At 65.9% G+C, this 56,364-nt stretch carries 52 protein-coding genes and 4 tRNA genes (1 of these 56 only partly in view); 41 read left to right on the top strand and 15 right to left on the bottom strand.

All coding sequences use genetic code 11. The features are described from left to right. Positions 1-224 precede the first annotated feature (224 nt). From QNJ67_09040 to QNJ67_09065, 6 genes are read left to right on the top strand one after another with little or no spacing between them, the layout of a single operon-like run. The gene (locus QNJ67_09040) at positions 225-662 is read left to right on the top strand and encodes an SRPBCC family protein (protein MDJ0609111.1); all 438 of its coding nucleotides are present in this window, start codon (positions 225-227) and stop codon (positions 660-662) included. Position 663: 1 nt separating this feature from the next. Continuing rightward, positions 664-2,130 carry an SRPBCC family protein gene (locus QNJ67_09045; GenBank protein ID MDJ0609112.1) on the top strand — a complete coding sequence of 489 codons (1,467 nt, stop codon included), beginning with the start codon at positions 664-666 and terminating at the stop codon, positions 2,128-2,130. A 13-nt stretch (positions 2,131-2,143) separates the two neighbouring features. Beyond that, positions 2,144-3,004 carry a fumarylacetoacetate hydrolase family protein gene (locus QNJ67_09050; GenBank protein MDJ0609113.1) on the top strand — a complete coding sequence of 287 codons (861 nt, stop codon included), beginning with the start codon at positions 2,144-2,146 and terminating at the stop codon, positions 3,002-3,004. Positions 3,005-3,007: 3 nt separating this feature from the next. Beyond that, positions 3,008-3,787: an alpha/beta hydrolase gene (locus QNJ67_09055; protein ID MDJ0609114.1), complete on the top strand. Its 780-nt coding sequence runs from the start codon at positions 3,008-3,010 to the stop codon at positions 3,785-3,787. Between the two features lie 25 nt (positions 3,788-3,812). Next, positions 3,813-5,150, top strand: a complete 1,338-nt coding sequence (locus QNJ67_09060) for an amidohydrolase family protein (protein ID MDJ0609115.1) — start codon at positions 3,813-3,815, stop codon at positions 5,148-5,150. 32 nt (positions 5,151-5,182) lie between these two features. Next, entirely contained in the window at positions 5,183-5,809 is a 627-nt protein-coding gene (locus tag QNJ67_09065; protein ID MDJ0609116.1) for a class I SAM-dependent methyltransferase, read from the top strand. 10 nt (positions 5,810-5,819) lie between these two features. Here QNJ67_09065 and QNJ67_09070 read toward each other — a convergent pair whose 3' ends face one another. Together QNJ67_09070 and gph are read right to left on the bottom strand one after the other, a co-directional pair. Beyond that, positions 5,820-6,458: a carbonic anhydrase gene (locus tag QNJ67_09070; GenBank protein ID MDJ0609117.1), complete on the bottom strand. Its 639-nt coding sequence runs from the start codon at positions 6,456-6,458 to the stop codon at positions 5,820-5,822. A 69-nt stretch (positions 6,459-6,527) separates the two neighbouring features. After that, complete coding sequence (gph, locus tag QNJ67_09075; GenBank protein MDJ0609118.1) at positions 6,528-7,217, bottom strand: phosphoglycolate phosphatase; 690 nt, start codon at positions 7,215-7,217, stop codon at positions 6,528-6,530. Between the two features lie 82 nt (positions 7,218-7,299). On the opposite strand from gph, the gene QNJ67_09080 reads away from it, so the two are divergent. The 3 genes from QNJ67_09080 to QNJ67_09090 all read left to right on the top strand — a co-directional run bounded on the left by QNJ67_09080 (position 7,300) and on the right by QNJ67_09090 (position 10,338). Beyond that, the gene (locus QNJ67_09080; GenBank protein MDJ0609119.1) at positions 7,300-7,803 is read left to right on the top strand and encodes a DUF3833 domain-containing protein; all 504 of its coding nucleotides are present in this window, start codon (positions 7,300-7,302) and stop codon (positions 7,801-7,803) included. Between the two features lie 95 nt (positions 7,804-7,898). Further along, positions 7,899-8,660 (top strand): sulfite exporter TauE/SafE family protein, encoded by a 762-nt coding sequence (locus tag QNJ67_09085; protein ID MDJ0609120.1) that lies wholly within the window; start codon positions 7,899-7,901, stop codon positions 8,658-8,660. Between the two features lie 64 nt (positions 8,661-8,724). Then, positions 8,725-10,338, top strand: a complete 1,614-nt coding sequence (locus tag QNJ67_09090; GenBank protein MDJ0609121.1) for a PAS domain-containing sensor histidine kinase — start codon at positions 8,725-8,727, stop codon at positions 10,336-10,338. A gap of 95 nt (positions 10,339-10,433) precedes the next feature. On the opposite strand, the gene QNJ67_09095 is transcribed toward QNJ67_09090, so the two are convergent. The 3 genes from QNJ67_09095 to QNJ67_09105 form a co-directional block, all read right to left on the bottom strand. Continuing rightward, on the bottom strand, positions 10,434-12,275 hold the full coding sequence (locus QNJ67_09095) for an SPOR domain-containing protein (protein MDJ0609122.1): 1,842 nt from the start codon (positions 12,273-12,275) through the stop codon (positions 10,434-10,436). A 55-nt stretch (positions 12,276-12,330) separates the two neighbouring features. Beyond that, complete coding sequence (locus QNJ67_09100; protein MDJ0609123.1) at positions 12,331-13,011, bottom strand: AAA family ATPase; 681 nt, start codon at positions 13,009-13,011, stop codon at positions 12,331-12,333. A gap of 245 nt (positions 13,012-13,256) precedes the next feature. Further along, on the bottom strand, positions 13,257-14,744 hold the full coding sequence (locus QNJ67_09105) for an AMP nucleosidase (GenBank protein MDJ0609124.1): 1,488 nt from the start codon (positions 14,742-14,744) through the stop codon (positions 13,257-13,259). Positions 14,745-14,967: 223 nt separating this feature from the next. Between QNJ67_09105 and hppD the strand changes: the two genes are divergently transcribed. The 11 genes from hppD (at position 14,968) to QNJ67_09160 (ending at position 27,869) form a co-directional block, all read left to right on the top strand. After that, complete coding sequence (gene hppD / locus QNJ67_09110; protein ID MDJ0609125.1) at positions 14,968-16,047, top strand: 4-hydroxyphenylpyruvate dioxygenase; 1,080 nt, start codon at positions 14,968-14,970, stop codon at positions 16,045-16,047. Beyond that, positions 16,047-17,759 (top strand): type II secretion system ATPase GspE, encoded by a 1,713-nt coding sequence (gspE, locus tag QNJ67_09115; GenBank protein ID MDJ0609126.1) that lies wholly within the window; start codon positions 16,047-16,049, stop codon positions 17,757-17,759. Before hppD ends, gspE begins: the two co-directional genes overlap by 1 nt. Position 17,760: 1 nt before the next feature. Continuing rightward, a complete protein-coding gene (locus QNJ67_09120; protein ID MDJ0609127.1) occupies positions 17,761-18,978 on the top strand; it encodes a type II secretion system F family protein in 1,218 nt (405 codons plus the stop codon). Between the two features lie 15 nt (positions 18,979-18,993). Further along, entirely contained in the window at positions 18,994-19,464 is a 471-nt protein-coding gene (gene gspG / locus QNJ67_09125; GenBank protein MDJ0609128.1) for a type II secretion system major pseudopilin GspG, read from the top strand. Positions 19,465-19,476: 12 nt separating this feature from the next. After that, complete coding sequence (locus QNJ67_09130; protein MDJ0609129.1) at positions 19,477-19,887, top strand: prepilin-type N-terminal cleavage/methylation domain-containing protein; 411 nt, start codon at positions 19,477-19,479, stop codon at positions 19,885-19,887. Then, entirely contained in the window at positions 19,884-20,519 is a 636-nt protein-coding gene (locus tag QNJ67_09135; GenBank protein MDJ0609130.1) for a prepilin-type N-terminal cleavage/methylation domain-containing protein, read from the top strand. The genes QNJ67_09130 and QNJ67_09135 overlap by 4 nt, the downstream gene beginning before the upstream one ends. A 37-nt stretch (positions 20,520-20,556) precedes the next feature. Further along, positions 20,557-21,654 (top strand): PilN domain-containing protein, encoded by a 1,098-nt coding sequence (locus QNJ67_09140; protein MDJ0609131.1) that lies wholly within the window; start codon positions 20,557-20,559, stop codon positions 21,652-21,654. A 248-nt stretch (positions 21,655-21,902) separates the two neighbouring features. Further along, positions 21,903-22,514: a hypothetical protein gene (locus QNJ67_09145; GenBank protein MDJ0609132.1), complete on the top strand. Its 612-nt coding sequence runs from the start codon at positions 21,903-21,905 to the stop codon at positions 22,512-22,514. A gap of 257 nt (positions 22,515-22,771) precedes the next feature. Further along, a complete protein-coding gene (gene gspD, locus QNJ67_09150) occupies positions 22,772-24,895 on the top strand; it encodes a type II secretion system secretin GspD (protein ID MDJ0609133.1) in 2,124 nt (707 codons plus the stop codon). A 278-nt stretch (positions 24,896-25,173) separates the two neighbouring features. Next, positions 25,174-26,922 (top strand): AAA family ATPase, encoded by a 1,749-nt coding sequence (locus QNJ67_09155; GenBank protein MDJ0609134.1) that lies wholly within the window; start codon positions 25,174-25,176, stop codon positions 26,920-26,922. An 11-nt stretch (positions 26,923-26,933) separates the two neighbouring features. Continuing rightward, positions 26,934-27,869 (top strand): general secretion pathway protein GspB, encoded by a 936-nt coding sequence (locus QNJ67_09160; GenBank protein ID MDJ0609135.1) that lies wholly within the window; start codon positions 26,934-26,936, stop codon positions 27,867-27,869. A 16-nt stretch (positions 27,870-27,885) separates the two neighbouring features. On the opposite strand, the gene QNJ67_09165 is transcribed toward QNJ67_09160, so the two are convergent. Further along, entirely contained in the window at positions 27,886-29,034 is a 1,149-nt protein-coding gene (locus tag QNJ67_09165) for an MFS transporter (GenBank protein ID MDJ0609136.1), read from the bottom strand. A 61-nt stretch (positions 29,035-29,095) separates the two neighbouring features. Next, positions 29,096-30,256, bottom strand: a complete 1,161-nt coding sequence (locus tag QNJ67_09170; GenBank protein ID MDJ0609137.1) for an ABC transporter substrate-binding protein — start codon at positions 30,254-30,256, stop codon at positions 29,096-29,098. A gap of 173 nt (positions 30,257-30,429) precedes the next feature. Between QNJ67_09170 and QNJ67_09175 the strand changes: the two genes are divergently transcribed. Beyond that, positions 30,430-31,515 (top strand): hypothetical protein, encoded by a 1,086-nt coding sequence (locus QNJ67_09175; GenBank protein MDJ0609138.1) that lies wholly within the window; start codon positions 30,430-30,432, stop codon positions 31,513-31,515. An 11-nt stretch (positions 31,516-31,526) separates the two neighbouring features. Here QNJ67_09175 and QNJ67_09180 read toward each other — a convergent pair whose 3' ends face one another. Next, positions 31,527-31,769 carry an Lrp/AsnC ligand binding domain-containing protein gene (locus tag QNJ67_09180; protein ID MDJ0609139.1) on the bottom strand — a complete coding sequence of 81 codons (243 nt, stop codon included), beginning with the start codon at positions 31,767-31,769 and terminating at the stop codon, positions 31,527-31,529. 83 nt (positions 31,770-31,852) lie between these two features. Continuing rightward, positions 31,853-33,214 (bottom strand): DEAD/DEAH box helicase, encoded by a 1,362-nt coding sequence (locus QNJ67_09185; GenBank protein ID MDJ0609140.1) that lies wholly within the window; start codon positions 33,212-33,214, stop codon positions 31,853-31,855. Between the two features lie 260 nt (positions 33,215-33,474). Between QNJ67_09185 and QNJ67_09190 the strand changes: the two genes are divergently transcribed. Beyond that, positions 33,475-34,173: an alpha/beta hydrolase gene (locus tag QNJ67_09190; protein ID MDJ0609141.1), complete on the top strand. Its 699-nt coding sequence runs from the start codon at positions 33,475-33,477 to the stop codon at positions 34,171-34,173. Between the two features lie 12 nt (positions 34,174-34,185). On the opposite strand, the gene QNJ67_09195 is transcribed toward QNJ67_09190, so the two are convergent. Together QNJ67_09195 and parE are read right to left on the bottom strand one after the other, a co-directional pair. After that, positions 34,186-34,761: a hypothetical protein gene (locus QNJ67_09195; GenBank protein ID MDJ0609142.1), complete on the bottom strand. Its 576-nt coding sequence runs from the start codon at positions 34,759-34,761 to the stop codon at positions 34,186-34,188. Positions 34,762-34,854: 93 nt separating this feature from the next. Continuing rightward, the gene (gene parE, locus QNJ67_09200; protein MDJ0609143.1) at positions 34,855-36,858 is read right to left on the bottom strand and encodes a DNA topoisomerase IV subunit B; all 2,004 of its coding nucleotides are present in this window, start codon (positions 36,856-36,858) and stop codon (positions 34,855-34,857) included. Between the two features lie 109 nt (positions 36,859-36,967). Here parE and QNJ67_09205 point away from each other — a divergent pair, with 109 nt between their 5' ends. After that, the gene (locus QNJ67_09205; protein MDJ0609144.1) at positions 36,968-37,363 is read left to right on the top strand and encodes an acyl-CoA thioesterase; all 396 of its coding nucleotides are present in this window, start codon (positions 36,968-36,970) and stop codon (positions 37,361-37,363) included. After that, complete coding sequence (locus QNJ67_09210) at positions 37,360-37,722, top strand: hypothetical protein (GenBank protein MDJ0609145.1); 363 nt, start codon at positions 37,360-37,362, stop codon at positions 37,720-37,722. The genes QNJ67_09205 and QNJ67_09210 overlap by 4 nt, the downstream gene beginning before the upstream one ends. A 61-nt stretch (positions 37,723-37,783) precedes the next feature. Here the strand turns inward: QNJ67_09210 and glnA are convergent, their stop codons facing one another. The 3 genes from glnA to QNJ67_09225 form a co-directional block, all read right to left on the bottom strand. After that, a complete protein-coding gene (gene glnA / locus QNJ67_09215) occupies positions 37,784-39,193 on the bottom strand; it encodes a type I glutamate--ammonia ligase (GenBank protein MDJ0609146.1) in 1,410 nt (469 codons plus the stop codon). 119 nt (positions 39,194-39,312) lie between these two features. Next, on the bottom strand, positions 39,313-39,651 hold the full coding sequence (locus tag QNJ67_09220) for a P-II family nitrogen regulator (protein ID MDJ0609147.1): 339 nt from the start codon (positions 39,649-39,651) through the stop codon (positions 39,313-39,315). Positions 39,652-39,837: 186 nt separating this feature from the next. After that, entirely contained in the window at positions 39,838-41,007 is a 1,170-nt protein-coding gene (locus tag QNJ67_09225; protein MDJ0609148.1) for a pyridoxal phosphate-dependent aminotransferase, read from the bottom strand. Between the two features lie 147 nt (positions 41,008-41,154). Here QNJ67_09225 and QNJ67_09230 point away from each other — a divergent pair. From QNJ67_09230 to QNJ67_09285, 12 genes are all read left to right on the top strand, one after another. Beyond that, positions 41,155-41,231, top strand: a tRNA-His gene (locus QNJ67_09230). 322 nt (positions 41,232-41,553) lie between these two features. Beyond that, positions 41,554-42,882: an SPOR domain-containing protein gene (locus QNJ67_09235; protein ID MDJ0609149.1), complete on the top strand. Its 1,329-nt coding sequence runs from the start codon at positions 41,554-41,556 to the stop codon at positions 42,880-42,882. 10 nt (positions 42,883-42,892) lie between these two features. Continuing rightward, entirely contained in the window at positions 42,893-43,666 is a 774-nt protein-coding gene (locus QNJ67_09240) for an aldolase/citrate lyase family protein (GenBank protein ID MDJ0609150.1), read from the top strand. Positions 43,667-43,720: 54 nt separating this feature from the next. Continuing rightward, positions 43,721-45,217, top strand: a complete 1,497-nt coding sequence (locus tag QNJ67_09245; GenBank protein MDJ0609151.1) for an NAD(P)H-hydrate dehydratase — start codon at positions 43,721-43,723, stop codon at positions 45,215-45,217. Positions 45,218-45,333: 116 nt separating this feature from the next. Next, on the top strand, positions 45,334-45,621 hold the full coding sequence (locus tag QNJ67_09250; GenBank protein MDJ0609152.1) for a hypothetical protein: 288 nt from the start codon (positions 45,334-45,336) through the stop codon (positions 45,619-45,621). Between the two features lie 156 nt (positions 45,622-45,777). Beyond that, a tRNA-Leu gene (locus QNJ67_09255) sits at positions 45,778-45,862 on the top strand. Between the two features lie 86 nt (positions 45,863-45,948). Next, positions 45,949-47,346 (top strand): trigger factor, encoded by a 1,398-nt coding sequence (tig, locus tag QNJ67_09260; GenBank protein ID MDJ0609153.1) that lies wholly within the window; start codon positions 45,949-45,951, stop codon positions 47,344-47,346. 73 nt (positions 47,347-47,419) lie between these two features. Beyond that, positions 47,420-48,088, top strand: coding sequence for an ATP-dependent Clp endopeptidase proteolytic subunit ClpP (gene clpP, locus QNJ67_09265; GenBank protein MDJ0609154.1), 669 nt, complete (start codon positions 47,420-47,422; stop codon positions 48,086-48,088). Between the two features lie 181 nt (positions 48,089-48,269). Next, a complete protein-coding gene (gene clpX / locus QNJ67_09270; GenBank protein ID MDJ0609155.1) occupies positions 48,270-49,538 on the top strand; it encodes an ATP-dependent Clp protease ATP-binding subunit ClpX in 1,269 nt (422 codons plus the stop codon). Between the two features lie 135 nt (positions 49,539-49,673). Beyond that, complete coding sequence (gene lon, locus QNJ67_09275; protein ID MDJ0609156.1) at positions 49,674-52,082, top strand: endopeptidase La; 2,409 nt, start codon at positions 49,674-49,676, stop codon at positions 52,080-52,082. Positions 52,083-52,105: 23 nt separating this feature from the next. Further along, positions 52,106-52,378 carry an HU family DNA-binding protein gene (locus QNJ67_09280; protein MDJ0609157.1) on the top strand — a complete coding sequence of 91 codons (273 nt, stop codon included), beginning with the start codon at positions 52,106-52,108 and terminating at the stop codon, positions 52,376-52,378. Positions 52,379-52,401: 23 nt separating this feature from the next. Further along, positions 52,402-52,477, top strand: a tRNA-Val gene (locus tag QNJ67_09285). 238 nt (positions 52,478-52,715) lie between these two features. Here the strand turns inward: QNJ67_09285 and QNJ67_09290 are convergent. After that, positions 52,716-53,216, bottom strand: coding sequence for a PAS domain-containing protein (locus QNJ67_09290; GenBank protein MDJ0609158.1), 501 nt, complete (start codon positions 53,214-53,216; stop codon positions 52,716-52,718). 202 nt (positions 53,217-53,418) lie between these two features. Here QNJ67_09290 and QNJ67_09295 point away from each other — a divergent pair. From QNJ67_09295 to QNJ67_09315, 5 genes are all read left to right on the top strand, one after another. Then, a tRNA-Asp gene (locus tag QNJ67_09295) sits at positions 53,419-53,495 on the top strand. Between the two features lie 189 nt (positions 53,496-53,684). Beyond that, positions 53,685-54,050, top strand: coding sequence for an NADH-quinone oxidoreductase subunit A (locus QNJ67_09300; GenBank protein ID MDJ0609159.1), 366 nt, complete (start codon positions 53,685-53,687; stop codon positions 54,048-54,050). Then, positions 54,041-54,592: an NADH-quinone oxidoreductase subunit B family protein gene (locus QNJ67_09305; protein ID MDJ0609160.1), complete on the top strand. Its 552-nt coding sequence runs from the start codon at positions 54,041-54,043 to the stop codon at positions 54,590-54,592. Before QNJ67_09300 ends, QNJ67_09305 begins: the two co-directional genes overlap by 10 nt. A 39-nt stretch (positions 54,593-54,631) precedes the next feature. Beyond that, on the top strand, positions 54,632-55,249 hold the full coding sequence (locus QNJ67_09310) for an NADH-quinone oxidoreductase subunit C (protein ID MDJ0609161.1): 618 nt from the start codon (positions 54,632-54,634) through the stop codon (positions 55,247-55,249). Then, a protein-coding gene (locus tag QNJ67_09315) for an NADH-quinone oxidoreductase subunit D (protein MDJ0609162.1) crosses the window boundary here: on the top strand, positions 55,249-56,364 show its 5' portion. Its footprint extends 66 nt past the window's final position; 1,116 of the gene's 1,182 nt are visible here — the first part of the coding sequence; its start codon is at positions 55,249-55,251; its stop codon lies beyond the right edge, outside the window. Before QNJ67_09310 ends, QNJ67_09315 begins: the two co-directional genes overlap by 1 nt.

Raw genomic sequence — 56,364 nt, forward strand, 5'->3', positions numbered from 1 at the left:
GGCCATCACAAGGGCCGCGCGACCCCCATTGGTCTCAACGGGGCCGAAAGCCTTGATAACGCGCCCGCGGGGTTGCCGAGGCGCCCGCCCGACGTCGTCAGCGGCGCTCACCGATGCTTCGGCATCGCTTTCACCCCGCGCGCAGCGCCGGGGCTACGCCCCCCTAGCCGGACAAGCGCCTCGGCAATCAGACGGCGCACCTAATCCTGATAGGGGGTACTAGGGTGGCGCGGGTCTATACCTCGTCGGTGGTCGGGGCGCCGGCCGAGCGGGTCTGGACGGCGATCCGCGACTTCAACGGGCTGCCCGACTGGCACCCGGCGATCGAGGAGAGCCGGATCGAGGGCGGTGCGCCGGCCGATCAGGTCGGCTGCGTGCGCGCCTTCCGGCTGAAGGACGGCGGGTTCATCCGCGAGCGGCTGCTCGCGCTCTCCGACTACGACCTGAGCTGCACCTATTCAATCCTGGAGAGCCCCATGGGGGTCGAGAACTACGTCGCGACCCTCAAGCTGACGCCGGTCACCGACGGCGGCAGGACCTTCGCCGAGTGGTCCGCCGAGTTCGACTGCGCGCCCGAGCGCGAGGCGGAGCTGGTCGAGCTGATCGGCCAGGGAGTCTTCCAGGGCGGCTTCGACTCCCTGAAGGCGCGCTTCGGCGGCTGAGATGGTCACGGTTTCCCGCAGCACGGTAATCGACGCCCCGGTCGCGGCGGTCTGGGAGATCCTGCGGGACTTCAACGGGCACGACCGCTGGCACCCGGCGGTCGAGCGCAGCGACCTGGAAGCCGGCAAACGAACCGACGAGGTGGGCGCCGTGCGCAACTTCGTGCTGACCAGCGGCGAGCAGCTGCGCGAGCAGCTCCTAGCGATCTCCGACAAGGACCGGAGCCTGCGCTACACCATCGTCGAGAGCGAGGTGCCGCTGACCGACTACGTCGCCGAACTGTCGCTCAAGCCGGTGACCGACGGCGACCGCACCTTCTGGTCCTGGTCCTCCCGCTTCCAGGCGCCGGCCGGACGGGAAGGGGAGCTGGCCAAGCTGGTCGCGGAGGGAGTCTATGAGGCCGGCTTCGAAGCGGTCCGCGCCCGCGTCGAACGCCAGCCGGGCGTCTCCGGCGCGCCGCCGCGCGCGACCGCCACGAACGGCGCCCTGGACGGCACGGCCTTGGTGATCGACCGCTACGGCGGTCCGGAAGTGCTGCGGGCGGCGCCCATTTCGGTTCCACCGCCGGGGCCGGGCGAGGTCCGGATCCGCCAGACGGCGATCGGCGTCAACTATATCGACGTCTACTGCCGGACCGGTTATTTCGACCTCGTGACGCCGCCGGGCGCGCTCGGTATGGAAGCGGCGGGCGTCGTGCACGACGTTGGCCCGGGCGTGCGCCACCTGTCGCCAGGCCAACGGGTCGCCTACGCCTGTCCCCCGGTCGGGGCTTATGCGACGCTGAGGACCATCGACGCCGCCCTGGTCGTCGCGCTGCCCGACGGCATCGACGACGAGACGGCCGCGGCCGGTCTGCTGAAGGGCATGACGGCGGAGTTCCTGCTGCACCGCGTGCACCCGCTCCGCCGTGGCGAGACCGTTCTGGTCTATGCGCCGGCCGGCGGCGTCGGGCGGCTGCTCTGCCAGTGGGCGAACTATCTGGGTGCGACCGTGATCGGCGCGACCTCGAGCGAGGAGAAGGCTCGGATCGCGCGCGCGGCGGGCGCGCACCACGTCGTGCTGCCCGGCGCGGCCAGCCTGGAGGAGCAGGTGCGGTCGCTGACCAAGGGGCGCGGCGCCGATCTGATTTTCGACGCCGTCGGCCGCGACAGCTTCGCCCATTCCGTCGCGGCGCTGGCCACCTGCGGGCACCTGGTCAGCTACGGCCAGGCCTCCGGTCCGATCGGCGACTGGGACATCGGGTCGCTTGCAAACAATTCCGCAACCGTTTCGCGGCCCAACTTCGCCCACTACACGGACACGCCCGAGAAGGTCGCGGCGATCACCGAGCGGCTGTTCGACGCCATCGCGCGGCGCATCGTCACCGTCGAGATCGGCCAGCGCTTCCCGCTCGCCGCCGCCGCCGACGCGCACCGCGCCCTGGAGGGGCGGCGGACCACGGCGTCGACCATCCTGGTTCCCGATTGACGAGGTAACTCAGATGAAATTCGCGGTCTTCGATTGGAACGGCGCGCGCCAGCTCGGCCAGATTGACGGCGAGCGGATAACCCCGCTGGCCGCGCCGGCCGAGCGCGTGGCGACCGAGGGGGTCGCCTGCCTGATCGGCGCCGACGTGTCGCCGGCCGGCGAGCCCTTGCCGCTCGACGCGGTCGCATTGGCCGCGCCGATCCCGCGGCCGCGGCGCAACGTCTTCTGCGTCGGCAAGAACTACCACGACCATGCCCAGGAGTTCGCCGCCTCCGGCTTCGACAGCTCCGCCGCCAAGGGCGCGGTGCCTCCGGCGCCGATCATCTTCTCCAAGGTCCCGGAGAGCGTCACCGGTCCAGGCGCGCCGATCCTGATGGACCCGGCGGTCTCGACCGCGGTCGACTACGAGGCGGAGCTGACCGTGATCATCGGCAAGGCAGGGCGCAACATAGCGGCCGCCGAGGCCATGGACCACGTCTGGGGCTACACCATCATCAACGACGTCACCGCCCGCGACCTCCAGGGGCTGCACAGCCAGTGGCTGATCGGCAAGTCGCAGGACAGCTTCTGCCCCATGGGGCCCTGGGCGGTGACCGCCGACGAGCTCGACCTCGCCGACACGCCGGTGCGCTGCTGGGTCAACGACGAGCTGCGCCAGGAGTCGAACACCAGTCTGCTGATCTTCGACGTGCCGGCCATCATCGCCGCGCTGTCGAATGGGATCACGCTGCAGCCCGGCGACGTCATCGCGACCGGCACGCCGGCCGGCGTCGGGATCGGCTTCGAGCCGCCGAAGTACCTCGTGCCGGGCGACCGGGTGCGGATCGAGATCGGCGGCATCGGCGTGCTGGGGAACCGGGTGGAGGCGATCTGACCCGTGGCGGATCTCAGGCTCGGCAGCATGGTCATGGAGGACGCCGGCGAGGGCCCGGCGGTGGTCATGGTGCACGGCCTGGGCGGCAGCTCCAATTCCTTCGAGACGCTGATGGACGTGCTTGGGGGCTACCGCGTGCTGCGTCCCGACCTACCGGGGGCCGGGCGCTCGCCGCTCCGGCCCGGACTGGACGGCCTCAAGGGGCTGGCCGCGTCGCTCTGGGACCTGGTCCGCTCGGCCGGGGTCGAACGCGCCCATCTCGTCGGCCATTCCATGGGCACCCTGATCTGCCAATACCTGGCGGCGGAGCATCCGCGTTTCGTGAACGGCCTGACCCTCTTCGGCCCGATCCTCGAGCCGCCGGCCGCGGCCCGCCAGGCGCTGAAGGAGCGCGCCGAGCGGGCGCAGGCCGAGGGCATGGCGGGGATCGCCGAGGCGGTCGCCACGGCCAGCGTCGCAGCGGCGTCGCGGCGCCGCAATCCGGTCGCCAAGGCCTTCGTGCGCGAAAGTGTCTCGCGTCAGGATCCCCTGGGCTATGCTGCGCACTGCCGGGCCTTGAGCGCCTGCGCCGCGGCCGACCATGCCGCTATCGGCTGCCCGACCCTGCTGGTGGCCGGCGAGGCCGATCCCGTGGCACCGGTCGCCATGGCCGGGGACCTGCAGCAGAGGATTGCCGGGGCCGCGCTCGAAATCATGCCCGCGGTGGCCCACTGGATAATGATCGAGGCGCCGGAACGATCGGCGGAGCTGTTACGCAACCATCTCGAGCAGGCCGCGCGCTAGGCGCGGCGGGAAAGGGAGGCAGATCATGGCGGACACGAGCTTTGGCGGGTGGGGCGGGAGCCCCGGGATGGGCAACGGCGAGCCGGAGCTCGTCTTCAGCAATGTGCGGATACTCGACGGCACGGGCGAGCCGCCCTACAGCGGCGACGTCGGCATCGTCGGCAACCGGATCAAGTCGATCAACCGCTCGACCGGGGGCTACGGCTGGGGCGGCAACGGCGGGCAACGGATCGACGGCCGCGGGATGACCCTCATGCCGGGCCTGATCGACGCGCACCTGCACCTCTCTTGGAACAACGCGCCGGGCATCGATCCGATCCAGATGATGCCGGTCGAGGAGCACGTTCTCTCCTGCGTCGAGATGGCCAAGCTCGTGCTCGATGCCGGCTTCACGGCGGGCCGCGGCGCGGCGGCGGCCAAGCCGCGTCTCGACGTGGTCATCCGCAACGCGATCAACGAGGGGCGCTTTCCGGGTCCTCGCTACACCGCCGCCGGGCCGGAGATCACCGTGATCGGCGGGCTCGGCGACGCCACCCTGCCGCACATCCCCGACGAGGGCCTCAATCTAGGCATCGTGGTCTCGGGGCCGGAAGAGGTGCGCCGCGAGGTGCGCCGCCTGATCAAGTGGGGCGTGGACACGATCAAACTCAACCTCTCGGGCGAGGAGATCACCGGCATGCCGGCGGAGGTAACCCAGATGTCGGAGGAGGAGGTGGCCATCGCGGTCGCCGAGGCCCGGCGGCGCGGCAAGACGCTGGCCGCCCACGCCCGCTCGGCCGGATCGATCCAGCAGTGCGTGCGCCACGGGATCGATTACATCTACCACGCCTCCTTCACCGATACCGAGACCCTCGATATGCTGGAGGCCAACAAGGAAAAGCACTTCGTCGCGCCGGGCATCGCCTGGCTGATCAACACGGCGCGCAACGCCGGCGAATGGGGCATCAAGCCCGGCTCGCCGATCACCATCGCCTACGAGCGCGAGCTGGAGCATGCCATCGAGAGCATGAAGGCCATGCACAAGCGCGGCATTCGGGTGCTGATCGGCGGCGACTACGGCTTCGCCTGGACGCCTCTGGGCACCAACGCCAAGGACCTCGAGTACTTCGTCGACATGATCGGCTTCACGCCGATGCAGGCGATCCAGGCGGGCACGCTCTACGGCGGGCAGATTATGGGCATGGGCGACGAGCTGGGGCTGATCCGCGAGGGCTACTTGGCCGATCTGCTGCTGGTCGACGGCGACCCCTTGACCGACGTGCGCATTCTCCAGGACCAGAAGCGCATCGTCGCCATCATGAAGGACGGCAAGTTCCACAAGGCGCCGGACCTTCAGGGCGCCGGGATGCGGCTGACGGCCTGACGTTTTCTGCGCGCCGATCGTCGGGGGTGTTCATGGCACGATCCGCCCGGTTCTGGGACCGGATCGCCGAGCGCTACGCGCGTAAGCCCGTGGCCGACGAAGCGGCCTACCAGAAGAAGCTCGCGGTCACGCGCGAGTACCTCCGACCCGACATGGTGCTCTTGGAGTTCGGCTGCGGTACCGGGTCCACCGCCATCATCCACGCGCCTCACGTGAAGCATATCCACGCCATCGACATCTCCGCGAAGATGATCGAGATCGCGAGACGCAAGGCGGAGTATGCGAAGGTCGAGAACCTGACCTTCGAGCAGTCGGACATCGCCGGGTTCTCGGCGCCGGACGAGAGCTTCGACGGCGTCCTGGGGCTCAGTATCCTGCACCTGCTGGAAGACCGGGAGGCCGCGATCGAGAAGGTCCACCGCATGCTGAAGCCCGGCGGAATCTTCGTCACCAGCACGGCCTGCCTGGGCGACTCGATGCGGTGGTTCGGGTATGTCGCCCCGCTTGGCAGCGCTCTCGGCATGATTCCCCTTGTGAAGGTCTTCACGGCGCAGGCCCTGCGGGACAGCATGACGCGCGCCGGCTTCGCGATCGCGCGGGATTGGCAGCAGGGCGACGGCAGGACCCTGTTCCTCGTGGCGAGGAAGCCGGCGGCCTGAGCCGGCGCCGCTACGTCACCGACTTGAAGGCCTGGTCGGCGGGGTCGAAGATCTGCAGGTCGCAGTCGCGGATGTCGACGAACCAGCCGTGCAGGCGCAGGCGGCGCGCCTTGACCCCTTCGCGGATCGCCGGGAAGGTCATGAGGTTCTCGAGCGAGACCAGCACGGCGCTTTGCTCGCAGACCCGCGCCTTCTCGGCCAGCGAGGCCTCGGGCATGGTGCCCTCCACCCGCCGATAGGCGGACTCGACCAGACTCATCCATGGCGCGATGAAGCCCTGGTGGCCCTCGCCCTCCGCCGGCCTGTCGAACAGCGCTTTAATGCCGCCGCAGTGCGAGTGGCCCATCACGATGATGTGGCCGACCTTCAGATGCTCGACGGCGAACTCGAGCGCGGCGCTGGTGCCGTGGTAGGCCCCCTCGGTCTCGAACGGGGGGATAAGGTTGGCGACGTTGCGGATGATGAAGAGCTCGCCAGGGTCGGCCTGAAGAAGGAGGGCCGGATCGACCCGCGAGTCCGAGCAGGCGATCAGGGCGACCTTGGGCCGCTGGCCGCGGTCGACCAGCTGCTCGTAGGTCGCCCGCTTGTCCTGGAAGCAACCGTTGCGAAAGGCGCGGAAGCCGGAGGTAAGGGTATCGATCGGGTCCATGGGATTCGTCGGAGTCGAATAGAGCAGTAAGTTTAACGTAAGCTTTCGGGCCGCGCCCTGGCAATTCCGCTATCGACCGAGCGTCGCGAGCGCCTCTGGGACCAGCGCGAGCCGTTCGACCAGGGCGTCGGCGCCGAGCTCCGCCACCGGGACCTGGCTGTAGCCGAAGGTGACCATGATGATTGGGACGCCCGCGGCCCGGGCCAGCTCGAAGTCGGCCGGCGAATCACCGATTACCACGGCGTCGCCCGGCCGGGCGCCGACCTGCGCGAGACAGGCTTCCAGGGGCGCCGGGTGCGGCTTTTTGAAGGGAGTCGTGTCGCCGCCGGCCAAGGCGTCGAAGCTATCGAGGATGCCGAAATGGGCCAGGATTTCCCGTGCGATGGCGGCCGGCTTGTTGGTGCAGAGCGCGTGGCGGTAGCCAGCACCGGACAAGCTGTCGAGCACCGCCGCGGCGCCATCGAACAGGCGCGTCTCGCGCGTCGCCGCCGCCGTGTAGACGGTGAGGAAACGGGCCGCGAGGACGTCCGGATCGGGCCGGGATCCGGAGCATCGGCCGCGTTGAAGCGCCCGCGCGATCAGGGTGGGGACGCCGCCGCCGATCATGGTCCGGACTTGGTCGAGCGTGAAGGTCGTGCAGCCGGTCTCGGCCAGGACCCGGTTCAGGGCGGCCGCGATGTCTGGCGCGCTGTCGATCAGGGTGCCGTCGAGGTCCCAGGCGACGACACCTGGATGGCGGGTCTGGTCTCGGCTGTCCACGGGTGATCCATCCTCCCGGACGGGCCGTAACGGAATTGATAATCATTTTCAACCCGATGGCGATGTCGAGCGCAATAAGAAAATGGCACAGCTAGCACACAATACTACCGTTACTACCAACGCCCTCCGTCTGGACTTGGAGCGCTACTTCGTTGGGCCATTAAAGGCCTGCGGCGTGTTCCAGGACCGCTTCGGACAGCTAAGGCGGCAGTTCGACGTGGATGCCCTCGGCAGCTGGGACGGAAAGACCCTGACGCTGGTCGAGGATTTCACCTACGAAGACGGGGAGACCGAGCGGCGCACCTGGACGATCGACAAGCTCGACGACGGGATCTACCGGGGCCGTGCGGAAGGCGTAATCGGTGAGGCGGTAGGGCGCGTCGTGGACAACACTTTCGCCTGGAACTACAGCTTCGCGCTCCCGGTCGGTGGTCGGGATTGGACGGTGACGTTCAAGGACTGGATGGTCCTGCAGAACGACGGCGTGCTAATCAACCGGGCCGAGGTGACCAAGTGGGGCTTTCGGATCGGGCAGGTCATCTGTGTCTTCCGCAAGCCGGTCCAGCACCTCCGCTTGGTGCAATAGCCGGTCCGGGCGGCTAGCGCCGCTTCCCCCAGACCTTGCCATTGGCAGGCAGTCGTTGTTCCCTCTCCGGGACCCTGGGAGGGGCTTTACGGCCTGTGGAACCTTTGCTGCTCGCTCTGGTCGCCGCGCTCAGCGTATTCGTCGGCCTTTTGATCGGTGGCGTCGGGATCGGCGGTGTGCTCCTGGTGCCCATGCTCACCTATGTCCTCGGGCTCGAGGTGTACCAGGCAATCTCGGCGGCCATGCTCAGCTATCTCTTCAGCGGCGCGGTCGGGGCCTGGGCTTACGCCCGCCGCAAGACGATCCAATGGAGCGCCGCCGCCTGGCTCTTCCTCGGTGCCGCAGCCGGTGCTTTCCTCGGCGCCACCGCCGCGGCCTCGGTCTCGTCCCTGGCGCTCGAGGTTTTCATCGCGGTCCTGATCGTCCTGGCCGGGATCAACGCGTTTCGGGCGCGCCCGGACGGGCAAGCTGCCGAGCGCCGGTTGCCGCCCGTAGCGCTAGCCGCGATCGGCGCGGTCACCGGCGTCGGATCGGCGCTCTCCGGGACGGGCGGACCACTGATCCTCGTACCGCTGCTGGTTTTCCTCAAGGTTCCGGCCCTCGCCGCGGTCGGCTTGAGCCAGGTTATCCAGGTGCCAATCTCGGCCTCCGCGAGCCTCGGCAACTATCTCTATGGCTCCATCGACCTGGCCGTCGCCCTTGCCATTGCCGCGGGACTTATGCTCGGCGTCTTCGCCGGTGCCCGCCTGGCGCACCTGGTCGCTCCGGCGCTGCTCCAACGTCTGGTGGCGGCCGTCTTGGTCGCGGTCGGCCTCTTCATCGCGCTGCGCCTCGGCCTAGAGCAGATCCGCGTGTGAGACTTGAGATCACGCCCCGATCCTAAGTCGGTGCGTGAATCCGCTATTCCGGGAAATGCGGGCTATGACCGCGCAGGTGGAGGTGACAGAATGCGCGAAGGGGGAACCGCCGGAGAAGGGCATGCAGAAGGGGTCGCGCGCGGCAAGCCTGCCCCAGGCCTTGTCGCCCCGGGGCGGCAGACAGGCTGCTTCGGAGACACGGAGCAGGGACTGCCTCCGCGCGTCTGTCGACTGGCAGTGGGAAACTGACCGCGATCTCAATTATGTAAACGTTTCCAATGGTATCCTGCGCGTCCTTGGCACGCCGCCCGATCTCCTCTGCGGGCAGCCGCTCGCGTCGATCTGCGCTGACGCCGAAGAAGAGCTGGTTTCTCGGCTGAACCGACGCAAGCCGTTCCGCGGCCTGGTGCTGCCGCTGGTCTCGGGCGACGGGCGGCGCATTTCGCTGAGCGGCGTGCCCGCGTTCGACGCCGCGGGTGCCTTCGCCGGCTACAGAGGCACCGGTTGTGAACTGCAGCGGGACATAGGCGATCCCGAGCGCATAGCCGAGCTGGACCGCGCGATCGGCGAGATCGCCGATCTCGGCCAACTCTGGCATTGGGAGGCTGATCAGGCCTTGCGCCTCACCGCGCTTTCCGACGGCTATACGCAGATCACCGGACGGCGCCGCGAAGACACCCTGGGGTCGGACTTTGCCGAGGCCTGGGGGCTGGACGAAGCGGCGAAGATTGCGGTTCGGGCGCGGGAGGAGTTGCGCGACGCGGCCGTCGATTGGCGCCACGAGGTCGAGGGCCGTCGGCGGTTTCTGATCAGCGGCCGGCCGCTGTTCTCGGCGGACGGCGGCTTTAACGGCTATCGCGGCATCGGCCGCGACGTCACCGACCTGCTGCGGAACGAGGAGTGGGCGCTGTCCGCCCGCGCCGAGGCGGAACAGGCGAGCCGGGCCAAATCAGCCTTTCTGGCCGACATGAGCCACGAGCTGCGCACCTCCCTGAACGCGATCTTAGGCTTCTCCGACGCCATGCGCAGCGGCGTGCTGGGCACGGAGGACACGGAGCGGTACCGAGCCTACGCCAACGACATCCACGAGAGCGGCCAGCACCTTCTCGACCTGGTCAATGCCATGCTCGATCTCTCGCGGATCGAAGCGGGCAAGGAGGACCTGTCCTGCGAGCCGGTCGACATGGCGCAGCTGATCGAAAGCTGTTGTCGCATGCTGAAGCCCGAGATCGACAAGAGAAGGCTGAGGCTGGAGTTGGACGCGGCGCGTGATGCGCCGGAGCTCCATGTCGATCCGCCCAAGATGCGTCAGATCGTGCTCAACCTGCTCGGCAACGCGGTCAAGTTCACGCCCCAAGGCGGCCGGGTCTTCGTCGGCTTTCGTATTGCCGAGAGCGGCGCCGCGGAGCTCGAGGTGCGGGACTCCGGTGTCGGCATCAAGTCGAGCGAGATACCGAAGATCCTCAGCCGTTTCGGGCAGGCGCGGTCCGGCCCGGGAACGGAGGGCACCGGTCTCGGTCTCGCCATCACCAAATCCCTCGCCGAACTCCACGGCGGCGTCCTGGTGGTCGAGAGCAACGAGGGTGCCGGCGCGCGCTTCCTCGTGCGCCTGCCTGAGGAACGGGTCCTCGGCGGCGAGCCGGGGCGCCAGGAAGAGCCCTGGCGCATTTTGTTCTGAGGCCGGATCTACATCATTGAGTTAGAGCAGATTCACCGGGTTTGATTAAGCGCCTGAAGCGGTTCAGTCAAACCCGGATCTGCTCTAGGGCCTGGTCAGCGCTTGAACACCAGGCATTCCTGCTGACGCTCGGCGAAGGCCTGGCACAGCTTTCGCGCCGAGGCCAGGTCGTCGAACAAGCCCGTCTGAACCCGGAAGCGCGTGCCGCTCTGGTCGAGCTGGACCTCCTGGATCATCAGGGTCTTGTCGCCGAGAAGATCGGGATACTTGAGCTGCAGCTCCCGCCAGACGACCTCGGCCGATTGCCGGCTCGTGTTGGACGAGAGCTGTACGCCGTAGGGCGGCAAGGTGCGGGCGATCACGGTCTCTGGCTTGGACCGTGGAACCGGCGGGCTGCCCGGTTCCGACAAGACTTCTTGCGCGCCGCCGGCCTGGTCGAGTGCCGCCAGATCGCCGGCGGCGTTCGGCGCTTCCTGGACAGTCGGCGCGGCTCCCTCGGCGGTGTCGGCGCTCAGCCGTGGATCGCGCAGGATCACTTCGCCCTGGGGCGTGTTCACCACCATGGCGATCTGGTGCTCGCCCGGCGGCAGGGGCTCATCCGGGATGAAGGCCCACTCGCCTTCGGCGTTGGAGCGGGCTGTACCGATCGGTTCGCCGTTGTCGAGGATGATTAGGTCGGTAAAGGGCTCGGCGCGGCCGGCGATGACCGCCTGGCCGTCGGGCTCGATCCGCACAAGGTCGAAGCTGGGCTCGATCCGCGCGGGTTGGCTCGCGTCGGACGGCGCGACCGCCGGGGAGGAAACCACATCGGTGACCTGCGGCGGCGGCGCTTCCATCGTTGCCGGGGCCTCGGTCGTTGCCGGATCCGATAGTGCGACCACCGGTTCGGCGGTTGCGCCGGATGTCCCGGCGGCCGCTGTTTGGGGGGCGAGAGTCTCTGCCGGGGCGGGCTCGGGCCCCGGGGCGGCCGCGGCGGTTTCCGCGGGCGTGGTGCCCTGCGGCTTGTCGACCGCCGCGACGCTCGGACTCTCGGCCTCGTCCCGGGCCGTGCCGAACTGGAACCAGAGGCCCGCGCCGACGGCGGCGAGGGCGATCATGGCCAAGGCGACACCGGCGACGCCGGGGCGGTCGCGGGACGGCTCCGCGTGCGACGGCGGTGGCGAAGGCGGGGCGGCGGGCGGCTCGATACTGACCGTGGGCTCCGGAGCGGTGGGTCCGGGAGTAACGGGCTCCGGAGTCGTGGGCTCCGGAATCGTGGGCTCCGGAGCGTTGTGCACCTCGGCGAAGAGGCCCGGTTCGGCAGGCGACGCCGGCTCGCCCATGCTCAGGGCTTCCGCGTTCGCGACCAGATCGATGCGCTTGCCGGGACGAGGTTCCGCGAACAAGGCCGGCTCGCCGGCATCATCGTCCTGGCCCTGTTTCTGCTCGCCGCCCTTTACCTCGAGCGCCGGAGCTTTCTCCGGGGCGTCCTCCTTGCCTTTGCTTTCCTTGATCGACGACCAGCTGGGCAGAGCGCGCACCGCGTCCTCGCTCTCCTTCGCCTCGTCGCCGAACTCTTCGCGCAGCCGTTTCCATGTCTTGGCCGTGCTTTCGTCCGCGGAAACCGGCGTGTCGAGGGGCAGGTTCCCCTGGCGCAGCAGCAGGCTGGAGAAATCAGACGACGCTAAATCGCCGTTCTGGGCCTCGATCCAGGCGCGGCCCGAATGGTTGCGCATATCGACGGCGAGAAGGCTGCCCGCCGGCGCGACTTCATCCTCGGCCGTTCCCTCTTCGACGCTGGAAACCGGGTCCGCCGGACTCTGACGCCCGGGCTCGCGAACGGCCTCCTGGTAGAGCGAAAGGTGCTCGAGCTCCTGTTCGGTTCCCGGCGAGGGCGTGGCCAGCCCCTTGCGCACGAAGATCTGATCGGGCTTGCGGTTCGGTTTCTGCTCTTTCATCTCGGCGCGGCCTGTGTCTCGTCAAATCCTTGGCGGCATGCGGACCCGATCGAACTCAACCGACCGCCACGGCGTCGCCCCTGGCGGCGGTGAAGGGCAGCAACGGTGCAGGTCTCAGGTTGTTCAGTCTCTGGCGTAGGTAATCCCACAGCCTTGCAATCTCCTCCGCGCCCGCGCCGGGCGTCGGAAGTTCCATTACCGTGCGACCGTCGACCATACTCGAGGCAAAATCAACCCTGTGGTGAATGATCGACGGGGCGAGCGGGCCGTGCTGCGAGAGCAGCGTGACCGTCTCGCAGGTGATTCGGGCATGACGCGTCGCCGAATTGATCACGAAGATAAGCGGCTTGCCGACGTGTTCGACCAGATCCACCGTCGCGCCGATGGAACGCAGGTCATGGGGACTCGGGCGGGTCGGTATCAGGACCAGGTCGGAAAGCTCGATGATCTGGCGGATCGAATCGTTGAGGGCCGGTGGCGTGTCGATGATCAGATAGGCGACGCCGTGGGATCTCATGGCGTCGAGATCATGCTGCAGACCTTCCAGGGAGGAACGAACGAAGAGGGGTGCTTCCGATTCCCGAACGTTCCACCACTCAGCGATGCTGCCTTGCGGATCGAGGTCGATGATCGCAACCGGGCCGTCGCCTTCGCGTTCACACTGAACCGCCAGATGCCCCGCGAGCGTTGTCTTTCCGGACCCGCCCTTGCGCGAAGCGAGCGTCAGTACCTGCATGACCTGGTCTCCCCAGCTGACGAATTCCCCAGAACCCCGTTGCCTGCTCGACTCCGCGTCGATCGGCGACTCAAATTCACCCTACAAGATATACGCTACGAGTAGACGCATCCTACAATATCGTGTGGCCAAGCAAAAGACTCTTCCCGTCGCCGATCGCTCGAACGCGCCGTGTTCGACCGTTCTGTTGCGCGGAAAAAACATGAAAATCAAGTCATTGCTGAAAACAGCTGAGCGTGGATAACTCAGCGGAACGCTGGCTCGTCGAAGCTGCGGAGCTTGCGCGAGTGCAAGGTCTCGACGCCGGCATCGCGCAGACTGCAGAGTGTGTGGATACCGATCTGTAGGTGTTGTCCGACGCGCTCGCGGTAGAAGGCATTGGCCATGCCGGGCAGTTTTATTTCTCCGTGCAAGGGTTTGTCGGAAACGCAGAGCAGCGTCCCGTAGGGCACGCGCAGCCGGAAACCGTTGGCCGCGATGGTGGCCGACTCCATGTCGACGGCAATCGCCCGGGATTGGTTGAACCGCCGCGCCAGGTCGTCGCGGCGCAGCTCCCAGTCGCGGTCATCGGTTGTGTAGATGGTCCCGGTGCGCAGTCGGACCTTGAGCTCGCGTCCGCGCAGGCCGGTGATCTTGGCGACGCTCTCGGTCAAGGCGATCTGGACCTCGGCGATCGGCGGCACGGGTACCCAGTCGGGCAGGTCCTCGTCCAGGACGTGGTCGCCGCGCACGTAGGCGTGGGCCAAGACGTAGTCGCCGAGCTGCTGGGTGCCGCGCAGACCGCCGCAGTGTCCCACCATAAGCCAGCAATGGGGCCTGAGAACGGCGAGGTGATCGGTGATCGTCTTCGCGTTCGAAGGTCCGATCCCGATGTTGACCAGCGTGATGCCGTCGCCGTCCTCGCGCATCAGGTGATAGGCCGGCATCTGCGGCAGGTGTTGCGGCTTGCAGCCGCCGGCCTCCAGGTTCGAGATACGTGCGTTCGGCGTGACCACGTTGCCCGGCTCGACGAAGGCCGCGTACTCCTCGCCTTCGCTCACCTGCGCATGGCCGAAGGTCACGAATTCGTCGACATAGCGCTGGTAGTTGGTGAACAGCACGAAACGCTGAAAGTACAGCGGCGAGGTGCCCGTGTAGTGGAACAGCCGAACCAGAGAGTAATCCACGCGCGGACCCGAAAAGAGCGCCAGAGGCTTCGGCGTTCCCGGTACCGGCACATGGGTGCCGTTCGCCACCGAGTCGCTGATGACGGACAAGTCCGGCAGCGGGAAAGCGGAGCGAAGCTGCTGGATTCGTTCGGCCGACAACCCCTCGGTCGCTTCCTCGACGACGAAGGTCAGCGGGATGGGGCGGGAGCTGACACCGACATGAACCGGTCTTCTATGATTTTTAATAATAAGTTCGATTTGTTCTTTATAGTAATCTTTGAAGAGGTCGGGCCGGGACACCGTGGTCGCGTAGGCGTCGGCACCGGGGAGCTTGCCGTAGGCCAGGGGATCGCCCAGACGCAGCTGTTCGGGACCGATCACGACCCCGACATAGGGATAGCTGGCCTCCTGCGCCGGACCGTCGAGGTCGCCGCGCGTCGCCGCCTCGAAGTCTTTGCGCACCCTCTCCGTGCTGCGGGCATAGATCTCGCAGATCCGCGCGACGGCGCTCTCGGCATCCTTGTAGGCCCGGAGGTCGCGGACCTGGTCCTGGGCGAAGGCGGCCGGCGTCTTGGGTGATCGCATGAGATCAAATCCTTAGCAATTCACCGCTATTGAGGGGGCGGCGGGCCCGCTGGAGGGCAGAACTACCGAAAGCGGGTTCGGCTGGCCAGCACCGATCCGGCTGTTTCCAATGTTTTGCTTGCCAAGGCGGCGGGCTGTGATCAGGTAGTAACACATTAAGGATAGTTTCGCCTGTCAGCGCGCATGATTGGGCGCGAGTGGGTTCAGTCAGAGAGGTTCGACCATGGCCAGCGCGAACACGGGGGCGCGGAAAGGGGGGCAGGGGAACTGGGAAAATCCGATGGGCACCGACGGCTTCGAGTTTATCGAGTATGCCGCCGAGGATCCCGCCGCGCTCGGCGGGCTGTTCGAACAGTTGGGCTTCGTCGCCTCGGCCCGGCACCGCTCGAAGGACGTGACGCTTTATCGCCAGGGCGACGTCAACTTCATCGTGAACGCCGAACCGGCGAGCTTCGCGCAGTCCTTCGCCAGGGTGCACGGCCCCTGCGTCTGCGCTATCGCCATCAGGGTCGCTGACGCCAAGAGCGCCTACGACCGCGCGATCGCACTCGGCGCCAAACCCCATGCCGCACAGGTCGGCCCGATGGAATTGAACATTCCCGCGATCAAGGGCATCGGCGACAGCCTGATATACCTCGTCGACCGCTACGGCGACCGCAGCATCTATGACGTGGACTTCGTTCCCCTTGAGACCGCGTCGGCGCCGCCGGCCAGCCTGACCTATGTCGACCACCTAACGCACAACGTCTATCGTGGCCGCATGGACCTCTGGGCAGAGTTCTATGAGCGCCTGTTCAACTTCCGGGAAATCCGCTTCTTCGATATCGAGGGCAAGCTGACCGGCCTGAAGAGCCGGGCGATGACGAGCCCGTGCGGCAAGATCCGCATTCCGATCAACGAGTCGGCCGACGACAAGTCCCAGATCGAGGAGTATCTGGCGGCCTACAAGGGCGAGGGGATCCAGCACATCGCCCTGGGGACCGACGATATCTTCGGCGCCGTCGAGTCCCTCGCGGAGCGGGGCATCACCTTCATGCCGCCGCCGCCCGCCAGCTACTACGAAGGCGTTGCGGGCCGCCTGCCAGACCACGGTGAGGACCTGGAGCGCATGCGGCGCAACTCGATCCTGATCGACGGCGCGCCCGGCGGCGGTACGCTGCTGCAGATCTTCACCAAGACGGTGATTGGGCCGATCTTCTTCGAGATCATTCAGCGCAAGGGGGACCAGGGTTTCGGCGAAGGCAACTTCCAGGCTCTGTTCGAAGCGATGGAGCAGGACCAGATCGATCGCGGAGTGATCTGATGGCCGCGCCCGCAGAGAACCTGGAGAGCTTCGAGGAGACCTTCGGTTCCTTCCTGGTCGAGCGCGGGGTGCTCGACCCGGCGGCCGTGGCCCGGGCGCGGCGGCTTTCGGTCGAGGGCGGGGACCCGCTCCACGTACTCTTGCCGAAGCTCGGCCTGATCTCGGAACGCGACCTCGCAGAGTCCTTGGCGGAACACCTCGGATTGCCCTTCGTGGGCGCGGGCGACTTTCCCGAGATTCCGGTGCTCGAAGAAAAACTGAGCCCGCGCTTCCTGCGCGAATCGCGCGTCCTGCCGATGTCGCTCGGGGCCGAGGGGCTGGTGCTGGCTATGGCCAACCCGCTGGATTCCTACGCCCAGGATGCACTGCGGCTGACCTCGGGCTGCGAGCTGCTGCCCTGTGTCGCCGAGCCGTCGGAGATCGAGGCCGCGGTCGAGCGGCTCTACGGCCAGGGTTCGTCCGCCATCGGCGGCATGGTCGAGGAGACCGGCGAGGCCGACGACGCCATGGACCTCGACGTCGAACGCCTGAAGGACCTGGCCAGCGAGGCCCCGGTGATCCGCATGGTCAACCATCTGATCGACCGGGCGGTCGAGGCGCGGGCGTCGGACATTCACATCGAGGCCTTCGAGAACCGGACCCGGGTTCGGTACCGCGTGGACGGTGTGCTCCAGGAGGTCGATCCGCCGCCGAACCGCTTCCGCGCCGCTCTGGTTTCGCGCATCAAGATCATGGCGCGCCTCAACATCGCCGAGCGCCGCCTGCCCCAGGACGGCCGCATCAAGCTGGCGATCCGGGGCACGCCGATCGACCTGCGTGTCTCGACCGTGCCGACCATGCACGGCGAGGGGGTCGTGCTGCGCGTGCTCGACCGCCAGGGCGTGAAGCTGGATTTCGGCGCGCTCGGCGTGGCCGGCAAGAACCTCGAGACCTACCTGGAAGTTCTATCGCGGCCGCACGGTATCTTCCTGGTGACCGGGCCGACCGGCAGCGGCAAGACCACGACCCTCTATGCCTCCCTGCTGCGGCTCAACAGCCCGGAGCGCAAGCTGGTTACGGTCGAGGATCCGATCGAGTACCAGCTGGAAGGGGTCAACCAGATACAGGTCCAGCCGGGAATCGGACTGACCTTCGCCAACATCCTGCGGTCGATCCTGCGCCAGGATCCCGACGTGATCATGATCGGCGAGATCCGGGACGTGGAGACCGCCGAGATCGCGGTCCAGGCGGCCCTGACCGGCCACCTCGTCCTGTCGACCCTCCACACCAACGATGCCGTGGGGACGATCAGCCGTCTGCTCGATATGGGGGTCGAGGACTATCTCCTGACCTCGACCTTGAGCGGGGTCGCCGCCCAGCGGCTGGTGCGCACCTTGTGTCCGGCTTGCCGCCGGAAGGAACCCGTGCTTCCCGAACTTGCCCAGCAGCTCGGCCTGGCGCGTTTCGCCAAGGACGACGAGATCGCGCTGTGGCAGCCGACGGGCTGCGAGGAGTGCCGCGGGTCCGGGTATCGCGGGCGGACCGGCCTGGTGGAAACCCTGGTGTTGAACGACGAGGTGCGCCGCCTCATTCTGAGCCGGGCCGAGGCGAAAGAGGTCCAGCGGGCCGCCATGGAGGCGGGCATGATCTCGATGTACGATGACGGCCTCATGAAGGCGCTCGACGGCCAGACCACGGTCGAGGAAGTGTTTCGCGTGACAAGAGACGTCTGACATGCCCTGGTTTGCCTACAAGGCAGTGACCCCGGCGGGCGAGGTCATAGAAGGCGAACTGGAGGCGGTCGATCAGTCGGCCGTGATCGAGCGGCTTCGCGGCCAGGGGAACATCCCGATCCGGGCCGAGGAGCGGCGGCGCGGCGGCGGCGGCGCGCGCCGGGTCGTCATGCGCCGGGGCGCCAGGGTCGCGTCCCGCGACGTCGCCATGCTGACGCGCGAGATGGCGATCCTGCTGCGCGCGGGGCTTCCCCTCGACCGAGTGCTCTCGACCTTGAGCGGCCTGTCGCGCCCCGGCCCGGTACGGGACCTGGTCGACCGGGTCGCGGAGAAGGTGCGCGGCGGCGCCAGTTTCGGCGATGCCCTCGAGGCCGAGGGGGACGTCTTTCCCGGTTTCTATATCGGCATGATCAAGGCCGGCGAGGCCGGCGGCTCGCTCGAAACGGTTCTGGAGCGCCTGGCCGAGACGCTAGAGCGGGCGCAGTCGCTGCGCGAGAGCGTGCGCTCGGCGCTGCAGTATCCGGCGCTGGTGGTGGGCCTCGCGGTGGTTTCGCTGATCGTCCTGATGACCAAGGTCGTGCCGGAGTTCCGGCCCCTGTTCGACGAAGCCGGGGCGGCCCTGCCGATCTCGACCCAGATCATCATCGCGATCTCCGATTTCATGCAGGACTTCTGGTGGGTGCTGCTGGCCGTTCTGGTGCTGGCGTTCTTCGCCATCAGGCGGCACAACGCCACGCTCGAAGGCCGGCTCCGCTGGGACGCCTTCCTGCTTCGGCTGCCGCTGCTCGGCGAGTTGCTGCTGAAGATCGAGGTCGCGCGCATGACCCGGACCTTCGGCACGCTGCTGACCAACCAGGTCAACGTGCTGAATGCCCTGTCGATGACAATCGGGACCCTGGGCAACCGGGCCGTCTCGACCAGCCTGCTGGATCTCCGCAACCGGCTGGCCAAGGGCGAGGGCCTGGCGCAGCCCCTTGCCGAGACGGGGATCTTTCCGATCATGGCCGTGCAGCTGATCCAGGTCGGCGAGGAAAGCGGACAGCTGGAGGCGATGCTCCTGCGGGTCGCCGACATCTACGACGACGAGGTCAAGCGCACCATGAGCCGGCTTCTGGCCCTGCTCGTGCCTGTCGTGACCATCGTTCTCGGCGTAGTCATCGCGCTGATCATCGGCTCGATCCTCGCCGCGATTCTCAGTTCCTACGATCTACCGTTCTGACGAGGAGGGCTTTCGGTGTTCATCGTGCATAGGTCCGTCGCGCTGGGGGCCGGCCCGCGCAAGAAATCGAAACGGCGCGCCGCCCAGCGCGGTTTCACCCTGGTCGAGCTCCTCGTCGTGCTGGTCATCCTCGGACTGATCGCCACCCTGGCGGCGCCTCGGGTGCTCAACTACCTCGGTGGCGCCAAGACCGATACGGCCAAGCTGCAGATCGAACGCCTCGCCACGGCGCTCGATCTCTACCGGCTCCAGGTCGGAGACTATCCCGACGAAACCTTCGGTCTCACGGCGCTGATCGAGCAGCCGTCGAACGCCGACCGCTGGAACGGCCCCTATGTCACCAAGAACGAGGCGATCCAGGACCCGTGGGGGCGCCCCTATGTCTACCGCTACCCTGGGAACCACGGAGAGTTCGACCTCTTCTCCCTCGGCAAGGACGGCCAAGAAGGGGGCGACGGCGAGGACGCAGATATCACGAGCTGGTAGGGAGCGCTTGCCGTGTACGGCCGGACGCCGCAATCGAGACGCCGCGGCTTCACGCTGATCGAGGTTCTGGTCGCCTTCACCATTCTGGCGCTGTCGCTGGCCGCCGTGATGCAGGCCTTCTCCACCGGTCTGACCGGGCTGCGCAAGTCACAGACCCACGTAACGGCGGTGCTGCAGGCCCGCTCCAAGCTCGCCGAGGTCGGGCGCTCCATCCCGCTCGCGGCCGGTGAGAGCGACGGGCGCCTGGCCGACGGCGCCGCCTGGCGGCTGACCATCAGCCGCGTCGAGGACGGCGACGACCCCGCCCTGGGACCGGCCGCCGACCTAGGGCTGGCGCTCTACGACGTGGTGATCGAGATCGAGCGGCCGGACGAGGCCAGGGTCGCGCTGAAGACTCGCAGACTGAACCAGGAACCTCTATGACGCCCGCCTCGCGCCTCCGGAAACCCGCCGCGGCCGGCTTCACGCTCGCAGAGCTTCTGGTCGCCATGACCTTGCTTGGCCTGATCTCGGTGGCCTTGTTCGGCGGGCTAAGGTTCGGCGCCCGGGCCTGGGAGGTCGGCATGCAGAGGGCCGACAATCAGTCGCAGGTCGAGGCGGTCCAGAACGTCCTGCGCCGGCAGCTCGAGCGGGCGGTGTCCTTCGCCTTGGCTGACCAGACCACGAGCTTCTACGGTGATGGCGAAAGGCTTCAGTTCAGCGCCCCGGCCGCATCGCAGTTCGGCCCCGGCGGCTTTTACCGTTTCGAGCTTCTGACCGTTTCGGATCAGGGTCGGGACGACCTTATCCTGCGCTGGAGCGTCGAACGCACGGATCTAGAAGAGAGCGGGATCGAACCCGAGGAACGGGTCCTGCTTGCCGACGTCGCCGGCTTGGAGTTCGGCTACTTCGGCGACCCCGAGCGCTCGTTCGAACCGGATTGGCGGGAAGAATGGCAGGACGTGGATCTGCCGCCGGAACTGATCGCGGTCCGGATCGCGTTCCCCGAGGACGACGATCGGGAGTGGCCGGAGTTGATCGTGGCCCCCCGGCTGAGCCTCAACGCCGTCTTCTGAACCCGGCAACCCAAGGAACTGGAGAGGACAGGAAAACTTGCGCGAGGTTTTGGATAGGCTGCGGGAACCGCTTGCGCGCTTCCTGGCCTGGTGGTTCGGCGAGCTGTCCGCCTGCGTGCCGGCGCGCCTTCGCAGCCTGCTGGAGCGGGGCGGGCAGCGACTTTGGGTCTCGATCGAAGGAACAAAGGTCGTGTTCGAGCAGGTCAAGGGCAAGTCAGTGCAATGGCTCGGCAACCTGGACCTGGCCGAGGGCAATCCCGACGTGCAGCGCGACACCGCGCAGGAGATCGTCGCCGCCTCCAAGCTGCGCAAGGCCTCGGTGGTGCTCCGCCTGCCGCGCCGGAACGCGCTCCGGCGGACGGTCGAGTTGCCGTCGCCGGCGCTGGAGAATCTGCGCGAGGTCCTTACCTTCGAAATGGACCGGCATACGCCTTTCGATGCCGGCGACGTCTACTTCGATTTCCGGGTGGCCGGACACAACAAGCAGCAAAAGCGCATCAGCGTCGATCTCCTGGTCGCCTCGCGCCAGGTGGCGGACGAGGCGCTCGGCCGGCTCGCCGACTGGGGGTTGCACGCCGATCGTCTCGCCCTGATCGAGAGTCCCGAAGAGGACTCCGGCTTCAACCTGCTGGCCTCCTCCAGCGGCGACCGTAGCCAGCCGCGTACCCGGCGCCTGACCAACATCCTTCTGGTTGCCACGGTCTTTGCATTGGGACTGGCGATCTATCTACCGCTCGAAGACAAGCGGGCCTTCCTGCAGAACCAGGAGGCGCGGCTGGCAACCATGCGCAGCGAGGCGCAGGAAACCAGCAACCTCACCAAGCAGGTCGCCGATCTGGGTGAGCGAAGCCGCTTCGTGCTCAATCAGAAGCGGGGCCTGGTGACGATAACCGAAGTCCTGAACGAAGTTACCCAGGTCCTGCCGGATGACACCTGGCTGCTTCAGTTCGGCCGGCGCGGCGGGCGGCTGACCATCTCCGGCTACTCGAGCAACCCGTCGTCCCTGATCAGCCTGCTCGAGGAGTCCGAGCTGCTCTCGGAAGTCAGCTTCAGTTCGCCGGTCACGGCGGACCCGCGCGTCGGGCGCGAACGCTTCAACATCTCGGCGAGAATCGTAACCCGCGAGACCGAATAGACCGGCGGCCCCGGGCCGCATTCCAGGAGAACCCCAGCCGCTCCGGCCTACCCGTTCAGTCTTTAGAGACTGGAAACACCTTCGGTATAGGGTTAACGTTCCTGGTGTTCCCCGCTTTTGCGTTGCGTGAAGGCGATGAAATGGCAGGGAAAATGCCGGGTTTCGGGCCAACCTGACCGGCCATTTGCATGTTTTCGGTCTGAAGATCCGGCAGTTTTGCAGGGCCGCAGGGTCCAGCGGGAGGGGTCATGATCGGTCGCGGAGGCCAGAGCGCGCTCATGCCGATGGCCCTGGTCGTCGTCGGTCTCGGCATCGCGTGGATGCTGTATCAGCAGCTGCAGAGCACGGTCAGGCGCGACTTCTCGGGCGAAGCTGTCGGGACGGACTTGGTGACCCTGCCCCAGGAGATCGCCGACCCGGTCTACCGGATGCCGCCGATGCGCCAGTTCGACGCGATCCTGCAGCGGCCGCTGTTCTCTCAATCGCGGAGGCCGGTCGCCGTCGCCGAGGCGGCGCCCGCCGTGGTGAGCGGGAATCTCGGGCTCGCCCTCCTCGGCATCACGATCGCTTCGGACGAGCGCTTCGCTCTGGTCATACCGGAGGGAGGGGGTGACACCCTAAGGCTGCGCGAAGGACAGGACTACCAGGGCTGGATGCTGTCGGCCATCGAGCCTGACACGATCGTATTCACGCGCGCCGGCGCGGAGGAGCGTCTGGAACTGTCGTATGACGTTGCCCCGCCGCCGCAGCAGCAGCAAAGACGTCGCCGGACGGCCCAACCTTCGCAGAGCGGTCAGAACGAGAATAGCCGCCGCAAGAGGATCACTGGTGCCGATCAGGAAGAGGGGGCAGAGGACTGAGAATGGGGGTTCGGGGCCGGGGCGTGCAAAATTCGACTCGGCATCTGGAAACAAAGAAAAAAATGTCGCTGAATCAGTCACATGAGAGCAACAACGTTTGGGGTAACTTTAACCAATATCTAACGGCTATCCTTAACCATGGGGCCCGAGCGGTACGGCGTCGGCCAACCCGTGCCGCGAATGAGAAGGAAGAAGTATTGCGTATCCGGTTTAGGACAGGGAACGGGGGCCGAGCCAGGTGGATCGCTGCCTGCCTGGTGGCCGGCGCCGTATTGGCGGCCTGCGAGACCGGGGTCAAGCCGACCAACAAGGACCGGCCGCGGGAGTCCCAAGCGGTGATCGCGGCCGCCACCGCCAGGTCGCTCACAGAGCGCGGCGCGTTGCGCGAGCCTTCGATGATCGGCCAACCGGTCCAAGCCAGCCCGGCAGGCCTGTACGGACCGGAGTTCTATCGCGGGACGGGAGAACTGGCCCGGGACACCGACGTCGAACAGCTCGATGCCGGCATCGGATTGAACGGTAAGATCACGCTGAACTTCGCCAACGCCGAGATCCGCGACGTGATCGATATCGTGCTGGGCGACACGCTCAATCTCAATTACGTGATCGATCCCTCGATCCAGGGCACGATCACTGTGCGGACCAGCCAGCCGCTGGATCGGTCGAACGTTCTGCCGGCGCTCGAGAACATTCTTTCGCTCAACGGCGTGGCCATGACCCTGGTCAACGGGACCTACATGGTCGTGCCCAAGGAACTGGCATCGAAGGGACTGGTGACCCCGGCCGTCGCGCCCTCGGACTCCGAGATGGCCCGCGGTTACGGGATTAACATCATTCCCCTGAACTACGCCTCGGCGAACTCCATGGTGGAGGTGCTGGAACCCTTCGTGAATCCGGGCACGCTGCGGGCGGACAACGCCAGGAACCTGCTGGTCTTCACCGGCAGCGGCAACGAGACCCGGGCGCTCATGGACCTGGTCGACATCTTCGATGTGGACTGGATGAGCGGTATGTCCTTCGCGCTTTTCCCGGTCGACGTCGCCGACGTGAACAGCCTGGTCACGGACCTGTCCGCGGTGTTCCTGCAGGACGGGGCGAGCCCCCTGGCAGGCCTGGTGCAGTTCGTGCCGATCGAGCGCCTCAATGCCGTTCTAGCGATCTCTCCGCAGGCCCGCTACCTGGACCGCGCGGAGATCTGGATCAAGCGTCTCGACCGGGGTATCGAGGGGGCCGGTCGGCGGATCTTCGTCTATCCGGTGAAGAACGCCCGCGCCAGCGAACTGGCCGAGATTCTCAGCCAGATCTTCGAGGTCCGCTTCGCGGACGGCACGTCGCCGGCACCGGTGGCCGACGTGGCGCCGAGCTTGACCCCGGTGGAACTCGGTGCTGAAGGCCAGCCGGTCCCGCAGGTCTCCGTCGCGGCCGCGAGCGTGCCCCAAGAGATCGGCGGGCTGGTGCAGGAGACCGGCGATATTCGGATCATCGCGGACGAGGCCATCAACACCCTGCTGGTTCTCGCCACCGCGGGCGAGTACCGCATGATCGAGGCGACGCTCAGAAAGCTCGACGTCGTGCCGCTGCAGGTGCTCATCGAGGCAACGATCGCCGAGGTCCTGCTCAACGACTCCCTCAAGTACGGGATTCAATGGGCCATCGACGCCGGCAACCTGGAGCTCTCGCTGACCACCATCTCGACCGGCGCGATCTCGTCTGTCCTGCCAGGCTTCAACGCACTCTATGCGTCTTCCAACTTCCGCGCGGTCCTGAGCGCCCTGACCGAGATCACCGACGTGAAGATCATCTCTTCGCCCATGCTGATGGTTCTCGATAACCAGACGGCGCGGCTCCAGGTCGGCGACGAGGTGCCGATCGCGACCCAGTCGGCGGTCTCCACCACCGATGCCAACGCGCCAGTGGTGAACTCCATTCAGCTGCGCGATACCGGCGTGATTCTCGAAGTCACCCCGCGGGTCAACCCGGGCGGCCTGGTTCTGCTCGACGTCAGCCAGGAGGTCAGTACCGTCACCGAGACCACGACGTCGGACATTGATTCCCCGACCGTGCAGCAGCGCAAGATCGAGAGCACCGTGGCTGTCCAGAGCGGTGAGACCATCGCCCTGGGCGGCCTGATCCAGGATGACGATCAGGAACGGGTGAGCGGTATTCCGGTCCTCTCGGACATTCCCCTGCTCGGCAACCTGTTCAAGACGACCGACAACGTTTCGGGGCGGCGGGAACTCCTGGTGCTGATCACGCCGCGGGTCGTGCGTAACCAGGTGGAAGCGCGGGAGGTTACCGAGGAACTTCGGAAGCGGCTCAAGTCGCTCGAGCCCCTGGAGGAAAAAATCGTTCCAATTGTGGACGATGACGCTGCCAGTTGATCCCGGGCTGGAAAGTTGGTTAATTCATAGGCGCGAGGCTGGCGTCCGTTTTGGACCTTGGGCCGCTCTTTGGGGCGGTCCTCATCGGCCGGCAAGGGGCCGGCCTGAACCAGCCGGGAGGAGGCGGAGATGGTGTTTTGCATCCTCGGCCGGCATATCGATTGCCACAAAAAAGCGCCACAATCTCCAAGGAAAGTTAATCTCAAAGGGCGAAGATCCTCGAGGAGGGCTCTGTGCCGCGCAAGCGCGGCCGGGCCGCGATTTGGGTAGCCAAGCCGATGTATGAGGAGTTTTTCGGCATAAAGGAGAACCCGTTCTCCATAACGCCGGATCCGCGCTATCTCTACATGAGCAAGGGCCACCAGGAGGCCCTGGCCCACCTGCTCTATGGCATTCGGGAGAATGGCGGCTTCGTCATGCTGACCGGCGAGGTCGGCACCGGCAAGACGTCGGTCTGCCGCTGCTTGCTGGAACAGCTGCCCAATGCCGCCGACGTGGCTCTGGTGCTCAATCCGAAGCTCAACGAGTTGGAGTTCGTCGCCTCGATCTGCGACGAGCTCGGCATCGACTACCCGCGCGAAACCACCAGCCTCAAGGTCCTCATCGACCGCCTGAACCACCATCTGCTCGACATCCACGCCAGGGGCCGTCATGTGGTCGTCATCATCGACGAGGCGCAGAACCTCGGTCCCCAGGTGCTGGAGCAGGTGCGTCTCCTGACCAACCTGGAGACCTCCAAGAAGAAGCTTCTCCAGATGATCCTGATCGGCCAGCCGGAGCTGAACGAGCTGCTCGGGCGCTTCGAAATGCGCCAGCTGGCCCAGCGGGTCACCGCACGCTACCACCTGGAGCCGCTGAGCCGGGCCGACGTCAAGGCTTACATCGACCACCGCCTGTCTGTCGGTGGCCTGCCGCCGACCCTCTTCTCTAATTGGGCGCGCGAAGCGATCTACCGTCGCTCGGGGGGGATTCCCCGGCTGATCAACAGCCTCTGCGACCGCTGCCTGATCGCCTGCTACGCCAAGAACCGATGGGTCGTGGACGGCACGACCGTGCGGGAGGCGGCGAACGAGGTGTTCGGACGCGGTCCGCGCTGGCGTCGGGCGGTTCCCTGGGCGGCGGCCGCTGCCGCCCTGGCGGCGCTGATCGTCTCGGTGCCGCTCGGCCTCGGTTACGTCCGTTGGGATCCAGTCGGCGGCCTGCTGGCGGGTCTCTCCGCTCCCCATGAAGAGGACGAGCCGGCGCCGATCTTCTCAATGGTGAAGCTGCCGCCGGACGCGCCACGCCCTGAAGTGACCTTGATGCCGGCTGCCGTTCCGCCGTTAGCCGAACCCGTGGACGAGGCGGCGGGTCCGCGTATCGGTCCCTCGACCAGCCCCGCCGCCGACGACGGCGAGGTTTCGCTCTACCAGGTTTTCGACCCGCTGAGCTTCGCCAACGATCCGGAAACCGCCATGGCGGGCCTGTTCCAACTCTGGGGCCTTGATTACGCCACGGTCGATCGCTCGGTGCCCTGTGCGGCATGGAGCAGCAACGGGGTCCAGTGCTACAAGGGCCGGGATAGCTGGAACGTTTTGGTCGGGCTCGATCGTCCCGCGGTCATCACCCTGCAGGACTCGGAGCGCAACCAGGCCCACGCCCTGCTTGTCGCGAGCGGTGAGGGGCGCATCGTCTTGCAGTTCGGCGACCAGCGTGTGGCGACCTCCCGTGCCGCCCTCGAGCCTCTTTGGACCGGCCAATACCTTGTGCTGTGGCGAGCGCCCGAATGGTATCGGCGGGTCTTGAGCAGCGGTCTGGAAGGTCGCGACGTCGCCTGGCTCTATAATCGCCTTTCCCGGGTCGACGGCATGCCCAAGGTAGAGGTCGTGCGGACGCGTTTCGATGCCGAGTTGCGGGCCCGAGTCATGCACTTTCAGAAAAGCCGGGGGCTTGAGCCTGACGGCATTGTCGGACCGCAGACCATCATCCACCTGGACAACTTCGTGCCGGAGACCCGCGTCCAGGGCGAACCGGACTCGGCTTCCTAGGATCGCGGGCCATGTCCTCGATTCTCAAGGCATTGCGTCGGTCGGAGGAAGCGCGGGCGAAGGACGGCGTGCCCCAGCTGATGACCCGGCACGAAAGGGTTGTCCGGCCGCGCCGGAGAAACTGGCCCTGGATCGTCACTGCGGCCCTGGTCCTGAACGCGCTGATCGTCGCTCTGGCTGTCTGGCCGGCGCCGCAATCCTCGCCTGGACGGGCCGGCCTGAACCTAGAGAGCCGGGTCGAGACGAACGGAACCCGCGCGACCGTTTCGGTTCCCCGGACGCGCGATCCCCGGCTCGAGGGCATCGGCCGGGCGCGCGAGTCGGCCGAGATCGAGCTCGATGTCCAAGCGTCGGTCGAGGGAACGGGGCAACAGGCGGCTCTGCCCGAGTCCCGGCAGCCGACCTGGCTCGAAGACCGGCCGAAACCCAAGCCGGTGCCGAAAAAGGCGCCGCCGGTCCGGGCGCCCAAGGACCTGACTCGCGTTCACCGGGAGCTGAATGCAACCGACTTCGGCCAACAGGCGCTGATGGATTGGGTCCGGGACTATGTCTATGCCCAGGAACCGGCGGTCGAGGAGAAAACCATCAAGCTGGCCTCGGTGGACCCGGTAAAAGCGCTGCCGGCCGAGCCAGTCGAGCCGGTCGAGCAGGAAACCCTTCCCCTGGTCGAACCTGAGCTGCCGGGGCAATCCGAGCCGGCGGCGGTGTCTTACGGCGACGTTCCCCCGCTGTGGAAGCTGCCCCACGCAATCCGCTCGCAGGTGCCCGAAGTCAGCCTCAGCGTCCACGTCTATACGCCGGGCGATTCCAACAGCTTCGTGATCATCGATCGCAAGCGCTACCGCGCCGGGGACTTGGTCGACGGGCGGGTGCAACTGGAAGCCATCATCCCGACCGGCGTCGTGATGGCCTTCGACGGCCACCGCTTCAAGCTCGGCAACCAATAGCCCAGTGGCCGGGCCCTCAGTCCGGCTCTTCCCCTCGATTGCGCAAGGCACGGCTCAGGGGCCAGGCGGCCAGGCTGAGCAGGACCATGGCGAAATAGGCCTTGGCTTCGAATCCGGCATAGAGCTGCCCCGCGGCGAAAACCGCCAGGCCCATGATCACGCCGCCCGATATCGCCGAATAGAGGCCCTGGGCTGTCGCCGAGAGCCGGCGGGGGGCCCGGCGGGCCAGCAGATGAACGGTCGCCAGATGGGCGGCGCCGAAGGTCAGCCCGTGCAGGCACTGCGCGGCGGTCAGCACGACGAGATCGGCCGTTACCGCCAGGACGGTCCAGCGGACGGCCCCAGCGAGCGCGGCCGCTCCGAGCAGCCGGGCCGGCCCGTAGCGGCCGACCAGCCGGTCGCCGACGGTGAACAAGAGGATCTCGGCCACTACGCCGACGGCCCACAGCCAGCCGATGGCGAGACCCGAAATATCCGCCGCTTGCCAGGAGATCGCGGAGAACCCGTAGTAGACGGCGTGGCTCGCCTGGAGCAGGCCGGCACAGACCAGCAGCAATGCGAAGGTCGGGTCCGTAAGCAGCGCCAGCGCGCGTCGGGGGCTTGGCGCCGTTTCCTTCGGCGGCGCGGCCAGCGGCGGAAGCGCGAGCGCGGCCAGCAGACCGAGAAACAGCGCGCCGATCAGCGCCCAGAGCAGGCCGCCGGTCAGATCGCGAGAGACCAGGAATCCGCCCAGGAGAGATCCGGCGATGAAGGAGAGCGAGCCCCAGAGGCGGACGCGGCCGTAGTTCAGGCCCAGTCTCGGCACCGCGCGCAGGGTGTGGCTCTCGCCGAGGGGAATCAGGGCCTGGAAGGAGAGGGCCGCGAGGACCTGGATGAAGAGGATCGCCGCGAAGCCCTCGGCCGCGAAGAAGCCGGCAAAGGCCGCGATGCTCAGCCCGGCGCAGACCGCCATGGCCTGGGTCGTCCGGCCCCAGGAATCGGCCAACCAGGCGACTGCTGGCAGGCCCAGCACCTTGGTCCAGAGCGTAACGGCGACGAGCAGGCCGACCTGGGCGGCGTCTAGGCCCTGCGCGCTCAGCCATACCGGCCAGAACGGCAGATAGACGCCCAGCATGAGGAAGACGGCGCCGTAGAACCCCGAGAAGCGGATTGCTGGACCGGTCACGGGCGAGACGCCGGGTGCCGTGCTAGCGCGGACCCCGGGGCCCGCGCCGGCGTGGCGAGCGCTACATCTTGCAGTCGCCGGCGTAGGCGTCTGCGTGGTCGGTGAAGGCCGTGGTCACGATCTTGTTGGTCAGGACGTCGCCTTCCTTAACCACTTGACGAACGTAGATGTCCTGGATCGGGTGGTGGTTGGGGCCGAAGCGGAACTTGCCGCGCACCGAGTCGAACTTCGCCGCCTCGAGCGCGGTGCGAAAGGCCTCGGCATCCGTAGCGTCGCCGCCGGTGGACCGGAGCGCGCTGCCGATCAGTCTGGCCGCGTCATAGCCCTGACTGGCATAGAGCGAGGGCAGGCGGCCGTACTTGGCCTGGAAGTCCTTGACGAAAGTGGCGTTGGCCGGGTTGTCGATGTCCTTGTTCCACTGCGAGGAATTGATCACGCCCAGCGCCGCGTCTCCGACCGCCTTGAGGATGGTCTGGTCGAAGGAGAAGGCCGGGCCGAAGACCGGCGTCTTACCGGCCAGCCCCGATTGGCTGTACTGCTTGAGGAAGGAAATCCCCATGCCGCCGGGCAGGAAGAAGAAGACCGCGTCGGGATCCGCGGCGCGCAGGGCGGCGATCTCGGCGGCATAGTCCTTCTGGCCAAGCTTGGTGTAGACCTCGCCGACCACCTCGCCCTTGTAGTAGCGCTTGAAGCCCTTGAGCGCGTCCTTACCGGCCGGGTAGTTGGGCGCCAGGATGTAGAGCCTCTGGAAGCCCTGGTCGTTGACGTACTGGCCGACCGCCTCGTGCAGATTGTCGTTCTGCCAGGCGACGTTGAAGTAGTTGGCGTGGCAGCCCTTGCCGGCGAGCAGCGACGGGCCCGCGTTGGGGCTGACGTAGAACACCCCGGCCTTGGTCACCTTGGGCACGACGGCAATCGCCAGGTTCGACCAGACGATACCGGTGAGGATCGGCACCTTGTCCCGTTTGACCATGCGGTCGGCCAACTCGCGTGCCTTGTCGGGCTTGCGGGCGTCGTCCTCGACGATCAGCTCGACCGCCTGACCGCCCAGCATGCCGCCTTCCTGCTCGATCGCCAGCTGAAAGCCGTCGCGGATATCGATCCCGAGGGCGCTGCCGCCGCCCGAGAGGGTGGTGATCATGCCGATCTTTACCGGATCGGCAGCGGCCGCGGGCGCGGCCAGCAGCCCGGCGCCCAGCAGCGCCAAGAGGGTTCTTTTCATTGGCTTCGTCTCCCTGTTCCCCCTGAGAAAATCAGGGCGGGATGCTAGCGCAATCAAATGCTTGCCGCCAGATCCCCGTAGCTCGGATAGGGCTTAACCGCTGCTTAACCCTATCGGGCCCTATCCTAGAGGCGCCCTCGACCCCATTCTGGTGTGCGATGCCCGTAGCGCGCTTGCTTCTCTTTGTCGCCCTCGCACTAGGGGTGCCGGGCGGCGCCAGCGCCTTTGAGCGGGTTGTCGCGTTGCCGCTGATTTTCCCGGCCGATAGCCGCGACGACTTGAAGATCTCCGCCTGTCTGAGGGTCAAAGAAAACGCCTATCCGACCGAGCGCGCTGCCTGGGAAAGCTTCAGAGCTCATGTCGAGCCCGGCCCGGAACGGGCTTTCGCTGACACGCTCGGCGCCATGCTGGCCAAGGACCATGACCGCCTAAGGGGCCAGCTGGCGACGCGGCTGGATGCGAACCCTCAATGGTTCGAGAAACAGGCATCTATGTTTTTCACGCAGTTGGAGAATTTGAGACTGGGTGATATCTGGAGCCGCTACGAATTCGACGATCTGGTCGCGTTCTTCTTTGAATTGAGAAAGAAGAATGGATCATTCCCAGCGAGCTTTCGCTTCGTCCGTGAAGAGACCGGAAGATTTGGATTCCTGCCTCAAGGGAGCCGGAGTCTGGCGTCGCAATTCGTGCGTACTTGGTTCTTCTCGCCCTGGGGCCCGGTGAACAGCCGATCGCCCGCCTACTGTTCGCCCGAACTGCTCGCGCGCATGACCCACAAGACCCTGCTGCAGGATCCGGACCGCTATGCCGGATCGGCAACCGAATTCCTGTTCTCCGGTGGCGACCCGGCGAACGAACGCTTCGCACCCTTAACAGGTGCGATCTCGAGCCTGGCTCATGCCTTGGCGTCCGGCCGGATGGAAGAGTACTTCGACGGCATGACCGCCCATGGAAGGAAGTGGGCCGAGGGCTGGTATGTCAGCGCCGAGGACTCAGAGCGCCGCAGGTTCGTCGAGCACAATCAGAGAATTCTCGAAGCGATGCCGGTGTTTGTAATCGATGCCGAACCTGTCTTCGTCGTCTACTTGCGCGTCACCTCATCCTACATCGAGGCGCTCTACTTTCTGCGTCAAGAAACCGGCCGTTTCCGTTGGACGAACGCAGGTTACGCGACGGTTGCAGACAGCGTCTTCAAGGGCCGTCATTTCAAGGACGCTGCGAGCGAGGAAAGCCCTTTTGAGAGCTGGAAGCTGGAATGAGTCGATCCGCTTCAGGTGAAGGCCTTATAGGCCACCAGGGTAAAGGTGTCCTTCACGCCGGGCAGGGTCTGCATCTTCTCGGTCACGAAGTGGCCGATGTCGGCGCCCTCGGCGAGGTAGCACTTGACCAGAAGGTCGTACTGGCCGGAGGTGGAATAGACCTCGGACACCTGCTCGATGGTCTGGACCGCGGCGTCGGCCACTTCGTAGGCCTTGCCGAGGTCGCACTTGATCATGATGAAAATGGTCTGCATGACCGCTCCAACACGCCGCGAGACCCTGGGATGATAGCCGATTTAGAACGCGGGCACAGGCCCCATGGGATCGACCCGCGCTGTTAAGCGCTCGCGGCCGCGATCTTTACCGGTCTGAGCAGGAAGGCCGGGGTATGGTCCCCGAAAGGCGAACCGCCGGCCTTGGCCGGAGCCTTGGGTTCCTCGCGCGCCGCGCTCACGGTTTCCTCAGCGGCGCCGTGCTCTCTCGCATCGGAACCTTTGCGGCCGCGCGAGCGCCTGCCTCGCTTCCTTTCCGGCGCGGCGGGCTGCGCCGCTTCCTCGGCCTCGGCGATTTCGGGCGCGCCCCCGATCCTGACTTCCTGGATCTGTCCGCCGAGCATCTTCACCACAGCGGCCAGCAGCTTGCTGTCCGCGGGCGCGGCCAGGGTGAAGGCCTTGCCGGAGCGGCCGGCCCGGCCGGTCCGGCCGATCCGATGGATGTAGTCCTCGGCGTTGACCGGCACGTCGAAGTTGATCACGTGGGAGACCTCGGGAATGTCGAGACCGCGGGCTGCCACGTCTGAGCAGACCAGGAGTTGGACCTCGCCGTCCTTGAAGCGCTTCAGGGTCGCCATGCGGAGCGGCTGAGCCATGTCGCCGTGCAGTTCCGCCGCCGAGTAGCCGTGGCGCGCCAGCGAGCGGTAAAGAATCCCGACATCACGCTTGCGGTTGCAGAAGATGAGGCCGCTCTTGATGTCCTCCTGGTCCAGCAACCCGCGCAGAGTCTCGCGCTTGGTCTTCGGAAGGTTGCTGGCCCGGATCAGCGCCTGGGTGACGGTCTCGGCCGGCGAGGCCGGCGGCGCGACGGCCACTTCCTTGGGGTTCATCAGGAAGGCGTCGGCGAGCCGGCGAATCTCGGGCGGCATGGTGGCCGAGAAGAAGAGGGTCTGGCGGATCCTCGGCAGCAGGCTGACGATCCGCTCGACATCGGGAATGAAGCCCATGTCGAGCATGCGGTCGGCCTCGTCGATCACCAGGATCTTGACGTCGGCCAGCAGGATCTTGCCGCGCTCGAAGAGGTCGAGCAGGCGGCCCGGCGTCGCGATCAGCACGTCGACACCGCGGTCGAGCCGCTTCTCCTGGTCGCCGAAGGCTTCGCCGCCGATCAGCAACGCCATGGAGAGCTTGTTGTACTTGCCGTATTTCTCGAAGTTCTCGGAAACCTGCGCCGCCAGTTCCCGGGTCGGCTCTATGATCAGGGACCGCGGCATCCGCGCGCGGGCGCGACCGCTGGCCAAGATATCGATCATCGGCAGGGTGAACGACGCCGTCTTGCCGGTGCCGGTCTGGGCGCATCCCAACACGTCGCGACCCATCAGGACGTAGGGGACGGCTTGCTCCTGGATCGGCGTTGGCTCGCTGTATCCCGCGTCCGCAATCGCCTTCAGGACCTCTGGACTTAGTCCAAGATCGTCGAAGCTCATAGAGTCCTTTTTATGCTGAAAGAGTGAGTATCTTGCCTGCTTCCGAGCGGCCCGGCGCGTCGCGCCTTTTCTCGCGGCGCATCATAGTTTTGTGAAAGGTAATGTCAACATGGTCTCAACGCGGTTGGTTGCAAATCGAGCGCGGCGTCGAAACGTAACCATGTAATATGCATCAGCACTTTTTATTGCTTTGCTTTCATTTTTATACAATTTGATGAAATTATATTCCCGTTAAGAGCGAAAGCCCAACTGGAGTAGCCGTGACGTTCCCTCTGGTGTTCCTCCCGGGTCTTCTATGCGACGAAGACCTCTGGCGCGACCAGGTGTCGGCGCTCGGCGCCTTGACGGACTGCCGCGTCGCCGATTTCTCGACCCAGGACAGTATCGTCGACATGGCGGCCTCGGTGCTGGATAGCATGCCCGGGCGCTTTGCGGTCGCGGCGCTTTCCATGGGCGGCTACGTCGCCTTCGAGATCATGCGCCGGGCACCGGAGCGGATCGACAGGTTGGCTTTGCTGAACACCAAGGCGCGACTCGATACCGCGGAGCAGACTCAGCGCCGAAAAGACCTCATCGACCTGGCGCGCCGAGGCGCTTTCAAGGGCGTGACCCAACGCGTCCTGCCCCAGTTCATCCACAAGGACCGCTTGGCGGACGGGGCGCTGACCGATCGGGTCCAGCAGATGGCCCTGCGGATCGGCCGCGACGGCTTCCTGCGCCAGCAGAAGGCGATCATGGCGCGCGCCGACAGCCTTCCGACTCTCGTGGCGATCCGCTGTCCCACGACCGTCATCGGCGGCCGCCAGGACCAGCTCACGCCGGTCGACTGTCACCGCGAGATGGCGGCGGGAATCGCCGACGCCAGGCTGACCGTTATCGATGACTGCGGCCACCTGTCGCCCATGGAGCGCCCCGACGCGGTGAACGAGGCGCTCCGGAGATGGCTGGTCGCGGAATAGCCGGCGCTGCCCTCAGGTCTCGAAGTCCCGGTCGTTCCGGTCGTACGGGCTGCGCGGCGGGAAGAGCTCCAGCGCGAGCTGCCTCATCAGCCGCTTGAAGGCCGGATCGTCGGGCGAGGAGACCCCCGTCACCGACCCGGTGGCAGAGGTGACGCGGGTATCGGTCGAGCAGAAGGCGGCCAGGACGGCGACCCGGTCCGGAACGGGCTCCTGGGGGCGGGCCGGGGTCTCGCAGAGCCGGGCGGGGTTGGCGTTGGTCGCAGGATTGAACAGGACGACGACGCGGAAGGCCTCGCGCTCCTCTCCCGTCGCCACATCCGAGGGCGTCGCGATGAAGTCGAGCTCCGGGCCGAAATGGTGGTCGCGGAACGTGTCCGTTACGGACCGGTCGACCTCTTCCTTGTTCACGGTGAAGGGATTTCCAACGATTTCGGTCATCATGCCGCCGCGCTTGGCAGCGTAGCTGAGCAGGTAGGGGCTGTAGGCGTCCGACACGTAGCTGTTGTCGAGAACCGCCATATCGGCGCAGCCGGTGAGCAGGAAGGCCGCCGCGCCGGCGATCATGCAGCTCGATCTCTTCGCTCTCATGGGGTGCCCTCTCCCGATTCCAAAACCCGGTTTCTCAGATGTCGGTAACGGAGGGGCAAACCGCAAGTCTTGGTTATGGATCGACGGGGCGGTTTAAACGTCCAGATCGCTGGTTTCGACGAAGCGGGCGTTTTCCTGGATGAATTGGAAGCGTAGCTCGGGCCGCCGCCCCATAAGCTGCTCGACGGTCTTGCTGCTGCGCTTCTGTTCGGCGCGCGGATCGGGGTCCTCGTGGTCGGCGATCGCCACACGGAGCAGGGTGCGTTTGCCCGGATCCATTGTCGTTTCCTTGAGCTGGCCCGAAGGCATCTCGCCCAAGCCTTTAAAACGACTGACTTCAACCTGCCCCCGTCCCGTGAAGACCTCGCTCAGCAGTTCCTCCTTGTGACGCTCGTCGCGGGCGTAGGCGGTCTTGCCGCCCTGGGACAGGCGGTAGAGCGGCGGCTGGGCGAGGTAGAGATAGCCCTGCTCGATCAATCCCGGCATCTGGCGATAGAAGAAGGTCATCAGCAGGGAGGCAATGTGGGCGCCGTCGACGTCGGCGTCGGTCATGATGATGATCCGCTCGTAACGCAGCTTGTCGGCGTCGAACTGCCCGCCGGTGCCGCAGCCGAGCGCCTGCACGATGTTGGCGATCTCCTGGTTGCTCTTCAGCTTGTCTTCCGAGGCGCTGGCGACGTTCAGGATCTTGCCGCGCAGCGGCAGGATCGCCTGGCTCTCTCGGTTGCGCGCCTGCTTCGCCGAGCCGCCGGCGGAATCGCCCTCGACCAGGAAGATCTCCGTGCCCTCGGCCCGCGACGAGGTGCAGTCCGAGAGCTTGCCCGGCAGGCGCAGTTTGCGCGTCGCGTTCTTCCGCTTGAGGTCCTTCTCCTGGCGCCGCCGCAGGCGCTCTTCGGCCCGCTCGACGACCCTTTCCAGCAGCGTGCGGGAGCGTTCGGGGTGGCCGCTCAGCCAGTGGTCGAAGTGATCCTTGATCGTCGATTCGACCAGCTTCGCGGCGATCGGCGAGGCGAGGCGGTCCTTGGTCTGTCCCTGGAATTGTGGGTCGTGGATGAAGATCGACAGCACGGTCATGCCGCCGCCCAGCAGGTCGTCGGCGGTCAGCTGGCCGGTCTTGCGGTTGCCGATCAGCTCGCCGTAGGCCTTCATGCTGCGCAGTAGGCCGCTCCTGAGGCCTTGCTCGTGGCTGCCGCCGTCGCCGGTCGGCACCGTGTTGCAGTAGGAGCTGACGAAGCCCTCCTCGTCCATCGGCCAGGTGATCGCCCACTCGATGCGGCCCTCCTCGCCGGGAAACTCGGCCTGGCCGAAAAAGGGTTCCGGGGTCAGGGTCTTGCGGCTGCCCAGGCTGGCCTCGAGGAAGTCGCGCAGTCCGTTGGGGAAGTGCAGCGTGTCGCTGGCCGGGGTGTCGCCGTCCTTGTGCAGCAGGCTCTCGTCGCACTTCCAGCGGATCTCGACGCCGCGAAACAGATAGGCTTTCGAGCGGGCCATGCGGTAGAGCCGCTCGGGCCGGAAGTGGGCCGAGGCGCCGAAGATTTCGGCGTCCGGCACGATGGTGATGGTCGTGCCGCGACGGTTCTGGGCGGTGCCGACCGCCTCGAGTTTGCCCTGCGGCTTGCCGCGCTTGTACTCCTGGCGCCAGACCTTGCGGTCGCGCGCGACCTCGACGCTGAGCGAGGTGGTCAGGGCATTGACCACGGAGAGCCCGACGCCGTGCAGGCCGCCCGAGGTGGAGTAGGCCTTGTCCGAGAACTTGGCGCCGGAGTGGAGCGTCGTCAGGATGACCTCGAGAGCGGACTTCTTGCCGAACTTCGGGTGGGAGTCGACGGGGATGCCGCGGCCGTTGTCCGCGACCGTGATCCTGTTGCCCGCCGCCAGTTCGATCTCGATACGGGTCGCGAAGCCGGCAACGGCCTCGTCCATGGCATTGTCGATCAGTTCAGCGACGAGGTGGTGCAGGGCCCGCTCGTCCGTGCCGCCGATGTACATGCCCGGGCGACGGCGCACCGGCTCGAGGCCCTCGAGGACCTCGATATCCTTGGCCGAGTAGTCCTCGCCCCGCGGCTGGGCCTTCTGGAAGAGATCTTTCATTCCCTGCATGACCACATCAGGTTACGACCGTCAGGTTAAGGATGTATCCTCTCCGAGTCTGCCTTATACAGTGGGATTCCGAGGGAACACCACAAAATATGGGTGGAGCCGCCCTGTCATGAAGGATCGAGGCCCCAAACCGCGGGGCGATCTGGCGACCCGGACGCTGGCGATGCCCGCGGACGCCAATCCCAACGGCGACATCTTCGGCGGCTGGGTGATGGCCCAGATGGATATCGCCGGCGGCATCACGGCCGTCCAGCGCGCCGGGGGCCGGGTGGCAACGGTTGCGGTCGACGCCATGAGCTTTCACCTCCCGGTCTACGTCGGCGATGTGCTCTGCGTCTACGCCGACCTTGAGAGGGTCGGGCGCACCTCCATGACCTTCTACCTGGAGGCCTGGGCGATGCGGCGCGCCAAGGAGGAGCGGGTCAAGGTGACGGAGGGCCGCTTCACCTTCGTCGCGATCGACGACGAGGGCCGGCCCCGGCCCGTGCCCGAGGAGGGATCATGAGGCTTCCCGCGATCGCGCTGCTGCTGTTCGCGGGGACGGCCGGCGCCTGGGCCGGTCAGGCTGACGTTGTCGACGCCGTCGCCGTTTCCGAAGCTGCCGGGACCTGGCGTTTCGACGTGACCGTGCGCCACGCCGACGCCGGCTGGGAGCACTACGCCGACCGCTGGGAGGTGGTGAATCCGGCCGATGGAACCATCCTCGGGACGCGGGTGCTCTATCACCCCCACGATGACGAGCAGCCCTTTACCCGCAGCCTGAGGGGCGTAGAGATCCCCGAGGGCGTCACCCGCGTCATCCTGCGCGCCCGCGACAGCAAGCACGGCTGGGGCGGCGCGGAGGTGACCTTGGAATTGTACTGAGGCCAAGCAAAAGGCCGCCTCCCGAAGGAGGCGGCCTGTGGCAAAGCAACCGCGTGGCGGCTTAAGCCGAGTAATACATCTGGAACTCGATCGGGTGCGGGGCGTGCTCGAAGGTGTAGATCTCTTCCCACTTGAGCTCCATGTAGCCGTCGAGCTGGTCCTTGTTGAAGACGTCGCCGGCGAGCAGGAACTCGTGGTCGGTTTCGAGCGCCTCGACGGCCTGGCGCAGCGAGCCACAGACGGTCGGCACGTCGTGCAGCTCCTCGGGCGGCAGGTCGTAGAGGTTCTTGTCCATGGGATCGCCCGGGTTGATCCGGTTCTTGATGCCGTCCAGGCCGGCCATGAGCATGGCAGAGAAGGCCAGGTAGGGGTTGGCGGTGGCGTCTGGGAAGCGCACCTCAACCCGCTTCGCGTTGGGACTCGCGCCGTAGGGAATACGGCAGGAGGCCGAGCGGTTGCGGCTGGAGTAGGCCAGCAGGACCGGCGCCTCGAAGCCCGGCACCAGCCGCTTGTAGCTGTTCGTGCTCGGGTTCGCGAAGGCGTTGATCGCGCGGGCGTGCTTGATGATGCCGCCGATGTAGTGCAGGGCGGTCTCCGAGAGGCCGGCGTAGCCGTCGCCGGCGAAGGTCGGCTTGCCGTCCTTCCAGATCGACTGGTGGGTGTGCATACCCGAGCCGTTGTCGCCATAGACCGGCTTCGGCATGAAGGTGGCCGACTTGCCCCAGGAGTGGGCGACGTTATGCACGACGTACTTGTAGATCTGCATGTTGTCGGCGCAGCGCACCAGGGTGTCGAACTTGATGCCGAGCTCGTGCTGCGAGGGCGCCACCTCGTGGTGGTGCTTCTCCACGGTCAGGCCCATCTCGGCCATGACGCTGACCATCTCCGAGCGCAGGTCGGCACCGGAGTCGACCGGCGGCACCGGGAAGTAGCCGCCCTTGACCGCCGGGCGGTGGCCGATGTTGCCTTCCTCCATCTCGACGCCCGACATGTAGGGGCCTTCCTCGGACATGAACTTGAAGAAGCAGTGGTGCATGTCGTTGGCGAACTTCACGTCGTCGAAGACGAAGAACTCGGCCTCGGGACCGAAGACCGCGGTGTCGCCGACACCGGAGGCCTGCATGAAGGCCTGGGCCTTGATCGCGGTCGAGCGGGGGCAGCGGTTGTAGGGCTGCCCGGTCTCGGGCTCCATGGTGTCGCAGAACAGGATCAGTTGCGACTGGGCGGAGAAGGGGTCCATCACCGCGGAGGTCAGATCCGGCTGCAGGCGCATGTCGGACTCGTTGATCGCCTTCCAGCCGGCGATCGAGGAGCCGTCGAACATGATGCCCTCGTTGAGCGCGTCCTCGTCCACCGCCCCGGCGTGCATGGCGAGGTGCTGCCATTTGCCCCGCGGGTCGGTGAACCGGTAATCGACGTACTTGACGTCGTTTTCCTTGATCATTTTCAGGATGGTGTTCGCATCGGACATTTTAGGTGTTCCCCTGTATCTCCAGTAGATGTTGCCCCGTGGGAGCCGTGCCCGGCCGTCCGCCGGCCGGCGCCCCGGGCGTTTGACGCCGAGCCGCGGGTTGGAGTTCGGACCGCCGCCTAGACGGCTTCGGCGCCGCGCTCCTTGGTGCGGATCCGAATCGCCTCGTCAACGGTGCTGACGAAGATTTTTCCGTCGCCGATCCGCCCCGTGTGGGCCGCTTGCTGTATGGCCTCCGTGGCCGGCTCGACCAGATTGTCTTCGAGCACGACCTCGACTTTCACCTTGGGCAGAAAGTCGACGACGTACTCGGCGCCCCGATAGAGTTCGGTATGACCCTTCTGGCGCCCGAAACCCTTGGCTTCGGTCACCGTAATGCCTTTGATCCCGACTTCGTGCAAAGCTTCCTTTACCTCGTCGAGCTTGAACGGCTTGATGATGGCCTCGATCTTTTTCATGTCGCTCCCGCTTGGTGGTGGTGACGAACCAGGGTTTTTGCGTCCCGCGCAGGCGGCCCATTGCAGGGAGCGTGCCAAGACCGCGCGCGGCCTGCCGAGCCCCGGAAACTCCGGGTTCGCGAGAGCAGGCGGCACCGCGGAAGTGCCTCGGGTGATTAAATGGTAGGCAAACTGCCTAAAAATTGATCATTGAGCTAAGAGGGCGCGCAGCCGCTCGGCGGCCCGACGGATGTTTTCAGTCGAATTTGCGTAGGAGATCCGCAGGAAGCCTTCACCCTGGGCGCCGAAACTCGTCCCGGCGATCGTCGCGACGTGGGCCTCTTCGAGGAAAGCCACTTCCAGGTCCTTGGCGCTGCGGCCCGTGGCCGTGATGTTGGGAAAGGCGTAGAAGGCGCCGCCGGGCATGCCGCAGGACAGGCCGGGAATGGCGTTCAGCTCGTCAACCACCACCTTGCGGCGCTCAGCGAAGGCGTCGAGCATGGCGCGCACCGGTTCCTGAGGGCCGGTAAGCGCCGCGATCCCGGCATATTGCGCGGCGGCGTTGACGCAGGAGTAGCTGTTGACGGCGAGCCGGGTTGCGCCCTCGACCAGCGACTCCGGCCAAACGCCGTAGCCGAGGCGCCAGCCGGTCATGGCGTAGGTCTTGCTCCAGCCGTCGAGCAGGATGACCCGATCGGCGATGGCCGGGTACTGCAGCAGGCTGACGTGTTCGCGGCCGTCGTAGAGCATCTGGCTGTAGATCTCGTCCGAGAGCACCGCGACGTTGGGAAAGTCGAGGAGGCCGGCCACGAGCCGGTCGATCTCGGCACGTGGCGTGACGCCGCCGGTCGGATTGGCGGGACTGTTGAGGATCAGCAGACGGCTCGCCGGCGTCAGGCGGGCCAGCACGTCTTCGGCGGTCAGGGCGAAGCCGCGATCCTCTGTCAGGGGGATCGGAACGCCCTTGGCGCCGCTGTAGTCGATCAGCGACCGGTAGATGGGAAAGCCCGGGTCTGGATAGAGGATTTCGGCGCCCGGCTCGCCGAACATGAGGACCGCGAAGCACATGGTGACCTTGCCCCCGGGCACGATGATCACCCGTCCGGGATCGAGGTCGACGCCCAGCCGGCGGTGCAGGTCGGCCGCGACCGCTTCTTTCAGCGGTGCGATGCCGACCGCCGGGGTGTAGCCGTGGTGCCCGTCCCGGAGAGCCCTGATCGCCGCCTCGACAATATGTTCCGGGGTGGCGAAGTCGGGCTGGCCGATGCCGAGGTTGATGACCTCGTGGCCGTCAGCGGCCAACGCGGTCGCGCGTGCGAGTACAGCGAAAGCCGATTCGGTGGCCAGCCGCCCGATCGCCTTGGCGGGATGCAGCATTCAACGTCGTCCTCTGTCGCTTCGTTCCGACCCTACGCCCCGCCGAGCGCCGCGGACAAGACCGTGTCTTCCGGCTCTGCGGTCTGCTAGAGTCGGCTTGACGCTGCTGAGGCGCGGCGTGTACACGATTGCGCGCCGGCGGCGATGGTGGCTGTAGCTCAGTTGGTTAGAGCGCCTGGTTGTGGTCCAGGAGGTCGTGGGTTCAAATCCCATCAGCCACCCCAGACTCCCGATACATTTACACAAGGTCACGCCCGAAAGGGCACCTTCTTGTATGCGAGATATTGCCTTCCGCGCCGCGCGGTGGCGTGCTTTGCCGCCGCTCGTTTACTTGAAAACGGAAAATTAAGATTAACGAAAAATTAATGACGACACCAATAATGTTTCACGTGAAACCAGGTCTCGTCACCTGGATATTGTTAATAGAAAGTAATGATCCGCTCGAGAAGAGGTTGACTTAATGGCCCCGTTCATCGCCGGTGAACCCGCCTTGCTGTGCTCACGCAGCACGGCTATCTTGCCCCGGACCGTGGTTGAGCAACCCACATGCTGACGAGCCCAACGCTGAAGAGGATGAGCAACATGCGACGCTGCCTGCCGCTCCTGGCTTGCGCGGTCTTGTTCTGGAGTGCCGGGCTGCGGGCCGAGACTTTCGAGGAGGGCTTGCGCGCGTTCCGCGCCGGCCAGCCCGAACGAGCTCTAAGCATCTGGCAGCCCCTCGCGGAGGATGGCCACGCGGCGGCGCAGTACAGCATCGGCAAGCTCTTCGAGCAGGGCGAGGGGCCGATCAAGCAGGACTTCGGTAGGGCGGTGCGCTGGTACGAGGCGGCCGCGAAGCAGGACCTGCCGGCGGCGCAGAACAATCTCGGCCTGATGTATGCGAAGGGACGGGGGGTCCCGCAGAACGTCGACCGCGCCATGGACCTTTGGTTCGCGGCGGCGCGTCAGGATTACCCCTGGTCGCAGTACAATCTCGGCCTGGCCTACTTCCAGGGGCGCGGGGTCGATGCGGATCAGCAGGAAGCGCTCGCCTGGTTCCGCCGCGCCGCCGACGGCGGCCTCGCGGACGCCCAGTTCATCATGGGACAGCTCTACCGCGAAGGCCTGATCGTCGACCAGGATCAGGGCCGGGCGCTGACCTGGTACCTCCGGGCGGCGGATCAAGGGCACATGCGGGCGAAGAAGCAGGTGAGCCACCTGCAGAATGCCCAGGTATCGCCGAAGCCGACCGGGGACCCCGAGGCCCTACCGAAGGCTCTGGCCGAAGAACCGGCGCCTGAGCCGGTCGTGGCGGCGGCGGAACCCAAAGAACAGCCGGCAACCGCGGAACCGGCGACGGTCGCGGTCGCCGTCAAGCCTCCTTTGCCGCCGAGCCGGGAGAAAGCGGCCGCGGCGCGGGCGCAGATTGCGGAGCAGGCCCCGATGATGGCGGCCCCGGCGGTCACGGCCGAGAAGGCCCCGGTTCCAGCCCCAGCCCCGGCCCCGAGGCTCAGCGCGACTCCGGAACCGCTGATCACGACGCCCGAGAAACCCAAGATCGAGACGGCCACACCTCGCCTGAGCTCGGCTGGTCAGGTGGCGTCGCTGCGTCCCGAAGGCGTCATGAACGACGCCAAGGACGGCTCCTATCGGGTTTGGCTGGCCTCGGCGTCGAGCGAGGCGGAGGCGGTGAAGCTCTGGCAGTCCACGCGCACCGAACACCCCGACCTGTTCTCGGCCACCGAAGCCGACTTCTCCGCCGTCGACATCGGTGGCGGCAAGACCCTCTACCGCATTCTGGCCGGCCCGCTCGCCAGTTCGGCCGCGGCCCTGCGCCTATGCCAGCGCCTGCGCGAAGCGCGTCCCGACGCCTTCTGCCAGGTGCGTTCGCAGTGACCGGACGGTAGTGTCTCTCAAAGCCAGGATCGCCGGCGGCGAACCCGCCATCGGCTGCTGGCTCCACCTTTTCAGTCCCATTGCCGCCGAGGTCGTCGCCCAGGCCGGCTACGACTGCGTGATGATCGACCTGGAGCACGGGCCGGGCAGCCTGATGGACGCTGTGGCGCTGATGCGTGCTGTCCAGGGGCGCTGTGCGCCGCTCTTGCGGGTGCCTTCGAACGATCCGGTCGCGATCAAGCGGGTCCTGGACACCGGTGTGGCCGGCCTCATGGTGCCGGCGGTCGACACGGCCGGCGAAGCAGAGGCGGTCGTCACCGCCTGCCGTTACCCGCCCGAGGGTCGCCGCGGGATGGCGCCCACGATCGTGCGTGCGTCCGATTACGGCGCGCGCGGAGATTACATCGATAAGGTCGACGAAGAGACCCTGGTCATCTGCCAGATCGAAACCGGCCGAGCCGTTGACGAGGCCGAGAAGATCGCCGCCGTGCCGGGCGTCGACCTCTTGTTCGTCGGGCCCTATGACCTCTCCGCCGACCTCGGCTACACGGGGCAGCCGGATCATCCGGCGGTAACCGAGCGTATCGAAGCCACCGAACGGGCCGCCAAGTCCGCGGGGAAGCGGCTTGGCGGGATACCCACCCCCGGCCGCCCGGCGGCGCAGCTGTTCGCGGCGGGCTATGATCTCGTGCTCGCCGATTTCGACCTGCTCATGCTGCGCGACGCGGCGCGTTCCAGCGTCGAGAGCCTGCGGGCCGCCGCCGCGGGCGGCTCGAGACCCTGAGAGCAGCGAACTTCCTCTAAGATAGGGCCGTGCGACTCGAACGAGGACAGCCCCATGAGTGAGCCTGGCGCCGAACGGCAGCGACGCGACGAGGCCGCGCTCTTGAGCAACGCGGAAATGGGCCGCGCGGACCAGGCGGCGATCGCGGGCGGGACGCCCGGCGAGACGCTGATGGAGAACGCCGGCCGGGCCGTTGCCGAGGCGGTTCAGGCCCGATGGAAACCCCGTCCCACGCTGGTGTGCTGCGGTCCGGGGAACAACGGGGGCGACGGCTTCGTCGTCGCGCGCCTCCTGGAGCGGGCCGGATGGCCGGTGCGCCTCGCCCTGCTCGGCGACCGCACCGCGCTCAAGGGCGACGCGGCGCACCACGCCGGGCTCTGGCGGGGCGGCGTTCTGCTGCTCGATCAGGCGGCGCCCCAGCCCGGTGAACTGGTGGTCGACGCGCTGTTCGGCGCGGGCCTGAGCAAGCCCCTGGGCGGCGCGGCGCGCGACGTCGCCCGCCAGGTCGGCGCCATGGGCCTTGACGTGGTCGCGGTCGACGTGCCGAGCGGGCTTTCGGGCGATAGCGGCCAGGTCCTGGGGGATACCGCACTCGCGGCGCGTCTTACCGTTACTTTCTTTCGAAAGAAGCCCGGGCACCTGCTTCTGCCCGGGCGCCAGCTGGTCGGCGAGCTGGTGGTTGCCGATATCGGGATCCCGGAAGGGGTCTTGCAGCACCTGCCGGTTCAAGCCTGGGAGAACGGACCGGACGGCTGGGGCGCGGTCTACCCCCGTCGCCGTCCCGGCGACCATAAGTACAGCGCCGGCCATGCTCTGGTATTGGGCGGTCCGACCATGACCGGGGCGGCGCGGCTCGCCGCGCGGGCCGCACTCAGGGTGGGCGCCGGCTTGGTGACCCTGGCCTGCCCGAGAGACGCCTGGATGATCTATGCGCTGGCGTCGGCCAGCGTCATCACCGCGCCGTTTTCCGATCCCTCGGGATTCGAGGCGCTGTTGGAAGACGAAAGACGCAACGCGGTCCTGCTCGGTCCGGGCAGCGGGGTCTCCGACCAGACCCGTCGCTTCGTCCTCGCGGCCCTCGGCACGGACAAGCGGTGCCTGCTCGACGCCGACGCCCTCTCGGTCTTTCAGGAAAGCCCGGAGGCGCTGTTCACGCAGCTCCGCGACGACTGTGTGCTGACCCCGCACGAGGGGGAGTTCCGACGTCTCTTCCCGGAGTGTGCCGGCGACAAGCTGGCACGGTGCCGGGCGGCTGCGCGGAAATCCGGCGCCGTCGTGCTGCTCAAGGGCGCGGACACGGTGATCGCGGCGCCCGACGGCCGCGCCCGGATAAACAGCAACGCGCCGTCAAGCCTGGCGACCGCCGGCTCGGGCGACGTTCTCGCCGGGCTCGTCACCGGGCTGCTGGCCCAGGGCATGCCGGCCTTCGACGCCGCTTCCGCCGGCGCCTGGCTGCACGGCGAGGCGGCGACGCTGTTCGGACCCGGACTGATCGCCGAGGACCTGCCGGAACTGCTGCCGAAAGTCGTTCGTCTAGTGGCTAAAAAATGACACAATATCAGGGCGTTACAAGAAAATCCCTTAACTTTGCATTAATTAATAGGTCTTAGATTTTAGCTGTTTGAAGGTGTAACAAGGCACGACGCCGAAAGTTAGGGATCGAGGCCATGCTCAGTGCAACGGTAGGCCAATTCTTCCGGTCGGGACGGTCCAACAAGACCGGCCCGGAGATCAAGGTCGGCGCCATCTATCGTCACCACGGGCCGGGCAACGTGGTGGAAACCGCCAAGGTCGTAGAAGTCGAAGCCGACTCCATGGGCATTCCGCACGTGCGCTATGAGGTTCTGGTCGAGCAGAGCCAGGTTCGCCACAACCGTTTCGCAGCCTGCCGCACGCTCAACCTGGAAACCTTCAAAGACCACTTCTGCGAGGCGGTCGACCCCGTCAAGGCCTGACCGCGCATTCCGCCGGTCCCTGGACTTCGGCGGTTCTCGTTTTTCGCTTTCGCCCCCCAGCCTGACGACCCCCTTCTGACCGCTCTATAACCGTGCGCCGCACGGCTTGTGAGGGCCAGGGCGGCGTGTTATACACCGCCGCCTTGACGGGCCCGCGCGGGCGTGGCGGAACTGGCAGACGCGTCAGGTTTAGGTCCTGGTGAGGCAACTCGTGGGGGTTCGAGTCCCTCCGCCCGCACCAGCCTCGCCGCTCTCTGGGCGCGCGGCCTTCGGGCAGTGCCAACACTATTCAACGAACAGCTACGGGGCGGAGGGGCCGCATCCTTCATGCAGGTTACGGAAACGCAAGCGGACGGCTTGAAGCGCGAGTACAAAGTCGTCATCACCGCAGCCGAGATCGCGGAGAAGGTCGAGCATAGGCTGCAGGAAGTAGGCCAGCAGGCACGCCTGCCGGGGTTCCGGCCGGGAAAGGTGCCGCTCCAGGTTCTGAAACAGCGTTTCGGACCGTCGGTCATGGGCGAGATCGTGGAGCGGGCGGTCAACGACAGCTCGAACCAGACCATCTCCGAGCGCGGCCTCCGGCCCGCGGTACAGCCGAAAATCGAAATCGTCTCGTTCGACGAAGGCAAGGATCTCGAATACACCATGGCTATCGAGGTCCTGCCGGAAATCAAGATGATGGACTTCTCCGAGATCGCCATCGAGCGGCCCAAGATCGCGGTGGAGGACGCCGAGATCGGGCAGGCGCTCGAGCAGATCGCCGCTTCGCGCAAGGACACCAAGGCGCTCGACAAGCCGCGCAAGTCGGAGTCGGGTGACGTCCTCGTGATCGATTTCCAGGGGACGGTCGACGGCGAAGCCTTTCCGGGAATGGCCGCGGAGGACCACCACCTCGAGCTCGGCTCGAACAGTTTCATCGCAGGCTTCGAGGATCAGCTGATCGGCGTCGACACCGGTGCCCAGGTCGATGTCAAGGTCACCTTCCCGGACGCCTACATGAACGACCAGCTGGCCGGCCGGGAAGCGATTTTCGCGGTTACGGTGAAGGATATCCTGCAGGCGGTGCCGGCGCCGATCGACGACGCGCTGGCAACCTCGCTCGGTGAGGAGAACCTGGAGAGCCTGCGCGGCAAGGTTCGACAGCAGATCGAGCAGGACTACGACGAGCTCTGCCGCGGTCACATGAAGCGCGCGCTGCTCGACAAGTTGGCCGAGGGGCACGACTTCGAGGTTCCCGCGGGCATGCTCGACGCCGAGTTCGAGACGATCTGGGCCCAGTTCGAGGAAGCCCGGTCGCAGGGCCGGCTCGATCCCGACGACGTCGGCAAGGACGACGAGGCGCTGAAGGAAGAGTATCGAACCATCGCCGAACGGCGAGTCCGTCTCGGCTTGCTTTTGGCCGAGGTCGGCCGGGTCAACGGCATCGACGTGACCCAGGACGAGATGAACCGGGAGATGGAGAAAGAGATCCGGCGTCACCCGGGGCGCGAGCGCGAGGTGTTCGAGTTCTTCAAGAATACCCCGGAGGCCGCCGCGCGCCTGAGGGCGCCTGTCTTCGAGGATAAGGTCGTCGACTTCATCACCGCCCTGGCCAAGGTCGAGGACAAGACCGTGACGCTCGAGGAGCTGAACAAGAGCGCCGAGATCGAGGGCGGTGAGGAAGCGAAGCCGAAGAAGCCGGCGAAGAAGAAGGCCGCGCCGAAGGCGAAGAAGGAGGAGGGATAGTCCGGCGAGCCGCCGGGCGAGGGGGCGTTCACCAGGCGCCGAGAGGCGCGCTTAAGCGAAGGCGACGAGGTTCATGAGCGATCCACGCGATCTGATGATGAATACCCTGGTTCCCATGGTGGTCGAGCAGACCAATCGGGGCGAGCGGGCCTACGATATCTATTCCCGGCTCCTGAAGGAGCGGATCATTTTCCTAACCGGTCCGATCAACGACATGGTGGCCAGCCTGATCTGCGCCCAGTTGCTGTTCCTGGAGTCGGAGAACCCGAAGAAGGACATCGCCTTCTATATCAACTCCCCCGGAGGACTGGTGACCGCGGGTCTCGCCATGTACGACACCATGCAGTACATCCGCCCCGGCGTCTCGACGGTGTGCATCGGCCAGGCCGCCTCGGCAGGGTCCCTGCTGTTGATGGCGGGCGCCGCCGGGAAACGCTTCGCGCTGCCGAACTCGAAGATCATGATCCATCAGCCTTCAGGCGGCTTCCAGGGCCAGGCGACGGACATCGAGATCCACGCCAAGGAGATCCTGGCGACCCGCAGCCGGCTGAACGAGATCTACGCGAAGCATTCGGGCCAGTCGGTCGACGACGTCGACCAGGCCATGGAGCGCGACAAGTTCATGACCCCGGAGGAGGCCAGGGATTTCGGCCTGATCGACAGCGTGGTCGAGCGCCACGAGCTGCCGGACGATGCGGGTTCGGACGAGGACGGCAATTCGAACGGAAAATCAAAAGGTTAAGCGCAGCTCGTTTTTACCTTAACGGGCAAGGTCCTTCCGTTAAGGGAATTTTGAGCGCGCGCGGCTAGCCTGTATCGGGTCGTAGGGGCATCAGCCATGCTGGACGGATATTTGTCATTGTGTGGCGGGAGCACGTTTTCTAACATGACCGCGTCGAAAACTGGGCTCGAGTTGAAATGATATGACGAAGTCGAGCGGCGGCGATTCAAAGAACACCCTGTATTGCTCTTTCTGCGGAAAGAGCCAACACGAGGTGCGCAAGTTGATTGCTGGCCCGACCGTGTTCATCTGTGATGAGTGCGTCGAGTTGTGCATGGATATTATCAGGGAGGAGCACAAGACCACCCTGGTTAAGTCGCGCGACGGGGTTCCGACACCGCGCGATATTTGCAATGTGCTCGACGATTACGTGATCGGCCAAGGTCACGCTAAGCGGGTACTTTCGGTTGCCGTGCACAATCATTACAAGCGTCTGGCCCACGGCTCCAAGAACAACGACGTGGAGCTGGCGAAGTCGAACATCCTGCTGATCGGGCCGACGGGCTGCGGCAAGACGCTGCTCGCCCAGACCCTGGCGCGCATCCTGGATGTCCCGTTTACCATGGCCGACGCGACCACCCTGACCGAGGCCGGGTACGTCGGCGAGGACGTCGAGAACATCATCCTGAAGCTGCTCCAGGCGGCCGACTACAACGTGGAGCGGGCCCAGCGCGGGATCGTCTACATCGACGAGGTCGACAAGATCAGCCGCAAGTCCGACAACCCTTCGATCACCCGGGACGTCTCCGGCGAGGGGGTCCAGCAGGCGCTGCTGAAGATCATGGAGGGTACCGTGGCGTCGGTGCCGCCCCAAGGCGGTCGGAAGCATCCGCAGCAGGAGTTCCTCCAGGTCGACACCACGAACATCCTGTTCATTTGCGGCGGCGCATTCGCCGGTCTCGAGAAGATCATCGCCCAGCGGGACAAGGGGTCGTCGATCGGCTTCGGCGCCGACGTGCGGGCGCCCGACGAGCGCCAGACCGGCGAGATCCTGAAGGACGTGGAGCCCGAGGATCTGCTGAAGTTCGGCCTGATCCCGGAATTCGTCGGCCGGCTTCCCGTGGTCGCGACGCTGCAGGACCTCGATGAGGACGCGCTGATCGAGATCCTGACCCAGCCGAAGAACGCGCTGGTCAAGCAGTACGAGCGGCTGTTCGAGATGGAGGACGTGACTCTCAAGTTCACGAACGACGCGCTCAAGGCGGTGGCGGAAAAGGCCATCGCCCGAAAGACCGGCGCCCGTGGCCTCCGGTCGATCCTGGAAAGCATCCTGCTCGAACCCATGTTCGACCTGCCGGGGCTCGAAGGGGTCGAGGAGATCGTCATCAATCGCGAGGTCGTGGACGAGGGGCGCGCCCAACCGCTCTATATCTACACCGACCGCCGTGAAGACCTCGGGAGCAGCGCCTGAGCGAGGCGCGGGCCGTACCTTGAACTTGTCGGCCTCGGTTACAACCTCCTTGATTAACGCGGCGAAACATCCATTTCGCACCGAGCCGCGTAGTCAGTGCGAGCCTCCAACACTCGCCCATCCATTCGAGGACACATGCTAGAACTTCCCCGTGGCAACCTGTTTCCGGTCCTTCCGCTGAGAGACATCGTGGTCTTTCCGCATATGATCGTGCCGCTCTTCGTCGGTCGCGAGAAGAGCGTGCGAGCGCTTGAAGACGTGATGAAGGACGACAAGCAGATTTTGCTGGTCAGCCAGAAGAACGCCACCCAGGACGATCCCAGCCCAGCCGACATCTATTCCGTCGGCACGGTGGGGACCGTGCTGCAGCTGCTCAAGCTGCCGGACGGCACCGTCAAGGTACTGGTTGAGGGCGGCCAGCGGGCCAAGATCGCCAAGTACGCCGATAACCCTAACTTCTTCCAGGCCTACGCCGAGATCCAGGAAGACAGCGCCGGCGATCTGCGCGAGCTGGATGCGCTCGGCCGTACCGTGGTTACGCAGTTCGAGCAGTACATCAAGCTGAACAAGAAGATCCCGCCGGAGGTGCTGGTGTCGATCAACCAGATCGACGACCCCAGCAAGCTGGCCGACACCGTGGCCTCGCACCTCTCTCTGAAGATCCCCGAGAAGCAGGAGCTGCTCGAGTGCGAGACCGTCGAGGGTCGCCTCGAGAAGGTCTACGGCTTCATGGAGGCCGAGATCGGGGTACTTCAGGTCGAGAAGCGCATCCGCAACCGCGTCAAGCGCCAGATGGAAAAGACTCAGCGGGAGTACTACCTGAACGAACAGCTTAAGGCGATCCAGAAAGAGCTCGGCGAGGGCGAGGACGGGCGCGACGAGCTGTCGGAACTGGAAGAGACGATAAACAAGACCAAGCTCAGCAAAGAAGCCCGCGACAAGGTTACCGCCGAGATCAAGAAGCTGCGCAGCATGAGCCCGATGTCCGCCGAGGCGACGGTGGTGCGCAACTACCTCGACTGGATGCTGTCGATCCCCTGGAAGAAGCGGACCCGGGTGCGCAAGGACATCAAGGAAGCGCAGAAGGTGCTCGACGCCGATCACTACGGGCTCGAGAAGGTGAAGGAGCGGATCCTGGAGTACCTCGCGGTGCAACAGCGCATGCGGAAGGTCAAGGGCCCGATCCTCTGCCTGGTCGGCCCGCCCGGCGTGGGCAAGACCTCTCTAGGCAAGTCGATCGCGCGGGCCACCGGTCGCAACTTCGTGCGCATGAGCCTGGGCGGCGTGCGGGACGAGGCGGAAGTGCGCGGCCACCGGCGCACCTATATCGGCTCCATGCCAGGCAAGGTCATTCAGGGCATGAAGAAGGCCAAGTCGTCGAACCCGCTGTTCTTGCTCGACGAGGTCGACAAGCTGGGCGCCGACTGGCGCGGCGATCCGTCGTCGGCCCTGCTCGAGGTCTTGGACCCGGAGCAGAACAACGCCTTCAACGACCACTACCTCGAGGTCGACTACGACCTGTCCGACGTGATGTTCGTGACGACCGCGAACACGCTGAGGATGCCCCAGCCATTGCTCGACCGCATGGAAGTCATTCGGCTGCCGGGCTACACCGAGGACGAAAAGGTCGAGATCGCCAAGCGCCACCTGATCACCAAGCAGATGAAGGCGCACGGCATCAAGAAGACCGAGTGGTCGATCTCGGAAGACGCTCTGCGCGACTTGATCCGCTACTACACGCGCGAGGCCGGCGTCCGGAACCTCGAGCGTGAGGTGGCCAATCTGGTCCGCAAGGCGGTCAAGGAGATCGCTCTCGGGAAGACCGACACGGTCAAGCTGACCCGGCGTAACCTGGAGAAGTTCGCGGGCGTCCGGCGCTATCGCTTCGGCGAGGCCGAGCTCGAGGACCTGGTCGGTGTCGCGACCGGCCTGGCCTGGACCGAGGTCGGCGGCGAGCTGCTGCAGATCGAGTCGGTCACCGTGTCCGGCAAGGGCAAAGTCACGTCGACCGGCAAGCTCGGCGACGTGATGAAGGAGTCGATCCAGGCGGCCGAGTACTTCATCAAGAGCCGGGCTGCGGATCTTGGGATCAAGCCGACCTTTTTCGAGAACCGGGACATCCACGTCCACGTACCAGAGGGCGCGACGCCCAAGGACGGCCCTTCGGCCGGCGTCGCCATGGTCACCTCGATCGTCTCGGTGTTGACCGGGATCTCGGTTCGGCGCGAAGTCGCCATGACCGGCGAGATCACCCTGCGCGGACGCGTGCTGCCGATCGGCGGGCTCAAGGAGAAGCTCCTGGCGGCTCTGCGCGGCGGGCTCAAGACGGTTCTCATCCCCAAGGAGAACGAGAAGGACCTCGCGGACATTCCGGATAACGTGAAGCGGGGCCTCAAGATCATCGCCACTGACTCGGTCGATGAGGTTCTCCAGCACGCCCTGACGGAAAAGCCGACGGCGATCGACTGGAGCGATCCCGATCCGGTCGAGCCGGTGCCCACGGGTCAGAACGAGGGAGAGCGGGGCGGTCTTCTGACCCATTGAGGGCGACCGGAAAGGACCTTGCCGTGAACAGGAACGACCTGGTCGCCGATTTGGCGGCGCGTACCGGGCTCTCGCGCGCGGACAGCGCCCGGGCCGTGGACGGGCTGTTCGACGCAATCACCGACGCGCTGAAGAACGGACAGGACGTCCGAATCGTCGGCTTTGGCGCGTTTTCCGTAAGCGAGCGCAGGGCATCGGACGGCCGCAATCCCAGGACGGGCGAGCCGATGCGCATTCCCGCCTCGCGGCAGCCCCGCTTCAAGGCGGGGAAGGGCTTGAAAGAGGCCGTAAACTAAGGCATCTCAGCCCTTCGGCGCACGGGCGATTAGCTCAGTTGGAAGAGCACCTCGTTTACACCGAGGGGGTCGGCAGTTCGAGCCTGTCATCGCCCACCACCCGCCGTTTCCAGCGTTGAACGAATTCCCGGCCCCAGGCCGCCTGAACGCTGTCGCCGCCTCCCGCGATTGGTTAACGGCTCGTTAACCCTTTCCTTATTGAATGGTTAACGACGCAACCGACTTAGGAGGTGAGTGTTCCGACGCGGGGGTTTGCTCTCATGGCCCCATCTGAGGGCAGACCCCTGATTGGCTACCCCGCCGCGCGATGCCCCATCGTTTCGGCGGGGTATTTTTTTCAGCCGACGCCTTCGATGGCCTTCTGTCGGGCGCCGCCCAAAAGGCATCCAATGTTGCCGTTCTTGGCTTCCAGGGGGAGCAGGATCGCACGGTAGAGGTAGCGTGTGCCTCCAGTGTCGAGGTACTCACCGCTGTCGAGCAGCGGGTGCTTGACCCTTAGCACGTCGCCGGCCGAGCGCAGAGCGGTCGACAAGAGGGTGGAGGCAGGGACCTGATCGAGGGTGACGTCTGTCCTGGTCAGGTTCGACAGGGCCGCGAGGCGGTCTCCGACGTGCGTGAAACGCGATTCTGACCACTCCGCGGCCGGCTCCAGCAGGAAGCAGTCCGGCCAGAGGTCGGGGACCTTCTCCGGGTCGAAGCTCTCGGCGAGCGGGCAGGGGCGTCCATGGCGGATATCCTGCCAGAGGGCCATGAGGCGCATGGTCAGGCGCCGCTCCTGGAGGGCGGTCTGCTTGGGCTCCGGCGGGATCTTAATCGGTTCGATGGAGCGAGGTTGCATGGCGACGCCGCCTCCTAGGAATATTTGGCAAGTTGGATGCTAGCGGTGCTTGGTTAATAATCTATATGGATTAGCGGCAATCTTTGAGTCAGCGCCGACGCGAGGCGCCGGCTGCCTCGCTATCGGCGCGCGGCCGAGACCTATGCTGCGAAGGTTGACAGTGCCCTGACCCTAGAGTACACACGCGCCTCTGAGACGCCTCGGGGGTGTAGCTCAGTTGGTTAGAGCGCTGGCCTGTCACGCCAGAGGCCGCGGGTTCAAGTCCCGTCACTCCCGCCACAATCTCCCATCGCTACAGATCGCAACGCAGCCCGAACAGGGCTCTGCGCCTCGTTTGCTTCTTTACCCGGACCGGCAATCCTTTTACTTTCCGAAGGTAGGCGGCGCCGGGCGCCCGCCGCCTGATCCACGGTCGTTGTGGGGCCCGTAGAAAGTGCAATTCAGACGGCAAGCGAAGCGGAGACCGAGATGGACGATCTGCTCAGAGAATACCTGCCGATCCTGATCTTCCTGGCGATCGCCATCGCCATGGCCGTCCTCATGGTCGCCGCAGCCTTCATCGTTGCGCGCCAGCGGCCGGACTCGGAAAAGCTCTCGGCCTACGAGTGCGGCTTCGAGGCCTTCGACGACGCGCGCAGCCGCTTCGACGTCCGCTTCTATCTGGTCGCCATCCTCTTCATCATCTTCGATCTCGAGGTCGCTTTCCTGTTTCCCTGGGCGGTGGCGCTCGGTGACGTCGGGCTTTTCGGTTTCTGGTCAATGGTCGTCTTCCTCGGCATCCTGACCGTGGGCTTCATCTACGAGTGGCGCAAGGGAGCGTTGGAATGGGAGTAAAGGCTACAGCGTTCGACGCGGATACGCCGCTGCCGCCGGGTCCTGCGCAGGACGCCGTTCTGCGGCGGGTCGCCGTCGAGCTCGAGGACAAGGGCTTCGTCGTTGCGCAGCTCGACAAGCTCGCCGCCTGGGCGCAGACCGGCTCGATGTGGCCGATGTCTTTCGGCCTGGCCTGCTGCGCCGTCGAGATGATGCACACGGCCTGCAGCCGCTACGATCTGGACCGCTTCGGCATGGTCTTCCGGCCCTCGCCCCGGCAGTCCGACGTCATGATCGTCGCCGGTACCCTGACCAACAAGATGGCGCCCGCATTGCGCAAGGTCTACGACCAGATGCCCGAGCCGCGCTGGGTGATCTCCATGGGCTCCTGCGCCAACGGCGGCGGCTACTATCACTATTCCTACTCGGTCGTGCGCGGCTGCGACCGGATCGTTCCGGTAGACATCTACGTGCCAGGCTGCCCGCCGACCGCCGAGGCCCTGCTCTACGGCGTGCTGCAGCTGCACAGGAAGATTCGCCGTCAGGCCGGTATCGCGCGATAACCGGAGTCGTTCGACGGTAGAGCGAGTGAGGCGACGGCGATGAATCAAGCCCTGATCGACCTGGGCGAGTACGTAACGGCGGCCCTGCCCGAAGATGCGGCCCGAAGCGAAGTCGCCTACGACGAGCTCATGGTCTGGACCGAGGCCGACGCGCTGATCAAGGTGCTGCGGTTCCTGCGAGACGACCAGAACTGCCAGTTCAAGCAGCTGACCGACATAACGGCGGTCGATTTTCCCGACCGGGAACAGCGCTTCGAGATCGTCTACAATCTCCTGTCGCTGACCCACAATCTGCGCATTCGGATCAAGGTGCCGGCGGACGAGGACAGCCAGGTTCCCTCGGCGACCGCGGTGTACAGCAGCGCGCTCTGGTTCGAGCGCGAGGTCTGGGACATGTACGGCGTGTTCTTCTCGGACCATCCGGACTTGCGGCGGCTCCTGACCGACTACGGTTTCGAGGGCCATCCCCTTCGCAAGGACTTCCCGCTCACCGGCTACGTCGAGGTCCGCTACGACGAGGAGAGCAAGCGAGTGGTCTACGAGCCGGTCAAGCTGGTACAGGAGTACCGCAGCTTCGACTTCATGAGTCCTTGGGAAGGCATGCTCAAGCTGCCGGGCGACGAGAAGGCGAAGTCCGCAGGAGAGGAGGGCGCCTAATGGCAGAGGCCCAACAGATCAAGCCGCTGACGCTCAACTTCGGACCGCAGCATCCCGCGGCGCACGGCGTGCTCCGTCTCGTGCTGGAGATGGACGGCGAGGTGATCGACCGTGCCGATCCCCATGTCGGCCTGCTGCACCGCGGCACCGAGAAACTGATCGAGCACAAGACCTATCTCCAGGCCGTACCCTACTTCGACCGGCTCGACTACGTTGCGCCGATGAACCAGGAGCACGCCTTCGCGCTCGCGGTCGAGAAGCTGCTCGACATCCGCCCGCCCAAGCGTGCCCAGTACATCCGCATGCTCTACTGCGAGATCGGGCGGATCGCCAACCATATTCTCAATATCACCACCTTCGCCATCGACGTCGGGGCGATGACACCGATCCTCTGGGGCTTCGAGGAGCGGGAAAAGCTGATGGAGTTCTACGAGCGGGCGTCGGGGGCGCGGCTGCACGCCGCGTACTTCCGCCCGGGCGGCGTGCACCAGGACCTTCCCGCCGGCCTGCTCGAAGACATCCTGAAGTTCTGCGAAACCTTTCCCAAGATCATCGACGATTTCGAGAACCTGTTGAGCGACAACCGCATCTTTCGCCAACGGACCGTCGATATCGGGGTGATGTCGGCCGAGGAAGCCTACGATTGGGGGCTTAGCGGGCCTATGCTGCGCGGCTCGGGCGTGCCCTGGGACCTGCGCCGGTCGCAGCCCTACGAGAGCTACGACGAGCTGGACTTTCAGATCCCCGTCGGCAAGAACGGCGACTGCTTCGATCGCTACCTGGTGCGCATGGAAGAGATGCGACAGAGCGTGGAGATCATGAAGCAGTGCGCCGAGAAGATGCCCGAGGGGCCGGTCCAGGTGGTCAACAGCAAGATCACGCCGCCGCACCGCGGCGAGATGAAGCGCTCGATGGAGGCCCTGATCCATCACTTCAAGCTCTATACCGAGGGCTATCACGTGCCGCCCGGCGAGACCTATAGCGCGGTCGAGGCGCCGAAAGGCGAGTTCGGCGTCTATCTCGTCGCCGACGGGACCAACCGGCCCTACAAGTGCAAGATCCGGGCGCCGGGCTTCGCCCACCTCTCCGCCATGGATTACATGTGCAAGGGCCAC

Source organism: Kiloniellales bacterium, from assembly GCA_030064845.1.
Classification (GTDB): Bacteria; Pseudomonadota; Alphaproteobacteria; order Kiloniellales; family JAKSDN01; genus JASJEC01.

What these genes read in the sequence shown, in the direction of transcription:
- QNJ67_09065 (MDJ0609116.1), top strand. Translation starts at nt 5,183, where the DNA reads ATGGCACGATCCGCCCGGTTCTGGGACCGGATCGCCGAGCGCTACGCG.
- QNJ67_09245 (MDJ0609151.1), top strand. Translation starts at nt 43,721, where the DNA reads ATGAGTGAGCCTGGCGCCGAACGGCAGCGACGCGACGAGGCCGCGCTC.
- QNJ67_09220 (MDJ0609147.1), bottom strand. Translation starts at nt 39,651, where the DNA reads ATGAAAAAGATCGAGGCCATCATCAAGCCGTTCAAGCTCGACGAGGTA.
- clpP (MDJ0609154.1), top strand. Translation starts at nt 47,420, where the DNA reads ATGAGCGATCCACGCGATCTGATGATGAATACCCTGGTTCCCATGGTG.
- QNJ67_09155 (MDJ0609134.1), top strand. Translation starts at nt 25,174, where the DNA reads ATGTATGAGGAGTTTTTCGGCATAAAGGAGAACCCGTTCTCCATAACG.
- parE (MDJ0609143.1), bottom strand. Translation starts at nt 36,858, where the DNA reads ATGCAGGGAATGAAAGATCTCTTCCAGAAGGCCCAGCCGCGGGGCGAG.
- QNJ67_09250 (MDJ0609152.1), top strand. Translation starts at nt 45,334, where the DNA reads ATGCTCAGTGCAACGGTAGGCCAATTCTTCCGGTCGGGACGGTCCAAC.
- QNJ67_09050 (MDJ0609113.1), top strand. Translation starts at nt 2,144, where the DNA reads ATGAAATTCGCGGTCTTCGATTGGAACGGCGCGCGCCAGCTCGGCCAG.
- lon (MDJ0609156.1), top strand. Translation starts at nt 49,674, where the DNA reads ATGCTAGAACTTCCCCGTGGCAACCTGTTTCCGGTCCTTCCGCTGAGA.
- glnA (MDJ0609146.1), bottom strand. Translation starts at nt 39,193, where the DNA reads ATGTCCGATGCGAACACCATCCTGAAAATGATCAAGGAAAACGACGTC.
- QNJ67_09060 (MDJ0609115.1), top strand. Translation starts at nt 3,813, where the DNA reads ATGGCGGACACGAGCTTTGGCGGGTGGGGCGGGAGCCCCGGGATGGGC.
- QNJ67_09090 (MDJ0609121.1), top strand. Translation starts at nt 8,725, where the DNA reads ATGACCGCGCAGGTGGAGGTGACAGAATGCGCGAAGGGGGAACCGCCG.
- QNJ67_09135 (MDJ0609130.1), top strand. Translation starts at nt 19,884, where the DNA reads ATGACGCCCGCCTCGCGCCTCCGGAAACCCGCCGCGGCCGGCTTCACG.
- clpX (MDJ0609155.1), top strand. Translation starts at nt 48,270, where the DNA reads ATGACGAAGTCGAGCGGCGGCGATTCAAAGAACACCCTGTATTGCTCT.
- QNJ67_09070 (MDJ0609117.1), bottom strand. Translation starts at nt 6,458, where the DNA reads ATGGACCCGATCGATACCCTTACCTCCGGCTTCCGCGCCTTTCGCAAC.
- QNJ67_09210 (MDJ0609145.1), top strand. Translation starts at nt 37,360, where the DNA reads ATGAGGCTTCCCGCGATCGCGCTGCTGCTGTTCGCGGGGACGGCCGGC.
- QNJ67_09195 (MDJ0609142.1), bottom strand. Translation starts at nt 34,761, where the DNA reads ATGAGAGCGAAGAGATCGAGCTGCATGATCGCCGGCGCGGCGGCCTTC.
- QNJ67_09305 (MDJ0609160.1), top strand. Translation starts at nt 54,041, where the DNA reads ATGGGAGTAAAGGCTACAGCGTTCGACGCGGATACGCCGCTGCCGCCG.
- gspE (MDJ0609126.1), top strand. Translation starts at nt 16,047, where the DNA reads ATGGCCGCGCCCGCAGAGAACCTGGAGAGCTTCGAGGAGACCTTCGGT.
- QNJ67_09170 (MDJ0609137.1), bottom strand. Translation starts at nt 30,256, where the DNA reads ATGAAAAGAACCCTCTTGGCGCTGCTGGGCGCCGGGCTGCTGGCCGCG.
- QNJ67_09290 (MDJ0609158.1), bottom strand. Translation starts at nt 53,216, where the DNA reads ATGCAACCTCGCTCCATCGAACCGATTAAGATCCCGCCGGAGCCCAAG.
- QNJ67_09145 (MDJ0609132.1), top strand. Translation starts at nt 21,903, where the DNA reads ATGATCGGTCGCGGAGGCCAGAGCGCGCTCATGCCGATGGCCCTGGTC.
- QNJ67_09235 (MDJ0609149.1), top strand. Translation starts at nt 41,554, where the DNA reads ATGCTGACGAGCCCAACGCTGAAGAGGATGAGCAACATGCGACGCTGC.
- QNJ67_09105 (MDJ0609124.1), bottom strand. Translation starts at nt 14,744, where the DNA reads ATGCGATCACCCAAGACGCCGGCCGCCTTCGCCCAGGACCAGGTCCGC.
- QNJ67_09185 (MDJ0609140.1), bottom strand. Translation starts at nt 33,214, where the DNA reads ATGAGCTTCGACGATCTTGGACTAAGTCCAGAGGTCCTGAAGGCGATT.
- QNJ67_09180 (MDJ0609139.1), bottom strand. Translation starts at nt 31,769, where the DNA reads ATGCAGACCATTTTCATCATGATCAAGTGCGACCTCGGCAAGGCCTAC.
- QNJ67_09095 (MDJ0609122.1), bottom strand. Translation starts at nt 12,275, where the DNA reads ATGAAAGAGCAGAAACCGAACCGCAAGCCCGATCAGATCTTCGTGCGC.
- QNJ67_09205 (MDJ0609144.1), top strand. Translation starts at nt 36,968, where the DNA reads ATGAAGGATCGAGGCCCCAAACCGCGGGGCGATCTGGCGACCCGGACG.
- QNJ67_09045 (MDJ0609112.1), top strand. Translation starts at nt 664, where the DNA reads ATGGTCACGGTTTCCCGCAGCACGGTAATCGACGCCCCGGTCGCGGCG.
- QNJ67_09080 (MDJ0609119.1), top strand. Translation starts at nt 7,300, where the DNA reads ATGGCACAGCTAGCACACAATACTACCGTTACTACCAACGCCCTCCGT.
- tig (MDJ0609153.1), top strand. Translation starts at nt 45,949, where the DNA reads ATGCAGGTTACGGAAACGCAAGCGGACGGCTTGAAGCGCGAGTACAAA.
- hppD (MDJ0609125.1), top strand. Translation starts at nt 14,968, where the DNA reads ATGGCCAGCGCGAACACGGGGGCGCGGAAAGGGGGGCAGGGGAACTGG.
- QNJ67_09300 (MDJ0609159.1), top strand. Translation starts at nt 53,685, where the DNA reads ATGGACGATCTGCTCAGAGAATACCTGCCGATCCTGATCTTCCTGGCG.
- QNJ67_09100 (MDJ0609123.1), bottom strand. Translation starts at nt 13,011, where the DNA reads ATGCAGGTACTGACGCTCGCTTCGCGCAAGGGCGGGTCCGGAAAGACA.
- QNJ67_09310 (MDJ0609161.1), top strand. Translation starts at nt 54,632, where the DNA reads ATGAATCAAGCCCTGATCGACCTGGGCGAGTACGTAACGGCGGCCCTG.
- QNJ67_09120 (MDJ0609127.1), top strand. Translation starts at nt 17,761, where the DNA reads ATGCCCTGGTTTGCCTACAAGGCAGTGACCCCGGCGGGCGAGGTCATA.
- QNJ67_09225 (MDJ0609148.1), bottom strand. Translation starts at nt 41,007, where the DNA reads ATGCTGCATCCCGCCAAGGCGATCGGGCGGCTGGCCACCGAATCGGCT.
- QNJ67_09160 (MDJ0609135.1), top strand. Translation starts at nt 26,934, where the DNA reads ATGTCCTCGATTCTCAAGGCATTGCGTCGGTCGGAGGAAGCGCGGGCG.